The sequence below is a fragment of the Pseudofrankia asymbiotica genome, from assembly GCF_001983105.1.
Classification (GTDB): domain Bacteria; phylum Actinomycetota; class Actinomycetes; order Frankiales; family Frankiaceae; genus Pseudofrankia; species Pseudofrankia asymbiotica.
Map to the genome: position 1 here is coordinate 1 of NZ_MOMC01000005.1, position 57,671 is coordinate 57,671.

The 57,671-nt window shown below is 71.1% G+C and carries 47 protein-coding genes and 1 pseudogene (1 of these 48 running past the window's edge); 23 read left to right on the top strand and 25 right to left on the bottom strand.

Features of this window, described 5'->3' with window-relative positions:
- Nucleotides 1-259 precede the first annotated feature (259 nt).
- From BL253_RS01600 to BL253_RS01615, 4 genes are all read left to right on the top strand, one after another.
- Nucleotides 260-1,681, top strand: coding sequence for a carboxylesterase/lipase family protein (locus BL253_RS01600; RefSeq protein ID WP_076812885.1), 1,422 nt, complete (start codon nt 260-262; stop codon nt 1,679-1,681).
- A gap of 247 nt (nt 1,682-1,928) precedes the next feature.
- Nucleotides 1,929-3,413, top strand: coding sequence for a BTAD domain-containing putative transcriptional regulator (locus tag BL253_RS01605; RefSeq protein ID WP_076812887.1), 1,485 nt, complete (start codon nt 1,929-1,931; stop codon nt 3,411-3,413).
- A gap of 11 nt (nt 3,414-3,424) precedes the next feature.
- Nucleotides 3,425-6,679: a hybrid sensor histidine kinase/response regulator gene (locus tag BL253_RS01610; RefSeq protein WP_131831432.1), complete on the top strand. Its 3,255-nt coding sequence runs from the start codon at nt 3,425-3,427 to the stop codon at nt 6,677-6,679.
- Nucleotides 6,680-6,898: 219 nt separating this feature from the next.
- Nucleotides 6,899-8,548 (top strand): purine-cytosine permease family protein, encoded by a 1,650-nt coding sequence (locus BL253_RS01615; protein ID WP_076812892.1) that lies wholly within the window; start codon nt 6,899-6,901, stop codon nt 8,546-8,548.
- A gap of 28 nt (nt 8,549-8,576) precedes the next feature.
- Here the strand turns inward: BL253_RS01615 and BL253_RS01620 are convergent, their stop codons facing one another.
- From BL253_RS01620 to sigJ, 3 genes are read right to left on the bottom strand one after another with little or no spacing between them, the layout of a single operon-like run.
- Complete coding sequence (locus tag BL253_RS01620; RefSeq protein ID WP_076812895.1) at nt 8,577-9,266, bottom strand: PASTA domain-containing protein; 690 nt, start codon at nt 9,264-9,266, stop codon at nt 8,577-8,579.
- Nucleotides 9,259-9,873, bottom strand: a complete 615-nt coding sequence (locus BL253_RS01625) for a SigE family RNA polymerase sigma factor (RefSeq protein WP_241834422.1) — start codon at nt 9,871-9,873, stop codon at nt 9,259-9,261. The genes BL253_RS01620 and BL253_RS01625 overlap by 8 nt, the downstream gene beginning before the upstream one ends.
- 39 nt (nt 9,874-9,912) lie before the next feature.
- Entirely contained in the window at nt 9,913-10,824 is a 912-nt protein-coding gene (gene sigJ / locus BL253_RS01630; protein ID WP_076812897.1) for an RNA polymerase sigma factor SigJ, read from the bottom strand.
- A gap of 248 nt (nt 10,825-11,072) precedes the next feature.
- Between sigJ and BL253_RS01635 the strand changes: the two genes are divergently transcribed.
- On the top strand, nt 11,073-12,653 hold the full coding sequence (locus BL253_RS01635; RefSeq protein WP_241834423.1) for an MFS transporter: 1,581 nt from the start codon (nt 11,073-11,075) through the stop codon (nt 12,651-12,653).
- A gap of 201 nt (nt 12,654-12,854) precedes the next feature.
- On the opposite strand, the gene BL253_RS01640 is transcribed toward BL253_RS01635, so the two are convergent.
- On the bottom strand, nt 12,855-14,261 hold the full coding sequence (locus BL253_RS01640) for an aldehyde dehydrogenase family protein (RefSeq protein ID WP_076812900.1): 1,407 nt from the start codon (nt 14,259-14,261) through the stop codon (nt 12,855-12,857).
- Between the two features lie 250 nt (nt 14,262-14,511).
- On the opposite strand from BL253_RS01640, the gene BL253_RS01645 reads away from it, so the two are divergent.
- From BL253_RS01645 to BL253_RS01660, 4 genes are all read left to right on the top strand, one after another.
- Complete coding sequence (locus BL253_RS01645) at nt 14,512-15,810, top strand: acyl-CoA dehydrogenase family protein (protein WP_076812903.1); 1,299 nt, start codon at nt 14,512-14,514, stop codon at nt 15,808-15,810.
- Nucleotides 15,811-15,876: 66 nt separating this feature from the next.
- Nucleotides 15,877-16,968 (top strand): phosphotransferase family protein, encoded by a 1,092-nt coding sequence (locus BL253_RS01650; RefSeq protein WP_076812904.1) that lies wholly within the window; start codon nt 15,877-15,879, stop codon nt 16,966-16,968.
- 481 nt (nt 16,969-17,449) lie between these two features.
- Complete coding sequence (locus BL253_RS01655; protein WP_076812907.1) at nt 17,450-18,637, top strand: cytochrome P450; 1,188 nt, start codon at nt 17,450-17,452, stop codon at nt 18,635-18,637.
- Nucleotides 18,638-18,899: 262 nt separating this feature from the next.
- Nucleotides 18,900-20,411 (top strand): class I adenylate-forming enzyme family protein, encoded by a 1,512-nt coding sequence (locus BL253_RS01660; protein WP_076812908.1) that lies wholly within the window; start codon nt 18,900-18,902, stop codon nt 20,409-20,411.
- A 135-nt stretch (nt 20,412-20,546) separates the two neighbouring features.
- Here BL253_RS01660 and BL253_RS01665 read toward each other — a convergent pair whose 3' ends face one another.
- From BL253_RS01665 to BL253_RS01675, 3 genes are all read right to left on the bottom strand, one after another.
- Nucleotides 20,547-21,251: a GntR family transcriptional regulator gene (locus BL253_RS01665; protein WP_076812911.1), complete on the bottom strand. Its 705-nt coding sequence runs from the start codon at nt 21,249-21,251 to the stop codon at nt 20,547-20,549.
- Between the two features lie 58 nt (nt 21,252-21,309).
- Nucleotides 21,310-22,296 carry a phosphotransferase family protein gene (locus BL253_RS01670; RefSeq protein WP_198946128.1) on the bottom strand — a complete coding sequence of 329 codons (987 nt, stop codon included), beginning with the start codon at nt 22,294-22,296 and terminating at the stop codon, nt 21,310-21,312.
- Nucleotides 22,297-22,388: 92 nt separating this feature from the next.
- On the bottom strand, nt 22,389-23,705 hold the full coding sequence (locus BL253_RS01675; RefSeq protein ID WP_076812914.1) for an acyl-CoA dehydrogenase family protein: 1,317 nt from the start codon (nt 23,703-23,705) through the stop codon (nt 22,389-22,391).
- A gap of 66 nt (nt 23,706-23,771) precedes the next feature.
- Between BL253_RS01675 and BL253_RS01680 the strand changes: the two genes are divergently transcribed.
- From BL253_RS01680 to BL253_RS01690, 3 genes are read left to right on the top strand one after another with little or no spacing between them, the layout of a single operon-like run.
- Complete coding sequence (locus BL253_RS01680; protein ID WP_076812916.1) at nt 23,772-25,499, top strand: thiolase C-terminal domain-containing protein; 1,728 nt, start codon at nt 23,772-23,774, stop codon at nt 25,497-25,499.
- Nucleotides 25,500-25,997, top strand: a complete 498-nt coding sequence (locus BL253_RS01685; RefSeq protein ID WP_076812919.1) for a VOC family protein — start codon at nt 25,500-25,502, stop codon at nt 25,995-25,997.
- Nucleotides 25,994-26,923 (top strand): zinc-dependent alcohol dehydrogenase, encoded by a 930-nt coding sequence (locus tag BL253_RS01690; protein ID WP_076812921.1) that lies wholly within the window; start codon nt 25,994-25,996, stop codon nt 26,921-26,923. The genes BL253_RS01685 and BL253_RS01690 overlap by 4 nt, the downstream gene beginning before the upstream one ends.
- Nucleotides 26,924-27,017: 94 nt before the next feature.
- On the opposite strand, the gene BL253_RS01695 is transcribed toward BL253_RS01690, so the two are convergent.
- Together BL253_RS01695 and BL253_RS01700 are read right to left on the bottom strand one after the other, a co-directional pair.
- Nucleotides 27,018-27,776, bottom strand: coding sequence for a VapC50 family PIN domain-containing toxin (locus tag BL253_RS01695; RefSeq protein WP_338013681.1), 759 nt, complete (start codon nt 27,774-27,776; stop codon nt 27,018-27,020).
- 17 nt (nt 27,777-27,793) lie between these two features.
- Nucleotides 27,794-28,255, bottom strand: coding sequence for a helix-turn-helix domain-containing protein (locus BL253_RS01700; RefSeq protein ID WP_198946123.1), 462 nt, complete (start codon nt 28,253-28,255; stop codon nt 27,794-27,796).
- A 234-nt stretch (nt 28,256-28,489) separates the two neighbouring features.
- On the opposite strand from BL253_RS01700, the gene BL253_RS01705 reads away from it, so the two are divergent.
- The 4 genes from BL253_RS01705 to BL253_RS01720 all read left to right on the top strand — a co-directional run bounded on the left by BL253_RS01705 (nt 28,490) and on the right by BL253_RS01720 (nt 30,958).
- Nucleotides 28,490-29,578, top strand: a complete 1,089-nt coding sequence (locus tag BL253_RS01705) for a helix-turn-helix domain-containing protein (protein ID WP_076812926.1) — start codon at nt 28,490-28,492, stop codon at nt 29,576-29,578.
- A 10-nt stretch (nt 29,579-29,588) separates the two neighbouring features.
- Complete coding sequence (locus BL253_RS01710) at nt 29,589-30,131, top strand: PIN domain-containing protein (RefSeq protein ID WP_076812929.1); 543 nt, start codon at nt 29,589-29,591, stop codon at nt 30,129-30,131.
- A 186-nt stretch (nt 30,132-30,317) separates the two neighbouring features.
- A complete protein-coding gene (locus tag BL253_RS01715) occupies nt 30,318-30,536 on the top strand; it encodes a hypothetical protein (protein WP_081437904.1) in 219 nt (72 codons plus the stop codon).
- On the top strand, nt 30,533-30,958 hold the full coding sequence (locus BL253_RS01720) for a type II toxin-antitoxin system VapC family toxin (protein ID WP_158230320.1): 426 nt from the start codon (nt 30,533-30,535) through the stop codon (nt 30,956-30,958). Before BL253_RS01715 ends, BL253_RS01720 begins: the two co-directional genes overlap by 4 nt.
- Nucleotides 30,959-31,002: 44 nt before the next feature.
- Here BL253_RS01720 and BL253_RS01725 read toward each other — a convergent pair whose 3' ends face one another.
- The 5 genes from BL253_RS01725 to BL253_RS01745 all read right to left on the bottom strand — a co-directional run bounded on the left by BL253_RS01725 (nt 31,003) and on the right by BL253_RS01745 (nt 36,314).
- Nucleotides 31,003-31,311 (bottom strand): hypothetical protein, encoded by a 309-nt coding sequence (locus BL253_RS01725; RefSeq protein ID WP_076812931.1) that lies wholly within the window; start codon nt 31,309-31,311, stop codon nt 31,003-31,005.
- Between the two features lie 335 nt (nt 31,312-31,646).
- Nucleotides 31,647-32,837, bottom strand: a complete 1,191-nt coding sequence (locus tag BL253_RS01730) for a cytochrome P450 (protein WP_076812933.1) — start codon at nt 32,835-32,837, stop codon at nt 31,647-31,649.
- Nucleotides 32,838-32,934: 97 nt separating this feature from the next.
- The gene (locus tag BL253_RS01735; protein WP_076812936.1) at nt 32,935-34,401 is read right to left on the bottom strand and encodes an aldehyde dehydrogenase family protein; all 1,467 of its coding nucleotides are present in this window, start codon (nt 34,399-34,401) and stop codon (nt 32,935-32,937) included.
- Nucleotides 34,402-34,432: 31 nt separating this feature from the next.
- On the bottom strand, nt 34,433-35,383 hold the full coding sequence (locus tag BL253_RS01740) for a sucrase ferredoxin (RefSeq protein ID WP_076812938.1): 951 nt from the start codon (nt 35,381-35,383) through the stop codon (nt 34,433-34,435).
- Nucleotides 35,384-35,387: 4 nt separating this feature from the next.
- The gene (locus BL253_RS01745; protein ID WP_076812941.1) at nt 35,388-36,314 is read right to left on the bottom strand and encodes an enoyl-CoA hydratase; all 927 of its coding nucleotides are present in this window, start codon (nt 36,312-36,314) and stop codon (nt 35,388-35,390) included.
- A gap of 208 nt (nt 36,315-36,522) precedes the next feature.
- Here BL253_RS01745 and BL253_RS01750 point away from each other — a divergent pair, with 208 nt between their 5' ends.
- Together BL253_RS01750 and BL253_RS01755 are read left to right on the top strand one after the other, a co-directional pair.
- Nucleotides 36,523-38,070: an AMP-binding protein gene (locus tag BL253_RS01750; protein WP_076812944.1), complete on the top strand. Its 1,548-nt coding sequence runs from the start codon at nt 36,523-36,525 to the stop codon at nt 38,068-38,070.
- Nucleotides 38,057-40,513: a CaiB/BaiF CoA-transferase family protein gene (locus tag BL253_RS01755; protein WP_076812947.1), complete on the top strand. Its 2,457-nt coding sequence runs from the start codon at nt 38,057-38,059 to the stop codon at nt 40,511-40,513. Before BL253_RS01750 ends, BL253_RS01755 begins: the two co-directional genes overlap by 14 nt.
- A gap of 52 nt (nt 40,514-40,565) precedes the next feature.
- On the opposite strand, the gene BL253_RS01760 is transcribed toward BL253_RS01755, so the two are convergent.
- From BL253_RS01760 to BL253_RS01785, 6 genes are all read right to left on the bottom strand, one after another.
- Nucleotides 40,566-40,892, bottom strand: a complete 327-nt coding sequence (locus BL253_RS01760) for a helix-turn-helix domain-containing protein (RefSeq protein WP_076812949.1) — start codon at nt 40,890-40,892, stop codon at nt 40,566-40,568.
- Entirely contained in the window at nt 40,889-41,233 is a 345-nt protein-coding gene (locus tag BL253_RS01765; protein WP_076813121.1) for a type II toxin-antitoxin system RelE/ParE family toxin, read from the bottom strand. The genes BL253_RS01760 and BL253_RS01765 overlap by 4 nt, the downstream gene beginning before the upstream one ends.
- Before the next feature lie 177 nt (nt 41,234-41,410).
- Nucleotides 41,411-42,535: a CaiB/BaiF CoA transferase family protein gene (locus BL253_RS01770; protein ID WP_076812951.1), complete on the bottom strand. Its 1,125-nt coding sequence runs from the start codon at nt 42,533-42,535 to the stop codon at nt 41,411-41,413.
- A 218-nt stretch (nt 42,536-42,753) separates the two neighbouring features.
- On the bottom strand, nt 42,754-44,049 hold the full coding sequence (locus BL253_RS01775; protein ID WP_076812954.1) for an amidohydrolase family protein: 1,296 nt from the start codon (nt 44,047-44,049) through the stop codon (nt 42,754-42,756).
- A 290-nt stretch (nt 44,050-44,339) separates the two neighbouring features.
- Nucleotides 44,340-45,602, bottom strand: a complete 1,263-nt coding sequence (locus BL253_RS01780) for an acyl-CoA dehydrogenase family protein (RefSeq protein ID WP_076812957.1) — start codon at nt 45,600-45,602, stop codon at nt 44,340-44,342.
- Nucleotides 45,603-45,694: 92 nt separating this feature from the next.
- Nucleotides 45,695-46,819 carry an acyl-CoA dehydrogenase family protein gene (locus tag BL253_RS01785; RefSeq protein ID WP_076812960.1) on the bottom strand — a complete coding sequence of 375 codons (1,125 nt, stop codon included), beginning with the start codon at nt 46,817-46,819 and terminating at the stop codon, nt 45,695-45,697.
- 136 nt (nt 46,820-46,955) lie between these two features.
- On the opposite strand from BL253_RS01785, the gene BL253_RS01790 reads away from it, so the two are divergent.
- Nucleotides 46,956-47,783, top strand: coding sequence for an SDR family oxidoreductase (locus tag BL253_RS01790; protein ID WP_076812963.1), 828 nt, complete (start codon nt 46,956-46,958; stop codon nt 47,781-47,783).
- 173 nt (nt 47,784-47,956) lie between these two features.
- Here BL253_RS01790 and BL253_RS43365 read toward each other — a convergent pair whose 3' ends face one another.
- Nucleotides 47,957-48,628: a TetR/AcrR family transcriptional regulator gene (locus BL253_RS43365; protein ID WP_338013682.1), complete on the bottom strand. Its 672-nt coding sequence runs from the start codon at nt 48,626-48,628 to the stop codon at nt 47,957-47,959.
- Nucleotides 48,629-48,672: 44 nt separating this feature from the next.
- On the opposite strand from BL253_RS43365, the gene BL253_RS01800 reads away from it, so the two are divergent.
- Both BL253_RS01800 and BL253_RS01805 read left to right on the top strand, forming a co-directional pair.
- The gene (locus BL253_RS01800) at nt 48,673-49,467 is read left to right on the top strand and encodes a class II aldolase/adducin family protein (protein WP_076812969.1); all 795 of its coding nucleotides are present in this window, start codon (nt 48,673-48,675) and stop codon (nt 49,465-49,467) included.
- A 5-nt stretch (nt 49,468-49,472) separates the two neighbouring features.
- Nucleotides 49,473-51,011 carry a class I adenylate-forming enzyme family protein gene (locus BL253_RS01805; RefSeq protein WP_076812972.1) on the top strand — a complete coding sequence of 513 codons (1,539 nt, stop codon included), beginning with the start codon at nt 49,473-49,475 and terminating at the stop codon, nt 51,009-51,011.
- A gap of 11 nt (nt 51,012-51,022) precedes the next feature.
- Here the strand turns inward: BL253_RS01805 and BL253_RS01810 are convergent, their stop codons facing one another.
- Nucleotides 51,023-51,784, bottom strand: coding sequence for a sugar phosphate isomerase/epimerase family protein (locus BL253_RS01810; protein ID WP_076812975.1), 762 nt, complete (start codon nt 51,782-51,784; stop codon nt 51,023-51,025).
- A 52-nt stretch (nt 51,785-51,836) separates the two neighbouring features.
- Here BL253_RS01810 and BL253_RS01815 point away from each other — a divergent pair, with 52 nt between their 5' ends.
- Nucleotides 51,837-52,592 (top strand): SDR family NAD(P)-dependent oxidoreductase, encoded by a 756-nt coding sequence (locus BL253_RS01815; RefSeq protein WP_076812977.1) that lies wholly within the window; start codon nt 51,837-51,839, stop codon nt 52,590-52,592.
- A 73-nt stretch (nt 52,593-52,665) separates the two neighbouring features.
- On the opposite strand, the pseudogene BL253_RS01820 reads toward BL253_RS01815, so the two are convergent.
- The 3 genes and pseudogenes from BL253_RS01820 to BL253_RS01830 form a co-directional block, all read right to left on the bottom strand.
- Nucleotides 52,666-53,633 (bottom strand): annotated as a pseudogene (locus tag BL253_RS01820) (TIGR03621 family F420-dependent LLM class oxidoreductase).
- A 147-nt stretch (nt 53,634-53,780) separates the two neighbouring features.
- Nucleotides 53,781-54,599, bottom strand: a complete 819-nt coding sequence (locus tag BL253_RS01825) for an SDR family NAD(P)-dependent oxidoreductase (RefSeq protein WP_076812980.1) — start codon at nt 54,597-54,599, stop codon at nt 53,781-53,783.
- Between the two features lie 125 nt (nt 54,600-54,724).
- Nucleotides 54,725-55,945 carry a CaiB/BaiF CoA transferase family protein gene (locus BL253_RS01830; RefSeq protein ID WP_076812982.1) on the bottom strand — a complete coding sequence of 407 codons (1,221 nt, stop codon included), beginning with the start codon at nt 55,943-55,945 and terminating at the stop codon, nt 54,725-54,727.
- 697 nt (nt 55,946-56,642) lie between these two features.
- On the opposite strand from BL253_RS01830, the gene BL253_RS01835 reads away from it, so the two are divergent.
- Nucleotides 56,643-57,671: the 5' portion of an ABC transporter substrate-binding protein gene (locus BL253_RS01835; protein ID WP_241834435.1), read on the top strand. It continues 171 nt past the right edge of the window; only the first 1,029 of its 1,200 coding nucleotides appear in the window; its start codon is at nt 56,643-56,645; the stop codon falls past the right edge of the window.

Sequence of the window (57,671 nt, forward strand, 5' to 3'; positions counted from 1 at the left end):
CTGACCCCGCCGCGCCGACCCACCGGCACGGCCCACAGCCACGCCCCCGAACCGCCACCCACAGCAAGATCCCTAAACCAGGTGAATGTTTACGCCGGAAGCTGACCCGCGCACGTCGCCGAACTCCCGCGGCGCCGCCGACGGTTCCGGGAACACCTGACCAGTCGGGGCATATCGGCTTTTCGTGGAAATGCGGGCGCGGCGCGGCACAATCGGGCCAGGAGGCGGACGACCGTCCGCCCTGGACCGGGGGTGGCCTGTGCCGACCAAGGGGCCGACCGTCTTAACCGCGCACGGAACCGTCAGCGGTGCCGTCACCGACACCGGGATCCATGTCTTCAAGGGGATCCCCTACGCGGCCTCGATCGACGGTCCGGCCCGGTTCGCGGCGCCGGCGGAGCCGGAGCGCTGGGAGGGGACCCGGGAGGCGACCCGGTTCAGCCCCGGTGTGCCCCAGCCGGCGTTCATCGGTTCGCCGGAACCGTCGTGGCGGCCCGGCGACGGCGACGACTGCCTGACCGTCAACGTGTGGACGCCCGACCCGGGCGGCGCCGTTCTGCCGGTGCTGGTCTGGTTCTACGGTGGCGCGTTCATCATCGGCTCGGCGGCCCAGCCCGGCTACGACGGGGCGGCACTCGCCGGCGCCGGGGCCGTCGTGGTGACCCTCAACTACCGCGTCGGCCTCGAGGGCTTCGGCCGGCTGCCCGGCCGGCCCGGCAATCGCTGGCTCCTCGACCAGCTGGCGGCCCTGCGCTGGGTCCAGGACAACATCGCCCGGTTCGGCGGCGACCCCGGCAACGTCACGATCTTCGGCCAGTCGGCCGGCGCCACCTCGGTCGCCTGCCTGACCGCGGCGGACGCCGGGCGCGGCCTGTTCCGCCGGACGATCGCGCAGAGCTTCGCCGGCGTCGTCATGGCCGAGGACGAGGCCACGGCGGTCACGGAGCGTATCGCGGCGGCACTGGGCGTGCCGGCGACGGCCGAGGGATTCACCGGGGTCGCGCCCGAGGCCATCCACGCCGCGCAGGCCGTCCCCGGCGAGGTCACGCCCTTCGCGCCGATCGTCGACGGGGAGCTGGTGCTGGGCCAGCCGTGGGAACGGCTACGCGGCGAGGTCGACCTGCTGGTCGGCTTCACCCGCGACGAGTACCGGTTCTTCACCCTGATCGAGGGCCTGAAGGATGCCGACCCGGCCGCGACCGCCGAGCGCGCCGGCCTGCCCGCCTCCGCCCTGGCCGACTACCGCGCCGCCCACCCCGGCATCTCGGACCTCGACCTGCACACGCTGATCATGTCCGACGGCGTCTTCCGGATGCCGTCGCTGTGGTGCGCCCGCCGCCACCCCGGCCGCGCGTTCGGCTACGAGTTCACCTGGCCGTCGCCGGCGTTCGGCGGCCTGCTCGGGGCCTGCCACGCCGTCGACGTCGCGCTGACCTTCGGCAACCTCACCGGCGGGATGTCCGACATGCTGCTCGGCACGCCCACGCCCGAGGAGGCCGTGGTGCTCTCGAAGGAGATCCGCAGATCCTGGGTCGCCTTCGCCACCGACGGCGACCCGGGCTGGCCCGAGTTCGGCTCCGCCGGCCCAGCCGGCATCGCCCGCCGCTTCGACGTCCCGATCTCCCTGATCACCGACCCGGAGGCGGCATCCCGCCGCATCTGGGAACCAGTCCTGGGCTGACCCGCCCGGAGCTGGCGCACCACGACAGGAGCCCGTTGATCCCTGCGCGGAGTCCCGGAATCCCGGTCCGCACAGTTGCCACACAGCACCGCGCCGTCGACATGCAGGAGTACGACTCGCGCGGCCATGCGGATGGGTCCACCGGCGTGCGGTCCGGTCATGGACATCATCCTGACCCCTGGAATCTGCCACGCGAACGTAATCCAGGGCTTACGTGTCGTGAATGGCGCCTGGTGACGATCGAGGGATGGTGGGCCTCGAGTTTCGGCTGCTTGGCCGCGTCGAGATGTACCGGGACGGGCAACCGGTGGAGGTCGGTGGGCCCAAGCAGCGGGCCGTCCTCGCCTCGCTCCTGCTCCGAGCTCCCAGGGTGGTCTCGGTCGATCAGCTCATCGACGACCTGTGGGCGGAGCGACCGCCGGCCCGGGCGGCCGCCACGGTGCAGGTCTTCGTCTCGCAACTGCGCCGGGCGCTCGAACCAGAACGCTCCCGCGGTAGCGCGGCGACCGTCCTGGTCACGGCGTCTCCCGGCTACCGGCTCGACATCGAGCCCGGTGCCGTGGACGCGCATGCCTTCACCGAGCTGGTCACGCGCGGCCGGGAGGCGCTGCGCGCCCGGGACCCGGAGCGGGCGGCGTGGTCGCTGCTGCGCGCCGAGGCGATGCTGCGAGGCCCGGCGCTGGCCGATGTCCCGGCCACGCCGTTCGTCCAGGCCGCGGCGGCCCGGTTCACGGAACTGCACCTTGGCGCCGTCGAGGACCGGATCGACGCCGAGCTCTCCCTGGGCCGGCACGCCGCGCTGGTCGCTGAGCTGGAGCAGCGGGTGCGCCGGCACCCGCTGCGAGAGCGGCTCCGAGCACAGCTGATGCTCGGGCTGTACCGGTGCGGGCGGCAGGTGGAAGCGCTGGCCACCTATCGCGAGACCCGCCGGCTGCTCCATGACGAGCTGGGGCTGCGCCCGGGCGCCCGGCTGCGTGAGCTGGAGCAGGCGGTGCTGCGGCAGGATCCCGTCCTGGCCTGGCGTCCGCCGCCGCCGGCGCGGCCGGCGCGGCCGGCCATGCCAGCCACCGCGGCCGAGGTGACCGCGGCCGACATGGCCACGGCCGAGGTGGCGACGCCGAACCACGAGCCGTCGGATATCGAGCCGTCGGACCACGAGCCGTCGAACCACGAGCCGTCGGACATCGAGCCGTCGAACCATGAACCGCCGGACCGCGAGCCGCCGTCCGTGGATCAGCCAGGCAGGGTCCTGGTGGTCGATGACACGGCCATCAACCGCAAGCTCCTCGCGGCCGCGGTGGCCCAGCTCGGCCACGAGGTGGCGACGGCCGAGAACGGCCACCGGGCTCTCGAGATGCTGAGGGCCGCCGATGACCGTCCGCGGGACTGTCCGCGCGGGTTCGACATCGTCCTGCTGGATCTGCTCATGCCGGTGCTGGACGGGTACGCGACGCTGGCCGAGATCAAGGCGGATCCCGCGCTGGCGGCCATTCCGGTCATCATGGTGTCGGCTGTGCCGGAGCTGGAGAGTGTGGTGCGCTGCATCGAGCTGGGCGCGATCGACTACCTGCCGAAGCCGTACAGCTCGACGATGCTCCGGGCCCGGCTGCGCGCCTCGCTCCAGGCCAGGCGGTCGGTCGCCGAGCGGGAGACCGCGTTGCGGACCGAGATCGCCACTCTTCGCGCGGAGGTCTCCCGGGCTCGGATCGGCACCGGGCCCGAACACCCGTGAACCGCCGGCCGATGTCGCTGCGCGGTCTGGTCCGCAGCGGCGTCGGCATCGGCGTGGTCCTGCTGGCCGCGCTGTTGCTGGTCAGCCTGAGGGCCGAGAGCAGCACGCGGCGGGCGGCCGAGGCCGAGGCCAGGCGGTCGCAGTCGCTACGGCTGGCGTACGAGCTGCGGCAGACCTCCGACGACCTGACCCGGATGGCGCGGACGTACGTGGTCACGGGCCAGCCGCGCTACCGCGCCTGGTTCCAGGAGATCCTCGAGATCCGGGACGGCGCGGCGCCGAGACCGGAGAGCTACGACAACGTCTACTGGGACGTCGTGACCGACACCGGTCGGCGGCCGACGCCGTTCGGTCCCCCGGTCGCCTTCGCYACGCTGGCCGCGCGGGCCGGCTTCACCGGCCAGGAGCTGGGCCTGCTCGCCACGGCCAAGACGCGTTCGGACGCGCTGGCCACGGTGGAGAAGCAGGCGTTCGCCCTGGCCGCCCAGGGGAGCGCGGCGGGCCGTCAGCGGGCGACGGACATGCTCTTCGACGCGTCCTACCTGCGGGCCAAGGACGAGATCATGCAGCCGATCGGGCAGGTCCTGACGCTCGTCGACACCCGCACGGCCCGGGATACCGCGCGGGCCACGGATCAGGCTCGGGCCTGGTCCGTGGCCGCCATCACGGCGGCGCTGCTGCTCCTCGCGGGGATGGCGGTGTTCGCGGTCGTGACGCGCCGGGCGGTGCTCCTGCCGGTCGCGGAGCTCGACGCCGCGACGGCCCGGATCGCCGCCGGCGAGGCCGGCGTCCGGGCGCGGGTCGCGGGTGTCGGTGAGTTGCGTTCCCTGGCGAGGCGCTACAACGAGATGACCGAACGGGTCCAGGGGCGCTCCGCCGAGCTGCGGCTGCTGCACCAGGTCGCCGCCGCCGCGCACCGGGCCACCGACCTCTCCTCGGCCGCCACCGAGGTGGTCGACCTGGTCCGCGCGCACACCGGATGGCCGGTCGGCCGGACCTACCACCGATACGGTGGCCGGCTGGTGCCCCTGGCGACGTCCGCCGACCTCCACCCCGGTGTCGCCTCGACTGGGCCGTCAAGCCTGCCGGGTCGGGTACTCGCGACCGGGGAGGCCGTCTGGCTGCCCGAGCTCGCCTCCGAACCCGGGACAGCGCGGGGGCCCGGCGCGGGAGTCGCGGTCCCGGTGCGTACCGGCYGCGGCGAGAGCGCGGAGGTGGTCGCCGTGCTGGAGTTCCTCACCGCCGACCCCGCCGCCCCGGACTCCGCTCTGCTGGCTCTCCTGTCGGACGTGGCGGCCCAGCTCGGCCAGGTCGCCGATCGGGTACGCACCGCGGACGCGCTGCGGGACGCCGCGTCCACCGCCCAGAGCGCCAACGTCGCCAAGAGCGCCTTCCTGGCCACCATGAGCCACGAGATCCGTACCCCGATGAACGCGGTCATAGGCATGTCGGGGCTGCTCCTGGACGGCCGTCTCGACGCGGACCAGCGACACCTCACCGAGGTCGTCCACGACAGCGCGCACTCGCTGCTCCTACTGATCAACGACATCCTTGACTTCTCCAAGATCGAGGCCGGCCGTCTCAGCCTGGAACAGGTGCCGTTCCACGTCGCCGAATGTGTGGACGCCGCGATCGATCTCGTCTCGGCCGATGCCGGCGCCAAGGACATCGAACTGGCCTGCGACATCGAACCCGGCACGCCGGCGGCCATGGTCGGCGACCCGACGCGGATCCGGCAGATCCTGCTCAACCTGCTGAGCAACGCGGTGAAGTTCACCGAACGCGGAGAGGTGACGGTCACGGTCGGCGCGTCCCCTGGCGGCGCCGAAGGCACGCGCGAGTGGCGCTTCGTCGTGCGCGACACCGGCATCGGCATCCCACCCGAGCATCTGGAGTCGATCTTCGACTCGTTCACCCAGGTCGACGCGTCCACCTCGCGGCGCTACGGCGGGACCGGGCTGGGCCTGGCCATCTGCCGCCGGCTGTCCGCCCTCATGGGCGGGACGATCACGGCCGCTTCCCAGCCCGGCTCCGGCACCACCATGACCCTCACCGTGCCGGCGGCGGCGGCGACGTTGACGCGGCGGGATCCGGTGCCTGAGGACACCTCCGTCCTGGCCGGTGGGGAGGTGCTCATGGTGGGCGGCGACTCCCGGACCCGCGTCCTGGTGGGGAACTGGCTGGTCCGGTCCTGGCGGATGCGGATCACCAACACGGCCTCGACCGAGACCGCGCTGCGGTGGCTGCGCGCCGGACGCCGGTACGACGCGGTGATTCTTGATCACCACCCCCCTCGGGCGGACGGCCTTGCGTCGGCCAGGGCGCTGCGCGCCATCCCCGCCGGGGAGGACGTGCCGATCGTGCTTGTCACCTCCTTCGCCCGCCTCCCCGGGCCCGACGCCCCGCGCGGCATCGCGGTGGTGACCCGGCCGATCCGCCCAGCCCCGCTGTTCCGGGCGATGACCGCGGCGGTCGCCCGTCCGGCCGCCGCCGTCACGACGTCGGCGGGCCCGTCCACGGTCGGCGCCGCGGCTCCCGGGCCGGAGCGGGCGGAGGCCGGGGCCGGGGTCCCGCGGCTCCTGGTGGCCGACGATCACGCGGTGAACCAACGGCTGGTGCTTCTCCAGCTCACCGGGCTCGGCCATCGCGCCGATCTGGTGAGCAGCGGCGCCGAGGCGGTGACGGCGGTGCGGCGCGGACGCTACGACGTCGTGCTCATGGACGTCCAGATGCCCGGCATCGACGGCCTGGAGGCCACCCGCCGGATCCGGGCCCACTTCGGCGGCCGCGGGCCGTGGATCATCGCGCTCACCGCCAACGCGCAGCCGGGCGCGCGGGAGGCCTGCCTGGCGGCCGGCATGGACGACTACCTCACCAAGCCACTGATACCCGCCGACCTCATCGCCGCGCTGGCTCGGGCGCGGCCGCCGAGCGGCCAGCCCGTCCTGGATCCGGCCGCGCTGGAACGGCTGAGTGAGCTTCTCGGCGGGAACGCGGCGGCCCTGTCCGGCCTGATCGCCGACTTCCTGACGGACGCTCCGGCACTGGTGGGCACGCTGGCCGCGGCCAGTTCCGACCCCGACTCGGTGCACCGGGCCGCGCACACCCTGAAAGGCCTCGGCGCCAGCTTCGGGGCCACCGACCTGGCCCGGCTGTGCCGGCGAGCCGAGGCCCACACCGGCGCCGCGGGTGAGGTGAGCCCGCTGGCGCGGGAGATCGTCGCCGAACACGAACGCGTCGCCGGCGCCCTGCGCGCGCTCCGCTGAGGCCGTCGCGCCGCTGAGGCCCTCGGCTCGCTGACGCCGTCGGTTCGCGCGTACCGCTGAAACCGCCCCGCCTGGCGGTGGCCAGGGCACTTAACCGTTGCTTGGCGGTTGCTTAGCGGCCGGATGTTGGCTGTTCGGCAGGGGTCAGCGCCGCCCCCGTCGCCCGCCGCCCGTTGTTCCGGCGGCCTCGGACCCGCGCCCGCAGAAAGGCAGTCCGCGATGAGCACCGTCAGCCCCCCGCACGATCCCGCGACCCACCAGCCCGCCACTGGATCCGCGAAGGAGACCCTGGAGGACTACACACTCCGGTTCGCGCCGCGCAGTTACCGGCGCTGGGGCACGGGCATGGTCGCGATCTCGGCCCTTGGTGRCATCGCCTACCTCGCGGACTTCGCCATCGGGGCCAACATCGGCATCTCCTACGGAACGACGAACGCCTTGTGGGGCATCGCCGTCTTCGCCGTTGTGATCATCCTGACCGGATTCCCGTTGGCCTTTTATGCCGCCCGCTACAACCTGGATCTCGACCTGATCACCCGGGGTAGCGGCTTCGGCTACTACGGCTCGGTCGTCTCGAACGTGATCTTCGCATCCTTCACGTTCATCTTCTTCGCCCTGGAGGGCTCGATCATGGCCCAGGGCCTGAACCTGGGCCTCCACATCCCGCTGTGGATCGGCTACGCGACCTCCACGATCGTCATCTTCCCGCTCGTGGTCTATGGCATGAAGGTTCTCTCGACACTCCAGCTCTGGACGACACCGCTGTGGCTGGTGCTGATGGTGCTGCCGTTCGCCTACCTGCTGATCCRCCATCCCGACTCGATCAGCGCGTTCCTGGACTACGGCGGGCAGGACGGCAAGGGCGGGTTCGACCTCGGCTCGGTCTTCCTGGCGGCCGGCGTCTGCCTCTCGCTGATCGCCCAGATCGCCGAGCAGATCGACTACCTGCGCTTCATGCCGCCGCGCAMGCCGGAGAACTCGCGTCGCTGGTGGACCGCGATGGTGCTGGCCGGTCCGGGCTGGGTGTTCTTCGGCGCCATCAAGCAGATCATCGGCATGTTCCTGGCCGTCTACATCATCRCCAACGTCGCGGACGGCGCGGGCGTGGCCAACCAGCCGGTGCACCAGTTCCTGGAGATCTACCAGGACGTCCTGCCGCACTGGGCCGCGCTGGCCCTCGCCGTCGTGCTCGTCGTGATCAGCCAGGTAAAGATCAACGTTACCAACGCCTACTCCGGCTCGCTGGCCTGGACCAACTCGTTCACCCGGGTCACCAAGACCTATCCCGGGCGGCTGGTCTTCCTCGGCTTCAATCTGCTCGTGGCGCTGATTCTGATGGAGGCCGACATGTTCAGCTTCCTCAACACGATTCTCGCCTTCTACGCCAACTGCGGCATGGCCTGGGTGGTCGCGGTCGCCTCCGACATCGTGTTCAACAAGTACCTCCTCAAGATCTCGCCGCTGAAGCCGGAATTCCGCCGCGGCATGCTCTACGCCGTCAACCCGGTCGGCTTCGGATCGATGGTGCTGGCCGCGGGAATCTCGATCATCGACTTCTACGGTGGCCTCGGCTCCGGTCTCAAGCCCTACTCGCCGCTCGTGGCGATCGTGCTCGCCCTCGTCCTGCCGCCGATCCTGGCTGTCGCCACGAGGGGTAAGTACTACCTACGCCGCACGGACGACGGCATCGACCTGCCGATGTACGACGAATACGGCAATCCGTCAGGTGAGACCCTCACCTGCCACGTCTGCCGGCAGGAGTACGAGCGGCCGGACATGGTCAAGTGCGAGACGCACGACGCCTATATCTGCTCGCTCGACCTCTCGACCGACAAGGTCGGCGACCACGTGCTCCCGGCCCAGGTCTGACCCCCGGGCGCAGGCCTGACCGCCCGGCTCAGGCCGCGCATCTCAAAAGAATCTTGTAGTAGATGTTCAGGCTGGCGCCGGGCCCGGGGTCCTGACCGACGACTCTCGCCGTGACATCGGCTTCGGTGCACCCGTCGAGAACCACCCAGTCGAAGCCGGCCTCGTCGAGTGTCCGCTTCGCGTCCGGGACGGTCACCCCGGTGACGTTCGGCACCGTGACCACGGGCGGGGAGTACAGCGGGACCGGCGTCGTCTGCGCCGGTCCCGCTGGGGTGGTCCCGGTCGTTCGCGGCTCGTCGAGCGGTCCGGGCACCACTGACGTACGGAGCAGCGGCTGTTCAATGGTGCTGTTCGTCGGTCGGGGCGGTGTCGCGGGCGAGGTGGGGACGGGTGTCGTCGTGACGGCGCCCGGGGTCGATGGAGTCGCCGGGGCCGGTGTCGCGGTCGTGGTGTCGGAGGCCACCGGCGCGGCGACTGCCTCGCGGTCCGCGCTGGCGGGGCCGCCGCCGGTGCCGGCCGCGAGGACGACGGCGACTGTCGCGGCGGTGGTCGCGACGACGCCGGCGCCGATCGCGGACCCCCGGCGTCGACGCAGTGCGCCCGCTCGCCGCCTCACCCGCGGCAGCAGGGCGGGCGCCGGACCCGCCAGGTCCGCGAGTTCGGCAAGGGCCCGGTCGACCGCGGCGTCGCCAGCGTCGGAGCGTTCGCGCTCAGCCATGCGATCTTTCCTCCTTGTCTGGGGACGTGCGGTCACGAGCGGCCGGCGGGTCCTCGATGGCCGCGCGCAGCCGGGCGAGACCGCGGGAGGTCAGGCTCTTCACCGTGCCGACCCGGCAGTCCATCGCGGCCGCGGTCTCGGCCTCTGACAGCTGTACGTAGTGCCGCAGCACCACGGCCGAACGCTGCCGGGTGGGTAGCTCCGCCAGCGCTCGCGACAGCTGGTCAAGACGTTCGCTGCGGACGAAGGCGTCCGGGCCGGGCCGGTCGGGCAGCCGGGCGGTCGGCCGTTCGCGCATCAGCACCCGGCGCCACGAGCGCCGGTGAAGATTGACCATCACCCGGTAGGCGTAGGCGTCCGGCTCGCCCTTGGCGACGACCCGGCTCCACACCATCAACAGCCGCGCGAGCGTCTCCTGGACGAGGTCCTCCGCGGCCGCGTGCTGCCCGGTGAGGACGAACGCGGCGCGAAACAGCGCGTCGGAACGCGTCATGACGAACGTCTCGAAACCGTCCCGCGCTGGCGGTCCCACCACGAGCGTCTCCAGCGGGTCGTCGGACGGATGCCCAGAGCCGTCCGCGGAATCGCGGATGCCGGTCGACTTCACACCCGTATCAGTCTCGGCGGCGGCCGAAGGTTGCCGCCGCTACGAAGAAACCTCGGATACGCGGTCCGGGCCACATCCGCCGGGCGCCAGGGTGTTGAGCTTGTCGGGGTCGAGGATCAGGTCGATGGTGATGATCCGATCCTCGATGACGGTCATGCCGGCGACCGCGATGACGCCCGTCGCCGTCCGGGCGACTATGCCGGCGGTGCCGTTGACCAGGGCCAGCCGGCAGTGCCGCGCGAAGCGTGGGCCCTGGGCGGCGGCCTGGCGCGCGACGTCCACGGAGCCGGTGAGCAGGGCGGGCGCGAGCCGGGTGCGTGCGCCGGTGTCGACGCGGAAGACGACGTCGGGATGGAGCACCGCGACGAGGGCGTCAAAGCTGCCGGCGCGGGCGGCGGCCAGGAACGCCGTGACGACCTTGCGCTGGGTCGCGAGGTCGGTGTCCGGGACCGTCGGAGAGCCCTGCACCCGCCGCCGGGCCCGGCTGGCGAGCTGACGGGCGGCGGCGGGGGTGCGGTCCAGCATCGGGGCGATCTCCTCGAACGACATGGCGAACATGTCGTGCAGGACGAACGCCAGTCGTTCGGCGGGGGTGAGTGTCTCGAGCACGACGAGCAGGGCCAGGCCCACGGAGTCGGCGACCTCCGTCTGATGCGCGGGGTCGTCGACCTCGTCAAGGCCGAGGATCGGCTCGGGTAGCCGGGTGCCGACGTAGTCCTCCCGGCGGGCCTGGCGGGCGCGCAGCATGTCGACGCACACGCGGCCCACGACGGTTGTCAGCCAGCCGCCCAGGTTGCTGATGGTCTCGTCGTCCGAGCGGCTCAGCCGCAGCCATGCTTCCTGGACGGCGTCCTCCGCCTCGCTGAGTGAGCCGAGCATGCGGTAGGCGACCGCGTGCAGCTGTGGACGCTGTTGCTCGAACCGGTCGGCCAGCCATGTCGCATGATCCATCGGTCACATCCCTGGTCGGCTCGAATCCTTCCTAGCAATGACGGACGCGGCGGCGCCGATGTGACGGGCCGCCGTCCGGGCCGCGGCCAGGCCCGCCGCCGAATCTCGCCGCCCGGATCCCGCGGTGCGGCGGTGCGGCGGTGCGGCGGTCACATTCGGCCGCCGCGATCCGACAGACAGGTGACAGCCACCCGATGGCTGACGTCAGTCGGCGGCCAGGGACGGCCGCCACCAGGAGGGATCTTGACGTGGACTCCATCACCAGCGATCCAGGGGCGGACCGCCCAACTGTGACGCGCCGGCCGGCTGAGCGTGGCGCGGGCGCCCTGGCCACCGCACCGGCCACCGCTCCGGTCGCGGGAATCGGTGGCAGCGCCAGGCCCGAGGCCGCCGCCGCATCGTTTCTCGCGACCCGCCGCGGCAAGTTCACGCTGGCCCTGCTGTGCGCGGTCGCCTTTCTTGACTTCGTCGACGCGTCGATCGTCAACGTGGCGCTGCCCGACATCCGGACCGATCTCGGCTTCTCGACGCAGAGCCTCCAGTGGGTGCCAAGCGGCTACCTGCTGACCTACGGCGGCTTCATGTTGCTGGGCGGCCGCCTCGCCGACCTGCTTGGCCGCCGCCGCGTCCTGGTCACGGGGACCGCCCTGATCGGGATCTCCTCGTTCGTCGGTGGGCTGGCCGAGGACCCCGGGCTCCTGATCGGCGCGCGGCTCGCCCAGGGCGTCGGCGCCGCGATGATGCTGCCCGCCGCGCTGTCGATCCTCACGACAACCTTCCAGGAAGGCGCGGATCGGCACAGGGCGCTCGGTATGTGGGGCGGGGTCGGCGGGCTCGCGTCGGCCGTCGGGGTCTTCCTCGGCGGCCTGCTGACCGACGGGCCCGGTTGGCGCTGGGTGTTCTTCGTCAACCCAGTGGCCGCCGCGCTGGTGCTGCCGGGCATCTTCCGGCTGATCGACGGCGATCGGCGTGGCACCAGRCAGACGAAGTTCGACCTGGTCGGCAGCGTCCTGGTCACCGGCGGCATGCTGCTGCTCGTCTTCGCGCTGGTGAAGGCGCCCGATCAGGGCTGGGGCTCGGCGCGCACGATCGGCGAACTCGCCGGCGCGGCCGTGCTGCTACTCGCGTTCCTGGTCAACGAGCGCCACCACCAGACCCCGCTGCTGCCACTGTCGGTCTTCCGGATCAGGGGTCTCGCGGCCGCCGACATCGCCGGGCTGATCGCCTTCGCGGGCCTCATCGCGATGTTCTTCTTCCTCACGCTCTACATGCAGAACGTCCTCGGATATTCGCCGATCAGGACCGGCGCGGCCTACCTCCCGCTCTGCTTCGGCGTCGGGGTCGCGGCCGGCATTTCCTCGCAACTGCTCACCCGGGTGGGCACCCGACCGGTCATCGTCGCCGGCGCGTTGCTCGCGTCCGGCGGCCTGTACCACCTGTCCAGGATTCCCGTCGACGGCTCCTATCTGACCGACCTGTTCCCCGGCCTCATGATCGTGTCGTTCGGGCTGGGCGCGGTGTTCGTCGGCGTGACCACCGCGGCCAACGCGGGCGTGTCCGCCGACAAGGCCGGGCTGGCCGCCGCGCTGCTGAACGCCTCGCAGCAGGTCGGTGCCGCGCTGGGTCTCGCGATCTTCTCCGCGGTAGCCACCTCGCGCACCAACCACATGCTGGCGCGGCACGCACCAGTGCCGAACGCGCTCACCTCTGGATTCCACCGCGCGCTCCTGACCGGCAGCGCCTTCCTGCTCGTCACCGCCGTCATCGCGCTGCGCACCGCCAACGCGCATGGCGAGGCCCCGCGGGCCGCGGTGCCCGAACCGGTCTGACCCTGACCTCCGCCAGCGGTGGGCGCCGCGGTGTCACCACGCCGCGGGAAGGCCCACGCCGCTGGAAAGCCCACGCCGCGGGAAGGACCGCGTAGCGGGCACCCCTGTCGTGTCGGCCTCGGCAGGGGTGCCCGTCGGCCATCGCCGGCGACTGGTGGGACTGAGCCTGGCCGCCGCCGGCCAGGCCAGATCAGGCCGTCGTCAGCGCTTGGCGCGGTACTGGACCTGGATCTCGGTGAAGCCGGCGAGACCCCAGGGGCCGTTCTCGACGCCGAGGCCGCTCCACTTGAACCCGCCGAAGGGCTGGTGCGGGCCGAGGGCGACGTGCGTGTTGACCCAGGCGGTGCCGCAGTCGAGTTGTTCGGCGACGGCGGCGGCGCGGTCGGGGTCGGCCGACCAGACAGAGCCGGACAGGCCGTACATGGTGGCGTTGGCGCGGGCGACGACCTCGTCGACGTCGCGGTAGGCGATCACCGGCAGCGCCGGGCCGAACTGCTCCTCGTCGACGATGCGGGTGCCCTCGGCGGCGCCGGTGAGCACGGTCGGCTGGAAGAAGTAGCCGGGCCCGTCGATCGGGGCGCCGCCGGTGGCCGCCTTCGCGCCGCCCTCGAGCGCCTCGGCGACGATGCCGGACACCCGCTCGAACTGGGGGCGGTTCTGGATCGGGCCGAGTTCGGACGCCGGGTCCATCCCGTCGCCGACCTTGACCCGCGCGACCCGGGCGGCCAGTGCGTCGACGACGTCGTCGTGCAGCGACTCGGGGACGTAGAGGCGCTTGATGGCCGAGCAGACCTGGCCGTTGTTGTCGAAGGCGCCGCGGAAGAGCTTCTCCGTGATGACGGCCGGGTCGGCGTCGTCGAGCACGATCGCGGCGTCGTTGCCGCCGAGCTCCAGGGTGACGCGCTTGAGGTCGGGGGCGGCGGAGGCGGCGATGTGCTTACCGGTGGCCACGGACCCGGTGAAGCTGATCTTGCGGGGAACGGGATGGGAGGTCATCCACTTGCCGAGCTCGTCACCGCCGGAGACGACGTTCAGGACGCCCGGCGGGAGGACCTCGGCCAGGATCTCGCCCATCAGCAGCGTGCTGCGGGGCGTGAACGGCGAGGGCTTGAGAACCATCGTGTTGCCGGCGAGCAGCGCGGGACCGATCTTCCACGACGACAGCACGATCGGGAAGTTCCACGGGGTGATGGCGGCGACGACCCCGACGGGGCGGCGCACCACCTCGGCGTACGCCCGGGCGTCGTCCTGGATGACCTCGCGGTTGACCTCCAGGTCGGCGAAGTACTTCAGCCACATGCTCGCGGCCAGCGGCTCCATCTGCGCGGCCTTCAGCGGCTTGCCCTGCTCGGCGGTCAGGACCGGGCCGATCCGGTCCGCCGCCGCGGCGAGCCGAGCCGCGGCCTCCCGCAGCGCGGTGCGCCGGGCGCCCTCGTCCTTGCGCCAGTCGGTGAAGGCCTTGGCCGCGGCGGCGAACGCCTCGTCGAGCTGCTCCCGGGAGCAGTCCGGCGCGTCGGCGTGGACCGCGCCGGTCGCCGGGTTCACGACGCCGAAGGTCGACGGGGCGGCCCGGCGCTCCCCGTCGATGATCATAGAAACGTCGGACATGAGTTCCTCCGCATCTGGCACTGGAGCGCCGGCCCGTGCCACTGAAACTGTGCTGAAATCTGACTAACGTGCGCGCTGGTCGCGCGTCAACCGACGCGCGGCACCGGCGGTGTGTCGCGTCAAGCGTGCCCGTGGCCGCGCGGGCCGCGCTGGCCGCGCGGGCCGCCCGGGAAACAGGCAGCCGCGTCCGGTCGGGACGCGAGAACGCCACGAGGCCGCCGTCCGCGTCCGACACGGCGAGGGAGCGCGCATGGGCTGGGACTTCGAGACGGACGCCGACTTCCAGGCGGAGCTCGACTGGATCGACGAGTTCGTGCGTCAGGAGGTGCAGCCGGTCGACCTGGTGGTCGCGAACGCGCGGGACCTGAATGATCCGCTGCGACGGGAGCTGGTTCCGCCGCTGCAGGAGAAGGTCCGCGAACGTGGCCTGTGGGCCTGCCATCTCGGCCCGCACCTGGGCGGTCCGGGGTACGGGCAGGTCAAGCTGGCGCTGATGCACGAGATCCTGGGCCGGTCGCACGCCGCGCCGGTGGTGTTCGGCTGCCAGTCGCCCGACTCGGGCAACGCGGAGATCCTCGCCCGCTATGGCACCGACGATCTGCGGAAGCGCTACCTCGAGCCGCTCGTCGCCGGCGAGATCATGTCGTCGTTCTCGATGACCGAGCCGGGGGGCGGCAGCGACCCGACCCAGTTCGTCACCCGTGCCGAGCTCGACGGCGACGAATGGGTGATCAACGGGGAGAAGTGGTTCTCCAGCCATGCCCGGTACGCGTCGTTCCTCATCGTGCTCGCGGTCACCGACCCCGACGCGCCGAAGCACCGCCGCCAGTCGATGTTCGTCGTCCCGGCCGAGACCCCGGGAGTCACGATCCTGCGCAACGTCGGGGTCGCGGGCCACGAGGAGATGGAAGGGGCGCACGCGTACATCCGCTACGAGGACGTGCGGGTGCCCGTCGACCACCTGCTCGGCGAGCGCGGGCAGGGCTTCGCCGTCGCGCAGACCAGGCTCGGCGGCGGTCGCGTCCACCACGCCATGCGGACCGTCGGGCTGGTGCGCGAGGCGTTCGCGATGATGTGCGAACGGGCGCTGAGCCGGTTCACCAAGGGTGAGCCGCTCGCCCGCAAGCAGCTCGTGCAGGCGATGATCGCCGACTCGTGGATCGAGATCGAGCAGTTCCGGCTGCTCGTGCTGCGCACCGCCTGGCGGATCGATCGCTACAACGACTAYGACCGTGTGCGCGCCGACATTCACGCGGTGAAGGCGGCGATGCCCAAGGTCCTGCACGACGTCGCCGCGCGGGCGGTGCAGATACACGGCTCGCTGGGTATCTCGAACGAGATGCCATTCGGCGCCTGGGTGCTGGAGAGCTTCCAGATGGGGCTCGCCGACGGCCCGACGGAGGTCCACCGAACGGCGCTCGCTCGCACGTTGCTGGCGCGGTTCGAGCCGGCCGAGGGCCTCTTTCCGTCGGGGCACCTGCCGGCCCGCCGCGCCGCCGCGCGCGAGCGGTTCGCCGAGCAGATCGAGCGGGCCGTCCATGGTGGCTGAGTCCATGGTGGCGATGCGGACAGAGCCGGCTCGCGGCATGGCGCCGGCCAGCTGGGCGAGGATGGCATGACCGAGACGCCAGCGCCGGGCATCCCGCCCGAGGTGGCGCCCGTCCGCCCCGGGCAGGAGCTGGACTGGGACAGGATCCGGGACTATCTGGCCCCGCGGCTCGACGTCGACGGGCCGATGGCCGTGGCGCAGTTCCCGAACGGGTCGGCCAACCTCACCTACCTGGTGAGTTTCGGTGACCGGCGTTTCGTCCTGCGGCGCCCCCCGTTCGGCGTCATAGCGCCGGGGGCTCACGACATGCGCCGCGAGCACCGGGTGCTCTCCCGGCTGTGGCGGGTCTATGACCGAGCGCCGCGCGGATTCCTGTTCTGCGACGACGCGGACGTGGCCGGCAGCGACTTCCTGGTCTCGGAATACCGCCCCGGCATCGTGGTGTGGGGGGTGATCCCGCCCGAGCTGGGCGGACGCGCCGCCGCGCGCCAGCTGGGGCTCGCGACCGTCGACGCGCTCGCGGACCTGCACGCGGTCGACCCGGCGGCCTGCGACCTGGACCGGCTCGGGCGTTCCGATGGTTTTCTCGAGCGGCAGCTGTCCGGATGGCGTGACCGCTGGGGCCGGGTCGCCCAGTGGGCCGACCCGGCGCACGACGCGGCGATGGTGAGCGCCGCCGACCTGCTGTCCCGCCGCCTGCCCGCCAGCCAGGTGGCGGCGCTCGTGCACAACGACTTCAAGGTCAACAACTGTCAGTTCACGTCCGGTCGCCCCGACCGGGTCACCTCCGTCTTCGACTGGGACATGGCCACGCTCGCCGACCCGCTGGCCGACCTGGGCACGCTGTTGAGCTACTGGCCCGACCCGGCGGACACGGGCGACGACCATGCCATACACGACCCCGGTATGGAGACGCTGGGCCTGCCGACCCGTGCGGAGGTGGTCGACCGCTATGCCGTGCGCAGCGGCCTCGACCTGACCGCCATCGCCTGGTACGAGGCGTTCGCCTGCTGGCGGATCGCCGTCATCTGCCAGCAGCTCTATGCCCGCTACGCCCGCGGTGAGTCGACCGACGAACGGATGGCCTCCCGCGGGGAAAGGGTCGGAATGCTCTCCCGCCGCGCCCTGCGGATCCTGACCGAAAGCCGGCCCACCTGAAGACCATGTATTGACGGGGCGCAGCCACGGGTATGGCCTAAACGTGGGGATCCGGCCGAGAGGGCGTCGCACACGGGAAAACCAGCCATGAGGGAGGGCCTGAGATCCGTGCGCGTCCTGGTTCGATCCTGCCTCGCGATGACAGACCATGCGAGGACCCGGGCGCGACGACCGCCGCCTGTCCGGTCATTGACGGATGGGCGACAGTTCAGGGCTGTGCCCATGAGATCGGCCGGAAATTAGCCACGGCGTGCCCGGAGAGTGCGCGCGATATGCCGCCCGGTGAGGGAGCGGACGCGCAGGGCGACGCCCCCTTTTGGCCATTGTCGGAATGTAGTTCTATTGATGGGAATGGAAATCCGGTGTGACGCACTCCCCACCRGGCCTCACGGTCGCCGCCCAGTGCGATCTCCGCCGCCGGCTATGCTCCGATTTGGTCGAGCGAATGCCAATTGCAATCACGGGGACGAGGGCTTCGGTAGTGCGTGATCTTTACTGGGACCCGTTCGACAAGGCGATCGACGTGGACCCGTACCCGGTCTGGCGGCGGCTGCGTGACGAGGCGCCCGTTTACCGCAACGACCGCCTCGATTTCTACGCGCTGTCCCGGCACGAGGACATTGACGCCGCCCACCGTGACCCGGCGACTTTCAGCTCCGTCTACGGCACGGTGCTGGAGATCATGAGCTCGGAGCCGATGGACACCGGCTTCATGATCTTCAAGGACCCGCCGGCGCACACCGCGATCCGCCTGCTGGTCTCCCGGGCGTTCACCCCGCGGCGCATCGCCGAGCTGGAGCCCTACATCCGGTCGGTGTGCGCCGAGCTGCTCGACCCGCACCTCGGCTCCGCCGGCTTCGACTACGTCCAGGACKTCTCCGCCCAGCTGCCGTCGAGGGTCATGTCCGAGCTGCTCGGCGTCGACCCGGCGGACCGCGAGGAGATCCGCCGGACGATCGACCAGGCGTTCCACATCGACGAGAACAAGGGCATCGTCAACGACATCTCGTTCGGCGCCCAGATCAAGTTGTACGACTACTTCGGCGACGCGATCGAGTCCCGGCGGACGAAGCCGCGCGACGACATGATGACCGCGCTCGTCGAGGCGGAGATGCGCACCGAGGACGGCGGCACCCGCCGGCTGACCATCGAGGAGGCGACCGACTTCGCCTGCCTGCTCGTCAGCACCGGGACGGAGACCGTCGCCCGACTGGTCGGCTGGGCGGGCCTCATCCTCGCCGAGAACCCGGACGCGCGCGCCGACCTCGTCGAGGACCCGGGACTGATCCCGAACGGCGTCGAGGAGCTGCTGCGCTACGCCGCGCCGTCGGCGGTGCAGGGCCGTACCGCCATCCGGGACGTCGAGCTGCACGGCGTGACGATCCCGGCGAAGTCCAGGGTGCTGCTGCTGACCGCGTCCGCCGGCCGCGACGAGCGCAGGTTCCCCGACCCGGACCGGTTCGACATCCGCCGCAAGGTCGACGGCCACGTCTCCCTCGGCCACGGGATCCACTTCTGCCTCGGCGCGGCGCTCGCCCGGCTGGAGACGCGGGCCGCCCTGGAGGAGACGCTGCGCCGCTTCCCGAAATGGGAGATCGACCGGGACGGCCTCGAGATGCTGCACACCAGCACCGTCCGCGGCCACAAGCGCCTGCCCATCACCCTGTAGCGCCGTCACCCGCCCGACAACGACGAAAGGCGCCTGTCCGGATGCGCGGACARGCGCCTTTCGCGCGACCAGGCTCCACCTGCTGTCGCCGGCGTGGCGCCGGCAGCCCGGGAAGAACCCCGCGAACGATCCGAAAAGATCAGGGAATACGGCCGCCACCGGTACGCGACCGTCGTCCGCCATCGTGGTGAACCCGAACGGGCGTATTCCCGCGCGCCTTCATTCCGTGGATTGTCAGGGTACCTCGTTCTAGTATCGGTTCATGACCGCGATGACCGCGCCGGTGGGTCACCTGACCTGGCCGGAGCGTATGGACGAGCTGGCCGCCGCGCATCCGGAACTCATTGCGCTGACGACCACGGCATTAGGTGGCGAGACGCTGACGTGGGGTGAGGTCGCGCGGCGAAGTAATCTGGTCGCCGCCCGGTTGAACGGTTTTGGGATACGGCCCGGGGATGTCGTCTGCGTCGAGCTGCCCAATCGCGCCGCGCATGTCGTCTGCACTCTTGGCGCGTGGCGACTGGGCGCGACCGTGCTGCCGCTGCGCCCGGACCTGCCACTGCCCGAGCGCCGGCGGTTGCTCGAGCTGGCCAGTCCGGCCGTGGTCGTGGTGGATGGCCGGCCCGGCGCCGACCGGGAGGTGGCCGCCGACGAGCTGGCGCGCGCCGACGGCGCCGACCGGCCCGCGGCGTTTCCGCCGGTCGTGGCGAGTCCGGCGTGGCTCATAGCGTCGGGAGGGTCGACCGGGGCGCCGAAACTGATCGCCTCCTCGGCGTCGACGGTCGTGCCCTCCGGAGCGCGAGCGGTCGGCGCCGCGCTTTTCGCGGACACCGCCGGGACTCATCATCCCGTCAACCTGGTCTGCTCGCCGCTTTACCACACCCAGGGCTTCGCGATGCTGCACCACACCCTCGTGGACGGTTACCGGAACGTTCTCGTGTCCCGGTTCGACGCGGAGCGCGTGCTCGACCTCATCGAGCAGGAAAGGGTCGCCATGGCGGCGTTCGTGCCGACCATGCTGATCCGGTTGTCGCGCAGCCCGGGTGTCCGCGAGAGAGACCTTTCCAGCCTCAGCCGGGTAATCCAGGGTGCTGGTGCCTGCCCGGAGTGGGTGGTTCGAGAATGGATCGACCTCGTCGGCCCGGAGCGCTTCATCATGGGCTATGGGTCCTCGGAGGGAGTCTGCAGCGCGCAGATCCGCGGGGATGAATGGCTGCGGCATCCGGGCAGCGTCGGGCGCCCGACGGGAACCGAGGTCCTGGTCGTCGACGAGAACGGAGCGGAACTGCCGGCGGGGGAGGTGGGCGAGCTCTACTTCCGCCCGGTCCAGGGAAGGCGGGATGTCCGCTATGTCGGCCAGGTCGCGCCGCGCACCCGGCCCGGCGGCTACATCTCCATCGGCGACCTCGGCCGGCTGGACGAGGACGGTTATCTCTACATCGCCGACCGCCGCACCGACATGGTCGTGACCGGCGGGGCCAACGTCTACGTCTCCGAGGTCGAGGCCGTGCTGCTGCGGCACCCGGACGTCGAGGACGCCGTGGTGATCGGCCTGCGCGACGCCGAGTGGGGCCGGCGGGTGCACGCGATCATCCAGCCGAGGCCGGAGGCGAGCCGGGACGKGCTCGCGGACACGCTCCGCTCCCACTGCAAACGGCATCTCGCCGGCTACAAGGTCCCCAGGACGTTCGAGCTCGTCGACGACCTCGGCCGCGCCGACTCCGGCAAGATCAACCGAAGCGCCCTCGCCGGGCTCAGGGAGATCCCCGAGTAATGAGTTCATGATCACCGTGAGCGTGTCGTCGCGGTCGTGATCTGGCGGAATCCGCGACGACGACGACACGGTCGCGGTGATCTGACGGACGTTGACGGGGCGGTGCCCGGCGGATCCAGGCGGATCCAGGCGGATCTAGGCGGCGCCGGGCCAGTAGCCGCGGGTGCGTAGGTGTTCGGCGGTGACGGCGGCGCAGGAACGGACGTGTTCCTCGCTGATCCGCGCCGTCGCCGGCACGTCGCCCGCCTCGATCGCGTCGAGCATCCGCCCGCGGTAGGTCGCCTCGTTGCTTACCCACCCGGGCGCGTCGAAGTAGAAGCTGCCCTGCAGCGCGCCGCCGAGGAACCGCAGGATCGTGTCGAGGCGCGGCGATCTCCCGGCGTTCGCGATCACGTGGAAGAACCGGCGGTTGAGGGCCTGTATCTGGGCCACATCGCCGGTCGCGGCGATCTGCTGGTGCAGCCGGCGGAGCTCCGCGAGCTCCGCCGGCGTCAGCCTCTTGACCGCCCGTTTCGCCGTCATTCCCGACACCAGCGCGACCACCTCGTAGTGGTCTTCGATGTCCTCGGCGGTCACCTCGGCCACGAACGCGCCGCGGCGGGGTATGGCGTCGACGAAGCCCTTCTGCGCCAGCTCGATGAGGGCCTCGCGGACCGGGGCGCGGCTGATCCCCAGCGTGTCCGCGATCTCGTCCTGGTCGACCTTGCTGCGGGGCGGGAGCGCGCCGGAGACGATCGCGTCCCGGATGAAGTCGGCCGCCTCGTCCTTGAGGTTGCCGTAGGCCCGCCGACCCGAGGCGAACCTGCGGATCGCGCTCGGGTCGACGTCGTGTGTGCTCACGAATGGCTCACGCGGTCGGTCGACGCCGTCGACGTGACGAGCACCGTTCCCACCTCCGTCACGACACCGCGGGGTAGCCGCTCGACTCGGCGATCTCCGCCGCCTCCCGCATGTACTTGACCACGTACCCGCCGAAGTCCTCGAGCTTCGGGTCGCCGTTCGCGCGCTGGTATCCCTGCTCGAGCACGATCGCGAGTTTCCATTTTGCCAGTACGAGGTAGTAGTCGAAGTCGTCGACCTGCCGGCCCGACCGTTCGGCGTAGAACGCGAGGAGCGCGGACCGGGACGGCATGCCGACGAGGTACTCGTTGTCCGAAGGCCCGGTGGGGTCCTCCGGCCAGCTGTGCAGCGCCCAGGCGACATCCAGCTTCGGGTCGCCGACCGTGCCCATCTCCCAGTCGAGGATGGCCGCGAGCCGCCCGGGCGCGCCGTGGCGGAACATCACGTTCGGGAACTGGTAGTCCCCGTGCATGATGCCCGGCACGAAGTCGAGCGGCCGGTGGTGGGCGAGCCAGGCGGTCGCCTCGTCCAGTCCGGGGACCTCGCGGGCCCGGATCCGCTGGTAGAAGCGGGTCCAGCGCTCGACCTGCCGGTCGTGGTAGCCGTCGGGCCGCCCGAGGTCACCGAGGCCGCGGGCTCTCCAGTCGACGGCGCCCATCAGCACGATGCCGTCGATGAGCTCGTAGGCCAGCTCGCCGCGGGCGGCGAGGTCGGTGTCGAACGGCGGCGCCCACCAGCCGGGCGTGTTCATCACCGACCAGCCGTCGACCACGTCCATGAGGTAGAACGGACGGCCGATCACGCTCGGGTCGTCGCAGGCCGCGATGGCGTCGGCGACCGGCACGTCGGTCCCGGTGAGCGCCTCGATGAGCCGCCACTCCCGCAGGATCCCGGCGTCACGCTCGGCCGGCGCCGCCGCGGGCGGCCTGCGCAGAGCCGCGCTGAAGTCACCCCGGCGGACCTCGAAGATCTCGTTCTGCCGCCCGCCCGACAGCAGCCGGGCCTGGACCGCCACGCCCTGCCCCGGCAGGTCGCGTGCGTCCATCCAGCGCCCCAGCGCCTCGACGTCGATGGTCGGCGCGTCGCTCGGCACAGCGGCTCGCGCCAGGTCGGCGGAGCCGCTCTGGGAGGTGGTGCTCACTGGTTCGCGTCCTCGACCTCGGCCCCGGCCTCCAGGAACTCCGCGTACTTCTTGCGGGCGTGCTCCTGACGGACCGGCAGCCAGGCTGTCGGCCACAGCCCCTCGGCCGGCTTGCCCTCCTTCAGCACCGCGCGGGCGACCGTCAGCCGGTGCACCTCGGTGGGGCCGTCGGCGAGGCCGAGGATCATCGAGCCGGAGAACCACTCGTTCAGCGGCAGGTCRCTCGTCGTCCCGAGGGCGCCATGCACCTGCAGGGCCCGCTGGGTGATGTTGTGCATCACCTGCGGGGTGAGGACCTTCACCGCGGCGATGTCGTGCCGCACGGCCTGGTAGTCCTTCATCTTGTCGATCCGCCAGGCCACGTAGAGGACGAACAGGCGGAACTGCGTCAGCTCGGCGTACGAGTCGGCGATGTAGTTCTGCACCGACTGCTTCTTGGCGAGCAGGCTGCCGCGGGTCTCCCGGCTCAGCGCCCGCTCGACCATCATGTCCAGCGCCCGCCGGGCCTGGCTCACGGTACGCATGGCGTGGTGGATGCGCCCGCCGCCGAGCCGGGTCTGGCTGATGGCGAAGGCCTGCCCCTCGCCGCCGAGGATGTTCTCGGCCGGCACGCGGACGTCGGTGAAGCGGACCAGGCCGTGCGTGCCCTCACCGACCGGCTCGTGGCCGAACAGCGCCATGTTGCGCTCGATCACGATGCCAGGCGTGTCGGCCGGCACGATGAACATCGACGCCCCGCGGTGGATGTCGACGTCGGGGCTCGTCACGGTCATGACGATGTAGAACGCGGCCCACTTGGCGTGCGAGGCCATGAACTTCAGACCGTTGATCACCCACTCGTCGCCCTCGCGGACGGCGGTGGTGGTGAAGACCCTCGGGTCGGAGCCGCCCTGGGGCTCGGTCATGGCGAAGCAGGAGACGATGTCGCCGTCGAGCAGCGGCTGCAGGTAGCGGCGCTTCTGCTCGTCGGTGCCGTAGTGGGCGAGGATCTCCGCGTTGCCGGTGTCGGGCGCCGCGGTGCCGAAGATGACCGGGCCCCAGGCCGCGCGCCCGATGAGCTCGTTCAGGAGGGCGAGCTTGACCTGGCCGTAGCCCGGGCCGCCGAGCTCGGGGCCGAGGTGGCAGGCCCAGAGCCCGTGGTCACGCACCTGCTGCTTGAGGGGCCCGACGATGCGGGCCAGCGTCGGGTCGATCGGCCGCTCGAACACCTTGTGCCGCCACAGCGCGTCGAGGGGCTCGACCTCCTCGCGCACGAACTGCTCGGCCCAGTCCAGCTTCTCCTGGAACTCGGGCTCGGTCTCGAACTCCCACACTGCGTACCTCCCGAGGATGGCCTAACCACTTTCTCAAGTAGCAAGTAGCAAATATATTATCTGGCTATGACGTCCGACGCGAGCCCTCCGCCGGTCCGGACCCCCCTGCCGGCCCGCCCCCTCCCGGCCCTCRACGACCTCAACGCCAGCTACTGGACCGCCGGCCGGGACGGCGTCCTGYGGATCCAGCGGTGCGAGGACTGCGCCTCCCTGCTGCACCCGCCCCAGCCGGTGTGCTGCTACTGCCACTCCGACCGACTCGGCGTCGCCGAGGTCAGCGGGCTCGGCACCCTCGTCGGCGTCACCACGAACCACCAGCCCTGGGAGCCGGCGTTCCCGCCGCCGTTCGTCATCGGCTCGGTCGCCCTGGACGAGGACCCGCGCGTCCGGCTGATCGCGAACCTGGTCGACGTGGCGCTGGACGAGGCGGCTGTCGGGCAGCGCTTCCGCGTCCGGTTCGAGCCCGTCGAGGACGTGTGGCTGCCGGTGTTCGCGCCGGTCCGGGACGACGCCGGCGCCCCTGTGACCGGCGGACTGCCCGACGACCCGATCGCCCCCGGCGAGCACGCCCGGCACGTCCGGCCGATGGCGCGGGCCGACAAGTTCGAGGACCGGGTCGCGATCACCGGCATCGGCATGTCGCCGGTCGGCCGGCGGCTCATGCTGCCGCCGATCACACTCGCCGTGGCGGCGGCGAAGTCGGCGGTCGCCGACGCGGGCCTCGATCTGTCGGACATCGACGGGCTGTCGACGTTCCCGGGTGGCGAGCTGATCGGCGGCTTCACCGAGGGCGGCGTGACGGCGGTCGCGGACGCGCTCGGGATCCGCCCGACCTGGTACAACGGCGGCTCGGAGACGTTCGGCCCCGGCGGCGCCGTCGTCGCCGCGATGCTCGCCGTCGCCAGTGGCCTGGCCCGTCACGTCCTGTGCTTCCGGACGGTGTGGCAGGCCACCTACGCCGCCCAGCAGCGGGCGGCCAACCCGGGAGGCGGCAGCCCGTACGGTATCGGCCGCACCGGCCGGGTGGCCGGCCCGCAGGGGTACGTCGCCCCGTACGGAGTCGGCTCGGTCGCCCTCAACCTCGCGATGATCGCCTCGAACTACTTCCACCGCTACGGCGCGACGCGTGAGGCGCTGGGCTGGATCGCGATCAACCAGCGGGCCAACGCGGCGCTCAATCCCGATGCCGTGTACCGCGAGCCCATGACCATGGACGACTACCTGGGCGCCCGGATGATCACGACGCCGTTCGGGCTGTACGACTGCGACGTGCCGATGGACGCGAGCCTCGCCGTCGTCGTCTCCGCGGTGGAGACGGCCCACGACCGCCCCAAACCGCCGGTCCTGGTCGAGGCGGTCGGCACCCAGATCACCGAGCGCTTCCTGTGGCATCAGAGCACGATGAGCCACGAGCCGCAGACCCTCGGGCCGTCCGCGCACCTGTGGTCGCGCACGTCGCTGCGGCCGGCCGACGTCCAGGTGGCCGAGCTGTACGACGGGTTCTCCTTCAACTGCCTGTCCTGGCTGGAGGCCCTCGGGTTCTGTGGCATCGGCGAGGCCGCCGACTTCGTCGCCGGTGGCCACAACATCGCCCTCAAGGACGGGGTCGTGGCGCTGAACACCCACGGGGGCCAGCTCTCGGCCGGTCGCACGCACGGCATGGGAATGATCCACGAGGCGGTGGTCCAGCTGCGCGGCGAGGGCGGGGCCCGCCAGGTCGACGGTTGCTCGGTCGCCGCGGTCAGCACCGGCGGCCTCGCTCCGGCCGGCGCGATCCTTCTTCGGAGGTCCTGAATGGACGTGCCCTGCCCGTTACCCATGCGGGCGACGGATCTTTACCACACCTGCATCGTTGTCGACGATCTTGTCGCGTCGATGGCGCAGCTCACCCGGCTGGCGGGCTACCGCTGGATGCCGGCGGTCGAGCACCCGACGGCGGTGTGGACGCCGGCGGGGGAGACGACCGTGCTGCTGCGGATGGTGTACTCGCTGGACGAGCCGATGTTGGAGCTCATCGAACAGGTCCCCGGCACGACCTGGATGCCGTCGAACGGCGGCGCGATCCACCACATCGGCTACTTCGTCGACGATCTCGTCGCCTCCTCCCGGGCGCTGGCCGACGCCGGGCTTCCCCTGGAGACCTGCGGATCCGGGCCGACCCACCCGAGCGGGTTCGCCTACCACACGACCAGCGCCGGCCTGCGCATCGAGGTCGTCAACCGGTCGGTGCTGCGGGACATGCGGACGCTGCTGTCGGCAGCGTCGACCGCGAACGAGGAGGCGAGCGCGTGAAGGCCGTCCGTAACGCCCCGCCTGGCGTCGAGGTCGTGGAGGTCGACGAGCCGGCGGGGGACGGCGAGCTGGTCAGGGTGGCCGCCGTCAGCATCTGCGCGTCCGACTTCCTGTACCTGCGCTACGGGAGCCGGCAGATCGCCGGCCACGAGATCTCCGGCACCCTGGCCGACGGCACCGCCGTCGCCGTCGAGGCGATCACCGGCTGCGGGAACTGCCCGCACTGCGACGCGGGCGACTACCAGTTCTGCGCGACGCTGCTGACCAGCGCGCCCGGCATGACCGCGCCCGGCGGGATGAGCGAGTACTTCCGCGCGCCGCGCCGCGCGCTCCTGCCCCTGCCAGCCGGCCTGGCTGTGTGGGACGCCTGCCTGGTCGAGCCCGGCTCGGTCGCCTGGCACGCCTGCCGGCTGGGCGGCGTCGGGCCCGGATCCCGGGTCGCCGTCGTGGGCGCCGGGGGCATCGGCATTCTGGCCGCCGCGGCGGCCCAGGCCCTGGGCGCCGCCGAGGTGTCCGTCGAGGCCCGCCACCCCCACCAGCACGAGGCCCGCGAACGGATCGGCGCGACAGCGCCGAGCGGCCTGTACGACGTCGTGGTCGAGACCGGCGGGAACGAGGGCGCGCTGCACCGGGCCATCGAGCTGGCCCGCCACCGGGGGAGCGTCGTCTACGCCGGGATTCTGGAGGACGTGCGGCTGCCCCATGCGCAGCTCGCGCTGAAAGAGGTCGCGCTGCGCCCGTCGCTCGGCTACAGCGCCCACGACGGCCGTCGGGAGTTCGCCGAGGTGGCCGACATGCTCGCGTCCCGACCCGACCTGCCCGACCTGCTGATCTCGCACCGCTACCCGATCGACGACGCCCCCGCCGCCTTCGACACCGCCCGGGACCGCTCCAGGGGCGTCTTCCGCGTCGTCGTCGAACCTTGACCCATTTCATCAATCGGCGCCGGCGGTTTGCGTGGAGCGGATACGTCGGGATCAGTCGGATCGCGGCGACCGCGTAGACCCGGATGGACGAACATCACGAACGGATCGCGCGGGTCGCGTTGGCTGCCAGCGGGGCCCGTATGGGCTGGCTCTCGCGGGTGGCTACTCCGTCCAGGCCACGGCGTCGGCAGCCGCCTGAGCGGGACGTCGACTGTTCACCAGCTGGCGGCGACGTGACAGGTTCCCTCAGCTTGTCACGATCGTCATCGCCGCCCTGGAAGAAGCCGGGTACGCGGCGTCGATCGCGATTAGCGGAGGTGGCGCCGTACCTCGGCGTGAAGCGGGGGAGGCCGGTGCGTGCCAGCAAGGGAAGTAGTCCGGCGACGGTCGTGGGCTCGCGGCGGTAGGACGCCGCCTGGCGCTCCAACACCTCGATGGTGAGTTCGGGGTAGAGATCGAGCTGGTCGAGGAGGAACTCGTCCGGGTGTATGGCTGTCAGGTCGTACGGCTTGAGGGAAGGCGCCGGGAAGTCGCGAAGATTGAAGGTGACGATGGCCTCCGCGTTCGCACGCACCGCGGCGGCCAGAACGTGGCGGTCCTTTGCGTCGTTGGTCATGCCGTCGACGAGGTGCTCGTAGCCGGTGACGGTGGCGTCAGGAAAGTAGCGGCGCATGTTACCCAGGCGTTTGTCGATGCGGTCGGCTGGCAGGCCCGCCGCAAGGACATTGCGCCGAAGTTCTATCAGGATGTCGTCTGACCAGAGCGGTCGGTAGACGTCTGCCTCGGTGAGGCGGAGCAGCGTGTCGCACAGATAGGCCGGGTAGAGCACACAGGCATCAAGCAGCGCGGGCAGGGTCGCGGCGCCTCATATCAGCGGGTGGACTTGGGAGTCGCGGTCAGGTTGTAGAGATCATCCTTCTCTGCGTCCGCGGCCATCTGGTCGAGGGCCTCGCGACGGTCGCGGCGAGAGCGGTCGCGGTAGTCGAGGACATCGTGGAGCAGGACGCGGCGGTGGCGACCGCGCATGGTGTAAGCGATCTCGCCGTCAGTCAGGAGGCGCACGAGGGTGGGTCTCGAGATGTTGAGCAGGTCGGCGGCTTCCTGGGTGGTGAGCAGCGTGTTGTGCGGCGCGATGGTGATCGCGAGACCCTGTGACAGGGCGGTCACCGCGTCTCGTAGGACCTCGTAGATCTCTTGGGGAACCAGCAGCTCGGAGCCGTCGGGGCCGACCAACCTTGCGTGCGCCGACTCCGGGACCCGGGCCAGTCCGCGTGCGAACCGGGCGAGGTCGGCGCCGTCCGCGGGTGGCAGGACAGTTCTCTCTCGAATCACGGCGACCATGATCTCATGGCTACGCATATTCGAAAAAAACGCAAGTCGATGGTCGTGCTGGAGCCGGGCCCGGGCCAGGCGTCGAAAACGACTGCGGGCTGCGGCCGGCGCCTGCCGCGCCGACGGCCGGCGGCGGGACGCGGCGTCGATGGCGTCGGTGGCAGAAGCTTGCGGCCCGGAGGGCTCGGTGGGGGGTCGTTGGGAAATTGCCAATCGATCATATACTGTGGTCAGGTGACCGGGATCGGGGAGCGGGTGTTGGAGCAGGTCGGGCGGGGGCGGCCGGGGGCTCTGCATCGGGACATTGCGGAGCGGGTGGGGATGACGCCCGACGCGTTCTCGCGCGCGCTGAACGGTAAACGGGCGTTCTCGTCGATCGAGCTCGCGCGGCTGGCCGACGAGCTCGACGCCGACATCCACTGGCTGATCACGGGGGAGCCCGACCCGCACCGGCTGGTGGTCGCGGCGCGGCACCGGTTCGACCACGAGACGGGCCGGCGGGACGTCCCCGACCGTGAGGCCGACGACCAGGTGCTGCGCGACGTCGCGCTGACATACAGCCAGGGCGGACTCCCAGGGAAACCGGTCTGCCGGCTCCCGGCGACCGCCGACCGGATCCGGGCCGCGCTGGGCGAGGACTTCGTGCGGCCGTTCGCGGATCGGCTGGAGGCCCGGTTCGGCGTCGACGTCGTGCGGGTCGCCGAGCTGTCCACCGCGTACTCGTTCACGCTCGGTGGGCATCGAGTGATCGTCCTGCCGGCGACGGGCAACTGGTTCTGGGAGAACTGGTCGATAGCCCACGAACTGGGCCACCTCGCGCTCGCTCACCACGATCAGGGACTGCCCGAAGTCGAGCGGGACCGGCACGAGGCGGCGGCGAACGCGTTCGCCGCCGACCTGCTCCTTCCGCGCGCGCTACTCGCCCCGGTCGACTGGGACTCGCTGGACGCGGCCGGCCTGGCCGAGATCCTGTGGCAGTGGGGAGTGTCCATCGACGCGCTCGCCCGCCGGCTGAATGCCCTGAACGGTCAGCTGCCGCCGATCGTCCGGGAATGGGCCGGTCAGCCGACCCAACGCCTGCTACGACGTCACTGGGCCGTCGACGCGAGCTTCGACGAGATCACCCTGCGCATGGACGCCGCCGCCCGCCGCCGTTTCCCGCTTCCGCTTCAGGAGGCGCACCTCGCCGGTATCGAGTCCGGCACCCTCGGCAAGGGCACGCTCGCCTGGATGCTCGGCATCGACCCCGACGCGCTGGAGGTCGACGTACCCGCCGTGCCCGAAGTGGACGTCGACGATCTCTCCGCGGCGCTGGGCCTCTGAACTCCGAGGAGTGACCGTCCTTCTCTTCCCGGACAACACAGTTTTGATCAACTTCGCCCTGCTCGGCCGAATGGACCTGCTGGAGCGGCTGGCGAACGGCAACGGCCGGTGGTGCGCGACTGTCGCCACCGAATGCGACGCGTCCGCGCGGCGCCCCGAGCTCACCGCCCTGAGCGCCGCCAGGAGCATCTTCGGCCGGCCGTGGTTTCCCAACGCGGCGGAGCTCCGGGAGACCCTAAGCCTCCGGGAGGAGCTGGCCAGCCCTGGTGACCGCCCGCACCGGCACCTGGGCGAGGCCGAGACACTCGCGATCATGATCCGGCGCCGGATCGACGGCTACTTCGTCACCGACGACAACGACGCCGTCCGGCTCGCCACCCGGCATGGCGTCCGCGTCGTCCGTACCTGGCACCTCCTGCACGTCGCCGCCCGAGYGGGCCTCGTCGAGCCGGATTCGCTGTGGGGCTGCGTCCAGACGCTGCGCGCGCACCACCGCGGCGGCCCGCCCGGCGTCACCGACCGGCCGACCTTCGACAAATGGCTGGCCCGCTGACCTCGCGGCCTTATCGCAACGGTCAGATAGTGTCTAAGCCATCAGGGTCTAACCCGACACTGTGATCCGTCGATCCGGATGACTGGCCGGTGCCGCGGGTCCAGTCGGTCGCACGGCCTCGAAACGCCGCTCGGCTCACAGGCGAAGACCCGGACTCGCTATCGCCTTCGCAGTAGGATTGGAGCCGTGCCGGTGACCAAGGTGTCGCTCACGCTCGATTCGGACCTGGTCCGGGAGGCCCGCGAACGGGTCGGCCCGCGAGAGCTCTCGGCCTATGTCAATGCCGCGCTACGCCAGCGGCTGCAACACGACCGGCTGACCGAGTTCCTCACCACCGCCGACGCCGAGGCCGGCCCTGTCCCTGAGGAGGACATCGAGGAGGCGCGCCGGTGGTTCCGGCCGTGAGCAGGCGACGGGCGGCGGGTAGCGACCTCGGTGTGCCGTTCGTGCTGGACACCGGCGCGGTCATCGCCCTGTCGCGTCTCGACAAGGCGGCACGAACCCTGCTCGCCGCGGCGCTTCGCGAACAGTCTCAGGTCTGGGTTCCCGCTCCCGTCATCGCCGAGCTGGTCCGCGGCGACGGGCCGCGGGACGCGGCGGTCAACCGCGTACTGAAGTCCGTCAGCGACGTGCACCCGCTCGATGAGTCGCTCGCCCGCGAGGCCGGCCGGCTGCTCGCGGGCGGAGGCACCGTTGTGGATGCCATGGTGGTGGCGACCGCGCGACACGTCGCAGGCAGCGGCCCAGTGGTGATTATGACGAGCGATCCGCGCGACATCACGGCCCTCGCCGGTGCCGACGCCCGGGTGCGGATCGCCTCTGTCTGATGGGATACGCGGCCGGCCTTCCGTATCCCAGACCTTCYGGGCAGTCAGTCGCTGGAGGGGAGGGGGCGGGCCTCCTTGAGGGCGAGCGGTTCGGCGCCGAGGGCGAGCGAGCCTGTGCCCGCCTTCGTCACCAGGACCTCCAGGCCGGTGTCGCCCAGGGTGTAGCGCTTCCCCTGCTGGGTTCCGCCGGCCGCGTCGGCGAGGACGGTCAGTCCCGGCTGGGGCTGCGCCTTGACGTCGACCATCGGGTGGCCGCCGCAGGTCAGGTCCACATCCCCGGGAAGCGGGCGCACGACCACGAGTTCGGTGCCATCTACCTGGCTACGTAGCCGGGCGCCGCTCTTGATCTGCAACGTTGTATCTCCTCGTCGATGACGGGACCGGGCGCCGCGGAAAGCGGCGGCCGGAATGCGGGAGTGCCGGAATGCGGAAGTGCTGGCTGTCGGTGGAGACGCGTCCGCCCGCGGCCGAATGCCGGCCGCGGGCGGGCTGCCGCTTTTCGTGATCTGGAAGGATTCCTGACGCCGGACGCCGAGGATTCCACCAGATCATGAGCGGTTCGCGCGTCCGGGGCCGGGGCGCGCGAGGTGGCATGGACGTCTGGTTCGGTGCGCCGGACCAGGGCGAAGTGACAACGTGTCCGAGCCCTGGCCTGGCACCGCCAGCACGTTTCAGACCCTCAGACTCTTCAGAGCACGATGGGCAGCTTGTGGTAGCCGCGAATCGTGGCTGTGTGGATGAGCTCGGCACCGGACAGGTCGAGATCCCACTTCGGGAAGCGGTCCAGGATCTCCTCCAGTGCGATCCGGCCCTCGATGCGGGCCAGCGCGGCGCCGAAGCAGTAGTGGACGCCCTTGCCGAAGGTCATGTGGGCGTCCATCTTCCGGCGGATGTCGAAGGTGTCCGGGTCCGGGAACGCGGCTGGGTCACGGTTCGCCGCGCCGGTCAGCAGGGTGATGATCTTCCCTGCCTCCACGGTCCGCCCGTGCAGCTCGACCGGCCTGGTCGTCACCCGCACCTGGATGGGCGACGGCACCTCGTAGCGCAGGGTCTCCTCGATCGTGTTCTTGATGAGGGACCTGTCCGCCACCACCAGCTCGCGCTGGTCCGGGTTGTCGGCGAGCGTCTTGCCGAACCAGCCGATCAGCCGGGCCGTCGTCTCCACACCGGCGGCGTAGAGCATGCCGACGTAGTTGAGGATCTCCGCGTCGGTGAGACCGCGCTCCTCGCCGGTGAGGACATCCTTGAACCGGGCCTGGATCAGCGTGGTGAGGAAGTCGTCGCCCGGGTGCTCCTTCTTGTACGCCAGGAACGGGGCGTACGGCTCCCCGATGCTGGGCAGCCGCTGCTCGTCCTGCGGCTTCTCCTCCGTGAGCCGGGCCGACTCCTCCACATGGTCGCGCAGGTTCAGCAGGTACTCGTCGGGAATGCCGACCAGGGCGCCGATGACCCGCATCGGCAGCTGGCTGGCGAAGTTCTCCATCAGGTCGAACCCGCCGCTGCCGACCAGCGGGTCGAGGTACTCCGCGCACAGCTCCCGGATCCGTTCCTCCAGCACGAGCACCCGCTTCGGGGTKACCGCGCGGCTCAGTATCAGCCGGTGCATGTCGTGCTCGGGCGGGTCCTCCGCGATGAACAGGCCCGGCGGGGTCGGAATCCCCGCCTTGACCATCTCCATCAGGATGCCCTTGGACGACGTGTACGTCTGCCAGTCGACCGAGAGGGCCTCGACGTCCACGTAACGTGAGACCGCGTAGAAGTCGTAGCGTTCGTTGTAGTACAGCGGCGCCTCTTCGCGCATCCGCTTCCAGACCGGATACGGATTCTCGTCGATGGCGAAGTCGTACGGATCGTAGTAGATATCCGTGGCGGCGGTCACGCGGAGTTCCTCTCAACAAGTACGCGTGCGGATAACACTGCTGGGGCGTGCTGTGCCCTGACGTTCTGTGCCCTGACGTTCTGTACCCCGGCGACGATCACGCCGGCTCGCACAGCGCCTTGACCTGCAGGTACTCCTCGAAGCCGATCTGGCCCATCTCGCGGCCGATTCCGCTCTGCTTGTAGCCGCCGAAGGGGACRTCCGACCCGTAGTAGATGCCGCCGTCGACGATCATCGTGCCGGCGCGGACCTTGCGGGCGACCCGCTTGGACTTCTCGTGGTCGCCGGAGAACACGGCGCCGGAGAGGCCGAAGATGGTGTTGTTCGCGATCCGGACCGCGTCGTCCTCGTCCTCGAACGCCTGGATGACGAGGACCGGGCCGAAGACCTCGTTCTGGACGATCTCCGCGTCCTCCGGCAGGTCGGCGAACAGCGTCGGCTCGAAGTAGTAGCCCGTCTCCAGCTGCGGCGGGCGCCGGCCGCCGACGACCGGCGTGGCGCCGGACGCGATCGCCCGGTCGACCATGGCCTCGACGCGGTCGCGGTGGCGCGCGCTGTTCAGCGGGCCCATCACGTTGTTCGCGTCGAGCGGGTCGCCGTACGGCATCGCCGAGAGCATCATGGAGGCCATCTGCACGCCCTGCTCGAAGATGGACCGCGGCAGCAGCAGCCGGGACAGCGTGGCGCAGCCCTGGCCGCCGTGCAGGCAGACCATGAAGGTCGACATGCCGATCCCGGTGCGCAGGTCGGCGTCCTCGAAGACGATGTTCGGGGACTTCCCGCCGAGCTCCAGGAAGCACTTCTTCACGGTCTGGGCACCGAGCTCCATGATCCGGCGGCCGACGGCGGTCGAGCCGGTGAAGCTGATCAGGTCGACCCGCGGGTCGGTGATGAGCTCCTCGCCGCGGTCGTTGGCCGAGCTGGTGATGACGTTGAAGACGCCGGCCGGGATGTCGGTGTACTCGGCGACGAGCTTGCCCAGGGCGCTCACGCACCACGGCGTCGTCGGCGGGCCCTTCAGGATCACCGTGTTCCCCGCGGCCAGCGCCGGCGCCACCTTCGCCAGGGCCACCTGGAGCGGCTGGTTCCACGGAACGATCGCGCCGACGACGCCGTAGGGCTCCCGCTCGGTCCAGCGGTGGGCACCGAACCCCTCGATGTTCCCGAGCCCGAGGTCCTGGGAGAACTCGTACTTCTCCAGCAGGTCGGTCACCCAGCCGACGTTCTCCACCGGCATGTCGAAGGTCGAGCCGACCATCTTGGTGGGCAGGCCGACCTCGGCCGTCATCATCGCCTTGAACGGCTCCGCGTGCTTGGCCAGCGCCTCGTGCAGCTGGCGCAGGCAGCGGACCCGCAACGCGACGTCCGTGCTCCAGCTGGTCTCGTCGAAGGCCCTGCGGGCCGCGGCGATGGCCGCGTCGATGTCGCCCGTGGAGGCGTCGKCCGCCACGCCGATCGACTGCTCGGTCGCCGGGTTGATGTTCTCGTAGGTGGCGCCGCCCTCCGCGTCGACGAGCTGACCGTCGATCAGCAGTTTGGCGACGTTCAGTCCCGCGAAAGTCATGTAGTTCCTCCGTCAGGTAACAGGGCAGGTGCTAGCCGCGGCTGATCGCCGAGACCGCCCATTCGGTCTGGCTCTTCGTGGCGGATGCGGGCGGGCTCTGGCAGTCGGGGGACGGGAGGGAACGCCCAGGTCGGACGTCCGCGGACCAGGTGACGGTCTCGCCGTCATACACGCAGGACAACTCGGCGCGCGAGTCGTTGAGAGAGCCGGTGCGGGGGGAGTCGAGCAGGCTCCAGCCGACCTGGCGCAGGACCTCGAGCTCGAGTGCCTGCGCCTGAGGGCCTTTCAGGCCGCAGCAGCCGCGGTAGTTGCCGGCGACGTCGGCGAACTCGCCCTTGCGGCGCAGGACCGTCTCGACGAGGTCCTCGTCGCCGTAGGCCCAGGCCGTGCCCTCGGGCAGGACGAGGAAGGTCGACGCGAAGCGGTGGCCGCCCAGGTGGCTGGTCCGCCAGTAGTTGACGCCGTCGGGCGCGCCGGCGGCGGCGAGCCGGGTCGCGAGGCCGGCGCCGAGGCGTCCGCAGCAGGCGTCGCGCCGGCCGTGGCCGCAGACCAGGACGTCGATCCCGTCGGTCTCCAGGTGCGAGGGCGCCGGGTCGGCGGCGAGCGCGAGCAGGTCGGCGACGGCGTCGGGCAGCGACGCGCCGACGGGACGCTCGAAGCGCCGGTAGCCGGCGAAGTAGCTCTCGCCCCGGGGGCGGGCGTGCAGGATGACGCGCCGCTCCTGCGCGGGGGTGTCCGGGTTGGCGGGGACGATGGCCTGCAGCCGATAGCCCAGCGGGCCGAGCAGAGGCGCGATCGACGCCGCCTCGGGAGTCTCGCCGATGTCGTGTGGCCACGGCAGCGGGAGCTCGATCAGCAGGAAGCCCGGGTACGTGCCGCTGGTCCCGACGGGGGAGAGGGACGCCACCCGCGAGAAGTCACTGCACCTGATCTTCGCGTCCGGGTCCARCTCGGGTGGGATGGTCCACGTCGTGTTCGTCATCGCGCTAGCCGACCGGGCCGGGGGCGGCGACGGCGTCGCGCAGCGCCGGGAGCACCGGCGGGCTGGTCCGCCAGTCGGGGACGCCGTCCTCGCCTGGGGTGGCGACGGGGAACCCGCCCTGGTGGACCCAGGCCCAGTGCGCGTGGTTGAGCTCGTGGAGGGTGAAGCAGGCGTTCAGCGCGTTGTAGAAGCCCTGGTTGTCGACGGTCTGGTTGACCGACTCCTTGATCAGGAGCGCCGCCATGGTGGGCAGGCTGGCGATACGCCGCGCGAAGGCCACGGCGCTGTCGGCCAGGTCGTCGGCCGGGAAGACCTTGGAGACCATCCCGAGCCGGTGTGCCTCGTCGGCGTCGATGGAGTCGCCCGTCAGCAGGAGCTCCTTGGCCTTGCGCGGGCCGAACTCCCAGGGATGGGCGAAGTACTCCATGYCGCACATGCCGAGGCGGGTCCCGACCATGTCGGCGAAGGTCGTCCCCTCGGCCGCGACGATGAGGTCGCAGGCCCACATCAGCATGAGGCCGGCGGCGTAGACCTGCCCGTGCACGGCGGCGATGGTGATCTTGCGGAGGTTGCGCCACCGGCGGGTGCTCTCGAAGAAGTGGTGCCACTCCTGCAGCATCAGCTTCTCGGCGCCGTGGCGGGTGGCGCCGTTGACCCGGGCCGAGGGGTGCTGGTTCGGCCCGGGCGCGTGGTCCGCGCGGCCCTCCTTCGAGCCCATGTCGTGGCCGGTGGAGAACATCGGGCCGTGGCCGCCGAGGATCACGACCCGGACGGTGTCGTCCGCCTCGGCCCGCAGGAACGCCTCGCCGAGCTCCACCAACAGCCCCCGGCTCTGGGCATTGCGCGTCTCCGGCCGGTTGAGCATGATCCGCACGATGGTTCCCTCGTCGAGGGACTCGTACGTGAGGTACCGGTACTTCGAGTCGATCATCAGCGCCTTTCCACCCTGGACATGGACCCCCGCCMCTGCGTCTCGGCGTGGGGCCGCCGACCTGCGTCCGGGCTGGCGCCCGGCTGGCCCGCGCCTGGTTGGCCCGCGCCTGTCTGGCGGTGCCTGTCTGGCCTGGACTGTTGCCGCCCATATTTACACTAAGTTGAAGAACCGGTACTTTCAACCCGGTCAAAGGAGGGACTGGCTGATGAAGGTTGCCCTGACGGTCGCCGACTTCCTGGATCGGGCCGAGACGGTCTATCCGGAGAGCCTCGCGGTGGTCGACGAACCGGGCCGGCCGGGGTCGCTCGGGCGGCTCACGTACCGGGACGTCGCGGCGCGAGCCCGTGGCATGGCGCTGGCACTGGACCGGTTGCGGATCCCCGCCGGCGCGCGTGTCGGGATCGTGTCGCCGAACAGCGCGCGCTTCCTGATCAGCTTCTTCGGGGTGAGCGGGTTCGGCCGGACGCTGGTGCCGATCAACTACCGGCTGACGGCGGACGAGATCTCCTACATCGTCGAGCACTCGGGGACGACGCTCCTGCTCGTCGACCCGGAGCTCGACGACGTGCTGTCCAAGGTGACCGCGAAGGAGCGGATCGTCATGGACGGGGTGGCCGACTCCGAGCTGTTCGCCCCGGCGCCGCCCGGCGTGGTCCCCGCGCCCTGGGAGCCCGACGAGGACGCGATCTGCACGATCAACTACACGTCGGGCACGACGGCGCGTCCCAAGGGCGTCCAGCTCACCCATCGGAGCTGCTGGCTGAACGCCGCGTCCTTCGGGTGGCACACGACGGTGACCGACCGGGACGTCATCCTGCACACGCTGCCGATGTTCCACGTCAACGGCTGGGGCATGCCCTACGCGGTGACGGGCATGGGCGGCGCGCACATCGTGATCCGCAAGATCGACGGCGAGGACATCCTCTCCAGGGTCGAGCAGGAGGGCGTGACGCTGCTGTGCGGCGCGCCCGCCGTCGTCGCCTCGATCCTCGACGCCGCGGCGGCGCGGGTCGCCGCCGGCCTGCCGGTCCCGGGCCGCGACAAGGTCCGCATGGTCGTCGCCGGCGCGCCGCCGCCCAGCGCGGTCATCGCCCGGGTCGAGGAGCTCCTCGGCTGGGAGTTCATCCAGATCTACGGCCTCACGGAGGCCTCCCCGCTGCTGACGATCAACCGGGCCCGCCCGGGCTGGGAGTACCTGCCCACCGACGAGCGGGCGAAGCTGCTGGCGCAGGCCGGCGCCCCGGCGCTGGGCGTGCGGATGCGGATCGACGCCTCCGGGGAGGTGCTCGCCCGGTCCAACCACGTCTTCGACGGCTACTGGCGCCAGCCGGAGCAGACCGCCGCCGCGATCGAGGACGGCTGGTTCCACACCGGCGACGGCGGCCGCTTCGACGGCCGGCTGCTGACGATCACGGACCGCAAGAAGGACGTGATCATCACCGGCGGCGAGAACGTGTCGTCGATCGAGGTCGAGGACTGCCTGTACGAGCACCCGGCGGTGACCGAGGCCGCCGTGATCGGGGTGCCGGACGAGAAGTGGGGCGAGACGGTGAAGGCCCTGGTCGTGCTGCGGCCGGAGGCCGAGGTCACGCCCGCCGAGCTGATCGCGTTCTGCCGGGACCGGATGGCGCACTACAAGTGCCCCACCTCCATCGAGCTGCGCGACGCGCTCGAGCGCACGGCGACGGGGAAGCTGCAGAAGTTCAAGCTCAGGGCTCCCTACTGGGAGGGCCGCGACCGTGCGGTCAACTAGCGCCGGCAAGTCCGGCGCTGGCGCCGGCGAGGCCGGCATCGGGCTGGCCGGGGTCCGGGTGGTGGACTTCGGCCACCAGATCGCGGGGCCGCTGGCCTCGCTGCTGCTGGCCGAGGCGGGCGCCGACGTCGTGCACGTCGACTCTCCGCTGGCCGCCCGGTCGCTCGGGCCGGCGGACGCCTTCCTCAACCGGAGCAAGCGGCGCATCACGCTGGATCTGCGCGGCGCGGCCGACCGGGACACCGCGCGCGACCTGGTGGCGCGTGCCGACGTCCTGGTCGAGAACTTCCGGCCTGGCGTCATGGACCGCCTCGGCCTCGGGCCCGCCGCCGCGCGGGACCTGAACGAGCGGCTCGTCTACTGCTCGCTGCCGGGCTTCGCGGCCGACGACGAGAAGGCGGGCGTGGCGGCCTGGGAGGGTGTCCTGCACGCCGCCGTCGCGGGGTACCGGCCGCTCAAGGAGCACTGGGATCCCTCCGGCCGGAAGAGGGCGAAGGTCGAGGACCCGGCGGCGCCGCTCTTCACACCGATCACCACCGCGTCCAACTTCGGCGGACTGATGGGCGCGGTGTCCGTCGTCATGGCACTGATCGCCCGCGAGCGCACCGGACGCGGTCAGCGGATCGAGGTCCCGCTCGCGGAGGCGTACGCCGAGGCCTACAGCACGATGCTCGGGATGYGGGTCTACGAGAACCCGCTCATGGGTGACAACCACATGCTGCGCGATCTCACCTACGCGTGCGCCGATGGCGGGATCGTCGATCTGTCGCCCTACTCGAAGTTCGTCATCCCGCTGCTGGTGGCGGCCGGGGTGGCGGGGGACTGGGAGAGCCAGGGCCTGATCGACGTCGCGGCCCGGACCTTCTCGATGGAGAAGCGGGACCGGATCATGGCGATGTTCGCCGACCTGATCCGCTCCCACCCGGCGGCGTGGTGGGACGAGGTCGCGACGAGGGCGGAGATGCCGGTCTCGATGGTCCGCTCCCCGGCGGAGTGGGTCGCCACCGAGCACGCCACCCAGTCCGGGTCCGTGGTGACGCTCGACGACCCGCTGGCCGGCCCGGTCGTCCTGCCTGGGCGGGGTTTCGACCTGCCCGCGGCGCCGGCGCCGCGGCCGCGGCACCTGCCTGACCAGGACCGCGAGGCGATCCTCGCCGAGCTGCGGGCCCGGTCCGCGGCCCCCGTTCCGGCCGTGCCCGCCGTCGCGGGGGCGACGGCGACCTCGTTGGACCTGCCGCTGGAGGGCTATAAGGCGATCGACGTCAGCCAGGCCGTGGCGGGCCCGACCGCGGCGAGGCTGCTGGCCGACTTCGGCGCCGACGTGATCAAGGTCGGCAACCCGGTCCCGGCCGTTACCGACGGCATCGTCGGCCAGCTCCACCGCGGCAAGCGCACCATCCTGCTCGACTCGAAGAGCGCGGCCGGCGGCAAGCTCGCGGGGGACCTGATCCAGGCGGCCGACCTGCTCGTCACCAACTTCACCCCGAAGTCGCAGGCCCGGTACGRCATCGACTACGAGCGGGCCAGCGCGCTCAATCCCCAGATTGTCTACTGCTCCATCACCGCCTACGGCCTCACCGGCCCGTGGGCGCACCGCCGGGGCTACGAGAACCAGTGCAACGCGGCGACGGGCATGAGCTGGCGGTACGGGTCGCGGTTCGGCTGGACGCTCTACCAGCCGACGCCGATCAACGACGCCGACACCGGCATCCTGGGCGCCTACGCCACGGCCGTCGCCCTCTACGCGCGACTGCGCGGCGGCGGCGGGCAGAAGGTCGGCGCCTCCCTGGTCCAGGGCTCCACGCTCCACCAGGCCGTCTATCTGACCGCGGAGGCGCAGGCACCGCGGGACGGCGGGCGCGCCGAGGTGCTCGGTGCCGGTCCCGACGCCGCGGCCGGCGGCCGGCCCGACGCGGCGCGCAACGAATACGGCGACAACGCCCTCTACCGCTTCTACTCGGCCTCGGACCGGTGGTTCTTCCTCGTCGCGCACGAGGCGGATCTCCCGACATTCCTGGCCACGGTGGAGATCGAGCTCGGCGACGCGGCGGGCGACTGGCGCGATCCGGGGGGCGCCTTGGCCGGGCTGCTCTCCGCGCGGTTCGCCGCCGAGCCGGCCGAGCACTGGGTCGCGCTGCTGGCCAAGGCCGGCATCGCGGCCCAGCCGGCCGTCTCGATCGACGAGGCGGTCGACTACCTGCACCGGCGCGGCGTCGTCTACTTCGAGCGGGGCGTCGGCGGCCAGGACGTCGCCAGGCCGGGCGTCGGCCGGTGGCTCTCGGAGACGCCGCCGCGGGTCGGGGCGAGCCCCGGCGCGGTCGGCTCCCAGGCCGTGGAGATCCTCACCGAGCTCGGCCTCTCCGAGCCGGAGATGCGGGAGTTGGCCAGCGAGAAGGTCCTCTGCCTCCCGGACGGCCTGCCCACGCTGCAGCGGCTGACCTGACGGGTGAGCCTCTTCCGTCGTCCCTTCAGGAATTGACGTACGGCCGTGCTGTTCAGCCGATGACGAGCCGTTCACCGCCGAAGTCGGCGATGATCTCCAGGCGTCCGCCGAGGGCGTTGACGTAGGCGGCGAGAGTACGCAGCTCGCTGGCCTCGACGGTGGCCCGCTCGATCGCGGATACGCGCTCCTGACGGACGTGCATGCGGTCCGCGACGTCCGCCTGGGTCAGGCCCAGCCGGCGGCGCATCTCGGCAAGCCGATGGGCGCGGTTCGCGGCGACCAGTCGTCTGGCGCCGGATTCGACCTCGTGACGGTCGGTGTCGTCGGGGAAGAACTCCGTGAGGAAGCCGCTCTTGTCGTAGTCGTGAACCGCGCTCACAGGTCACGCTCCTTGAGGTAGCTGGCGTAGCGGGCTTCGGCCAGCGGTATCGCCCGCCGGTACCAGGCGGACCATTCGCCCGCCTTGTCACCTGCCACGAGAAGGACCGCTCGACGTTCCGGATCGAAGATGAACAGAACACGGACCTCGCTCGCCCCGGCCGAGCCAGGGCGAAGTTCCTTCAGGTTGTGTATCCGCGAGCCCTTGATTCGATCGACAAGTGGCCGCCCGAGGCCGGGCCCCTCCTCCAGGAGGGCGGCCAGCGCCTGGCCCACGAGGATCGCGGTCGTTCGGTCTRCCTGCCGCAGCGTATGCAGCCATTCCCTGACCTCGTCGACCATCACCAGTTGGTAGCTCACGGGCGGACCCTTCGGATCAAGGAAGGTTCAGTACGCCAGTATACTAAAATCTTCTCGAGGGCGTCGGCTCGTGTGCCGGTCACCCCGCGGTACATGTCGTCGAGGCCGAGCCAGAGTCCGCCCGGCCGAGCGGGGCGTTGGTGGGCCAGGGCGGATCGGTCAGGCGTGGCGGCCGACGGCGCCGGACTCCTCGAGTTCGTCGATCAGGGCGGCAGCGAGGCCGGCCTCCTCCAACACGGCCCGCGTGTGTGCGCCGGCCGGGGGCGGCGGGTAACTCTCGGCCGGCGGCCGCTGGCCGTCCGCGTCCCGGAACCGGATGGGGGAGCGCGGGACCAGCAGGTCGCCGACGGTCTGCAGCACGCCGCGAGCGGTCGCGTGCGGGTCCGCCGCCAGGTCAGGGCCACGGTTCACCCGCACGACGCTGGCGCCGCGCGGCCCGAGGTCGGCCACCCATTCCCGCGCGGAGCGGGTTCGGAAGACCGCGGCGAGCCGTTCCGTCACGGCGTCCGGGTCGTCCCAGCGGTGCAGCGTGCCCGCCAGGTCCGGCAGGTCGAGGCCCTCGCACAGCGCTGCCCAGGTGCGCGGCTCGGCGGCCGTCACGGCGACCCAGGTGTCGTCGGCGCACTCGTAGAGCCGACGGTCCGGACCGATTGGTACGCCACGACCGCCCTTGTCGAACGTTCCGTCGGCCGACGACTGCAGCCAGGTGGCCGACTCCGACAGGCTGATGTCCAGCTGGCACCCCGAGCCGGTCTGATCCCGCTGCCGCAGGGCGGCGAGGATTCCGACGACGGCCATGAGCGCGCCGACGGGGATGGGGAGGATCAGCTGGGGATGCCACGGCAGCTCGGGGCTCAGCGCGGTCAACAGGCCCGAGTGCGCCGCGAACGAAAGATCGTGTCCGGACCAGTTCGCGTACGGCCCGTCCTGGCCATATCCGGATATCGAGCACCAGACGAGCCCGGGCAGCTCCTTCGCGGCGTGGGAGTAGCCGAATCCCCGCTCGTCCATGGCGCCGGGCCGCTCGTTCTCGACCAGCACGTCGGCATGCGCGGCCAACAGCCGCAGAACCTCGAGGCCGCGCGCGTGACGGAGGTCGACGGCTACTGAGCGCTTGCCGCGGTTCAGCCCGATCGGGCCGTCGAACATCCGGCCCTTCGGGGACTCCACCCGAATCACGTCGGCGCCCAGGTCGGCCAGCAGCACGGTGCCGAAGGCGCCGGGGGGCAGCCGGGTGAGGTCGAGCACCGTGACACCGGCCAGGGGTAGCTTCGGATCGGGCATCGTTTCTCCTGAAGTGCCGAGAATATGGCGGATCCTGGTTGATTCCGGCCAGCCGCACGGGTGTTCGCGAGCGTCCCGGGCGGCTGCCGTGAAGATACAAACAGCCCTCGTCCGGCCCGGGTAACGACCGTGCCTCCACCGCCACGGACTGTGGCGGTGGAGGCACGAGGTATGCGCTGGATGCCTAGCCGATGCTGTGTGCTTAACCGGTGCTGTGCCTAACCGATGAAGCGGACCAGGTTGTCGCGCATGATCTTGCGGATGGTCGTGTCGTCGAGGTCCTTGAGGAGCGTGACGTACTGCATCGGGTCCGGAACGCCCTCGGAGTGCGGGAAGTCGGATCCGAAGACGAGGCAGTCGGCTCCGACGGTCTCGATACCCCGCTTGATGTCCTCCTCGGGGAACGGGGCGATGACGCACCGCTCCTTGAAGACGGAGGAGGGCCGGCCGGGCAGGGTGCCCCACTTGGGCTTGCGGCCCAGGAGCATGGCGTGGTCCAGCTTGCGCAGCAGGTAGGGCAGCCAGACGGTGCCGAACTCGGCGATGAGCACCTTGATGTTCGGGAAACGCCCGAACATGCCGTGGTAGAACATGGCCGTCAGGGTGTCCATCATCGGCCGGTCGCCCCAGTAGGCGACCCACTGGAACCCGTTGAACTCCACGTAGCGGGCGTTCGGCTTCTCGCCCCACTCGCCGCCGTGGCGGGCGTAGGTCCCGCCGAGGTGGACCGCCACCCGGGTGTTGGACTCGTTGACCAGGTTCCAGAACGGGTCGAAATAGGGGTCGAACGGCGACCGGCCGTTCCACGCCGGGCCGGGCTGAAGGTCGACGAACTTCGCGCCGCGCTCGAGCGACCGCTTGAGCTCGGCGACGGCGAGGTCGACGTCCAGCAGGGGGATCGGCACGGGGACCAGGATGCGGCCCTCGTGCGCGTAGCCCCAGTCCTCCCAGAGCCAGTCGTTGTACGCCCGGTTCACGGCGTAGCCGGCCTCGATGTCGCCGCGCCCGAAGGCGCTCTCCCAGCCGGTGCCGACCGTGTGCAGGACGGCGACCTCGACGTTCTGGAGGTCCATCAGCGACAGTCGGGGGTCCTTCTTCTCGAAGGCCGGCCGCATCGCGTTGTAGCGCTCGACGAGCTGCTCACGGCTGAGCTGGTCGAGGTCCTTCATCGGGTTGAGCTTGTTGAGCATCGCGCCCGGGATCGGGATGTTGCCCTGCATCCCGGAGACCTGGGAGAGGTCGACGCCGCCGAAGCCGCCCTCCGGGGCGGAGTGGACCCCGAGCGTCCGCCGCTCGTGGTCGACCTCCTCGTCCTCGTCGTGCTCCTCCTCGGTGAGCATCCGCGGCTCGCCGGGCAGCCAGGCCCGCTCGGCCATGTCGGCGGACAGATAGCGCGTCACGGCGTCGTCAGGCGCGTAGAGGTGATGGTCGGCATCGAAAATGCCGTAGGGGAGGCTCTGCTCGACATCCGCCACGTAGATACCGCGTGATCCGAGCTGGGGCGTGTCGGCCAACGGGCCCTCCTGGAGTTCATGGACACTGCGTATTTGAACTGAGTTTAACTATGCCGGCGCCTCGCGCGCCACCCCATCCCGGGTGTCGTGGCCCGCACTTTGCGTGGCAATGCCGCCGCATCCTCGGGCGACTTTGGGCACGGCGGAGCCGGCCGAGGTGGCGCAGACGCTCTCGCACCACTTTTCGTCGGCCGGCAGGTTCGTCCCCGAAATTCTTACGTGGTCATTCCGCCGGGGCCGAGACGGAATGACCACGAGACCCACCCGGGCCGCAACCGCTGGTTACCTCGTCAGGACTTGAACCACTCGCGGGCGCTGTTGACGACTTCCCGGAACGGCTTGCCCCGGTCGAAGCTCGGCTCCCGGGGCATGCCGAGGACCTGTTCGCTGATCGCGTTGCGCTGCATCTCGTTGGAGCCGCCGGCGATCGACCACACCCGGCTGTTCAGGTAGTCCAGGGCGGCGTGCCGTCCTTCCTCGTCGCCGTCCTTCCAGACCAGCCCGAGCCCCTGCCCGATCTCCAGCACCAGGCGGGCCCGCTCCGGGTTGTACACGCCCGCCGCGAGCTTCCAGTAGGAGGCGACGCCGGCGGCGGGCTTCTCACCCGACCGCAGCAGGCCGGTGATCCGCTGGCCGAGCTGCCCCCGGGCCCAGTCGGCGGTGTGGATCCGGGCGACCGCCTGCCGGGCGACCGGGTCCTGGGCGCGGCCGGCGGCGCGGGTCAGGTTCAGCAGGAACGGGTCGACGTCCGCGGCCTGGGTCGTCGGCAGGTTCACCGGGTCGTCGCGGCCGGCGCCCCGCTCGACGAGCAGCAGCGTCTGCGCCACGGTCCAGCCCTGGTTGACCTCGCCGATCACGGCGTCGTCGCCGACCTCGACCTCGTCGAGGAACTCCTCGCAGAACTCGGCGTCGCCGGTGATCTCGCGGATGGGGCGGATGGTCACGCCCTTGGCCCGCAGGGGTACCGCGAACCAGGTGAGGCCGCGGTGCTTGGGGGCGTCCCAGTCGGTCCGGGCCAGGCACATCCCGTAGTCGGCCTGGTGGGCGCCGCTGGTCCAGATCTTCGAACCGGTGATCAGCCACCTGCCGCCGTCGCGCACCGCGCGCGTGGTGATGCCGGCCATGTCCGAGCCGGCGCTCGGCTCGGAGAACAGCTGGACGAACAGCTCGTCGCCGGCGAGCATCCGCGGGACGTGCCGGGCCAGGAACTCCGGTGCGCCGTGCCGGACGATGGTCTGCCCGCACGGGCCGTACGTCGTGCCRCCCGCGTGGCCGAGGTCGGGCATCCGGTACCTCGCCGCCTCCTCGGCGAAGGCGCGGGCGTGCCGGTCGCTCAGGCCCTGGCCGCCGTACTCGCTGGGCCAGTTGATGCCCGCGTAGCCGGCCTCGTAGAGCTTCTTCTGCAGGGCCCGCTCCGCGGAGAAGCCCTCGTCGTCCTGCTGGGTGCCGCCGCGCCCGTGCGCGCCCTGGCCCGGGTCGCGCGGCTCGAGGTTCGCGGCGAGCCACTGCCTGGCCCGCTCGCGGTACTCCTCGATCTCCGGTGTGTCAGTCATGGGATCTTCCTCGCTTCCCGCCAGCCTCACAGGGCCAAAGGGGGCGTGTAAATGATCTTACCCGCGCGCCCGGCGGCCATTGTCGGTGTCGTTCAGAGACCGGCCAGCTGGCAGATCCGCTCGCGGTGCCATGTCGGCGAGCCGTACAGCGACGCGTCGGTCGTCAGCCGGCGGAGATAGAGGTGGAAGTCGTGCTCCCACGTGTAGGCGATGCCGCCGAACAGCTGCCAGCACCTGTGCGCCAGCTCGACCGCCGCGTCACCCACGAACGCCTTGGTCATGCTCGCGGCGTGCGCCGCGCCGCGGCCTTCCCGCTGGGCCTCGCGCGCCGCGCCGGCGGTCACCGCGTGACTCATCTCCAGCGCCAGGCTGGTGTCGGCGAGCTGGTGCTTGACCGCCTGGAACGAGCCGATGGGCCGCCCGAAGGCGACCCGGTCCTTGCAGTACCGCACGGTGAGGTCGAACAGGTGCTGCATGGCGCCCACCGTCTCCGCGGTGGCGAGCACGCTGGCGAGCAGCAGCTGCGCGTCGACGGCGGCCGCCGCCCCGCCGAGGGCGCCCACCAGCGCGGAGCCGTCGACCTCGACGCCGTCGAAGTGGACCTCGCAGAGCCGGCGGCTGAGGTCGAGGCCGGTCAGCACCTCCACGGTCACCCCCGGCGCGGACGTCGGCAGGAGGAACTGTGCCGGCCCGTCGGGTCCGCCAGCCGTGACGAGCAGCCACTGCGCCGACTGCGCCTCGACCACGAGTCCCTTGCGGCCGGTGAGGCGGTACCCGCCGCCCGCGGGCTCGTAGCCGACCCCGGTGGGGCCGGACCAGTCGCCGGTCTCGTCCGCCACGGCCCAGGCCACGGCCGCCTCGCCGGCGATCAGCGCCGGGACGACCTTCGTCCGCTGCTCCTCCGAGCCCTCGCGGGCGAGCGTGGCCACCGCCAGGTTGGTGTCGATGAAGGCGCCGGGCTGCAGGTACCGACCGCGCAGCTCCGCGAGGATGACGGCGTCGAGGACGCCGTCGCCGGACACGCTCCCGCCCCCGAGGGACTCCGGGGCCAGGAAGGCGAACCAGCCCAGCTCGGCGGCCTCCAGCCAGTAGGACGGACCGACCTGGCCTCCCGCGTCGATCAGCTCACGGAGCTTGTCCAGCGGCAGGTTCGCCTCGATGAACCGCTCAGTGGTCTCCCGCAGGAGCCGCTGATCGGGGCTGAGATCAGGATCCATGCCTGTTCCCTTCGGACGGTCTTGCGCCGCGATGCGCCAGCCTGGCACCCAAAGTTTGAACTCAGTATAATTTACCGCGTTGAGCAGTTCTAGCGCGGACCTGAGCTCACTGGCGACCCCAGGAGGTTGGAGAGTGATGGGCGACACACAACCCTTCCGCTACGACGGGAAACATGCCCTGGTAGTCGGCGGCGCGACCGGCATGGGTGCCRCGGCCGCTCGCGCGGTCGCGGCCCTCGGCGCCGAGGTCACGGTGATGGACCGCGTCCCCGTCGACTACGACGTCGCGAAATCGATCAAGGTCGACCTGCTGGACCGGCAGAGCATCGACGACGCCCTCGGCGAGGTGGCCGGCCCGGTGCACGCGGTCTTCACCGCGGCGGGGATCGGCGGCGGCCCCGGGGTGATGAAGGTCAACATCATCTCGCACCGGCACCTCATCGAGCGCCTGATCGCCGACGGTCGGCTGGGCGCCGGCTCGTCGATCTGCTTCATCTCGTCGGTGGCCGGGCTCGGTTGGCAGAACCACCTGCCACGGCTCGTCGACTTCCTGGCGACGGCCTCCTACGAGGAGGCCGAGGCGTGGGTGAACGCCCACGAGGGCACCGACACCTACATGTTCAGCAAGCAGGCCGTGAACGCGTACGTGGCCCGGCAGGCCTATCCGTTCGCCAGCAAGGGCATCCGGATCAACGCGATCTGCCCCGGCCCGACCGACACCCCGCTCGCCCGGGCGAACGGCTGGGGCGGCTTCGACCAGCAGTACCGCGAGGCGACGGGCACGGAGCAGCTGCAGCCCGAGCAGATGGCCAACGTGATGGCCTTCCTGGGCAGCGACGCCGCGTTCGGCATCAGTGGCGAGAGCCTCCTCGTCGACTACGGCCACGTGAAGGCCTCGATGGGCGGCTCGTGGGAGCCGGGCAAGCCGGTCATCGACTTCCTGATGTCCGACAACTCGGTCTGACGCGGTCTGACCACGAGAGGCCCTCGGTCCCGCGGACGCCCTGACGTCAGCGGGACCGAGGGCCTCATGGTCTTCCGGCCATGGGTTCGAGCCCCTGCGCCCACCGCCGCGCCCGCTACAGATCGACGAAGGCGGCCGGATCCTCGGCGGCCTTCGTCATGTGCGGGGGTACGTCAGGCGGGGCGCAGCGCCGCGAGCACCAGCCGGACGTGCTCGCGCACGTCGTCCTCGTCCAGCGGCTTGTGCCCGACCATCAGCCGGAAGTAGAGCGGCGCGTACACCAGGTCGAGCACCACGTCGGGATCGGCGGGCCGAATCTCCCCGGCCTCCACGGCCGCCCGCACGATCGCGATGCCGTCCCGCCGCCGCGCGTTGATGTAGCCGTCGCGGAACGCCTCGGCGAGCTGCGGGTCGGACCGGCCGGCGGCGATCAGCGCCGCCATCGCGGTCCCGGTCGCGCCCCGGAACGCCGCGGTCATCATCAGCAGCCGGTCCTCGACCTGCTCCAGATGGAAGTGCTCGGGGTAGGGCAGCAGGTCCGCGGACTCGCGCAGGAACGCCGACATGATCACCGCGGCGCGGTTCGGCCACCACTTGTAGATGGTCACCTTGCTGACACCCGCTCGCGCGGCGATCGCCTCAATCGTCGTGGCCTCGAGCCCGCGTTCGACGAGCAGCGCGTACGCCGCGTCGAGGATCGCCGACTCGGCTCGTGCCGGYATGACTGGCGCTCCCTTCTGTTGACGCTGAGYCGCCCGGTTGACGCCGAGCCGACCGGTTGACGCCGCGGTGACCGGTTGGCGCCGCGCTGCCCGGTTGACACGGCACCTGCCCGGTTGACACAGTGAACTGAACGTTCAGTTCAGCCTAGCCGGACGGTGGAGCGGGCATGGCAACTGTCACCGAATACTCGTCCTTCGAACTGCCCGTCACGCGGATCGCCGAGGACGGGCCGATGTCGGCCGAGGAGCGGCAGGTCCGGCGCGATCTGGCCGCCGCGTACCGTCTGTGCGCGCTCTTCGGCTGGGACGACCTGATCTACACCCACATCTCGGCGCGGGTACCCGGCCCAGGCGGCCACTTCCTGGTCAACCCGCTCGGCCTTGGCTTCGACGAGATCACCGCGTCCAGCCTGGTGAAGATCGACCTGGACGGCACGGTCGTCGGCGAGAGCCCGTTCCGGCCGAACGCGGCGGGCTTCGTCATCCACGGCGCGATCCACGCCGCCCGCGAGGACGCGCACGCCGTGGTGCACCTGCACACCGAGGCAGGCATGGCGCTCTCGACGCTGGCCGACGGGCTGCTTCCGCTGACCCAGCACGCGATGCGCTTCCACGAGCGGCTCGGCTACCACGACTACGAGGGCATCGCGCTCGCCTCGGGCGAGCGGGAGCGACTGGTCAGCGACCTCGGCGACCACGCCGGCCTGATCCTGCGCAACCACGGGACGCTCACGGTCGGCCGCAGTGTCGGGCACGCCATGACGGAGACCTTCTACCTGGACAAGGCCGCGCGGGCGCAGCTGCTGGCGCTGTCCAGCGGGCGGCCGCTCACCATCCCGCCGCCGGAGGTGGTCGCGCTGACCGTCCGCCAGTGGCTGGGCGACCTCGCCGGCTCGCACGACCGCGAGTGGCCCGCGCTGCTGCGGAAGATCGAGCGGCTCGACCCGTCCTACGCGGACTGACGCCGGTGCCCTCCACGACGTTTCACGAGCAGTGGTCCGCGGCTGTGGCCGGCCACGGCGACCGACTCTTCCTCCTCTTCCGCGACGACCACGCGATCAACGCGTACTCGTACGAGGAGTTCGACCAGGTCGTCGCGGAGACCGCCGGGACGCTGCGGGCCGCCGGTGTGGGGCGCGGCTCGTGCGTGCACCTCGCGCTCGCCAACTGCCCGGCCTTCGTCGCCACCTGGCTCGCCGCCGCCCGGCTGGGCGCCTGGATCGTGCCCGCCGACCCGGCGTCGACGGCGCGCGACATCGCCTCCCAGGTCCGCCGGATCCGGCCGGCCGTCGCCCTGTGCGCCGCCGCCCGAGCGGACGCCTACCACGCGGGCGCCGCCGGCGCGGTTCCCGTGGTGGTCGAGCTCGCCGAGACGGCCGCCGACGTGGCACCGGGCGGCCCGCTCTCCCACGGCGAGCCCGTCACCGCCGCCGTGGCCGGCGTCGGCCCGTCCGACCGGCTCGCGGTGATGTTCACGTCGGGCACCACGTCCGAGCCGAAGGGCGTCGTGCTGACGCAGGAGAACTACCACACGGTCGGCGCGGTCATGGCCGCGGCCGTGGGCCTGCGCCCCGAGGACCGCTGGCTCGTCACGCTGCCGCTCTTCCACGCGAACGCGCAGTACTACTGCTTCGCCCCGGCGATCGCGACCGGCGCCGCCGTCGCGCTCACCCACGCGTTCTCCGCGTCCCGCTGGGCGCGGCAGGCCGACGAGCTCGGCGCGACGCACGCGAGCCTGTTCGCGGCGCCGATCCGGATGATCCTCGCCCGCTGCGGGAGCGAGCTCCCGCCGCTGCGGCTGCGGCACGTGTGGTTCGCGCAGAGCCTCGGGGAGCAGCACTACGAGCGGTTCGCCGCGATCATCGGATGCCGGCCCCGCCAGCTCTACGGGATGACCGAGACCATCGCGGCGGTCACCGGTGACACCAGCGTCCCGCTGCGGCACGACGTGATCGGCGAGCCGCTCGGCGACCGCGAGATCGCGGTGGTCGACCCGGTGAACGGCGGTCCCGCCGCCACGGGGACGCCCGGCATGCTGCGGGTACGCGGGGTGCGCGGCGCGGACCTCTTCGCGGGCTACCTCGACGACCCGGAGACGAACGGCCGGTCGTTCACCGACCTCCCGGACGGGACGAGCTGGTTCACGACCGGCGACCTGGTGGCGGCCGACGCCGACGGGCGGCTGCGCTTCGTCGGCCGGCTCGATGACGTGATCAAGGTTTCCGGCGAGAACGTCAGCCTCACCGAGGTGGAGTCGGTCCTGGCGCAGGCGCCGGGCGTCCTGGAGGCCGCGGTGGTGGCCAGGGCGGACCCGACCCGCGACGTCGTCCCCGTCGCGTACGTCGTGCCGCGGGACGCGGGCGCCCCGCCCGACCTGGCCGCGTTGGCGGACTGGGCGACCGGCAACCTCCCGCCGGCCGCCCGCCCCCGCGAGTGGCACCTGATCGCCGAGCTGCCGCGCACCAGTGTCGGCAAGGTCCGCCGGTTCCGGATCGGCTCGGCGTGAGTGGCCCGCCGTCAGCGCCAGTACGGCGCCGTCGCCGCCGCGGCCGCCTTAGGCAGCTCCAGCGGACGGCGGCGCAGCTCCTCGTTCAGCACCTCCACGCTGACGAGTCCGTCGTAGCCGCGGTCGCGCAGCGTTCCGGCGAACCGGGCGAGGTCGAGCACGCCCTGCCCCGGAAGCGCCCGCCGGTTCGCGGTCTCGTTCACCGCGTCGTCGGAGGCCGGCGGCAGCGCGTCGGCCATCTGCACGTACGCGACGCGGTCGAGCGGGATTTGCTCGAGCTGCTCCCAGGGGGCGCCACCGCGGAAGAAGTGCCAGCTGTCGATCAGTACCCCGGCCCGCTCCGGGCCTGCGGCCTCGACCACCTCGAGCGCGTCGTCGATCGAGGCCACCCCGCCGAGCGGGCTCGGCTCCACCGCCAGCCGCGCCCCCGCCTCGGCGAAGACGTCCGCGCTCCGCTTGAGGAGGTCCAGCGACTGCCCGTCGAGCGGCGCGAGGAAAGTGGCCACGACCCACTCGGCCCGTACGGCCGCCGCCGACCTGGCGAGCCGGGCCGCGTGCCGGAGCACGGTGTCGTCCCGCCCGGTGAACAGCAGCGCCATCAGCTCGTGGCAGCGCAGCCCGGGCGTGTCGAACGCGGCCGCGGCCGTCTCGTCCGCCCGGCCGACCGCGAGCCCGAGCGCCGAGAAGCCGGCCGCCCGGGTCGCGCCGRCCATCGCGGCCATGTCAACGTCCCACATCGTGTCGGGGCTCAGCGCGAGCTCGACCGTCGCCATATGACCTCCTCGAAATTCACCTCTGCTATACGGTTGTACTATACTTCCCCCTATGAGTGATGAAAAGACGGGTCGGCTGGCTGGAAAGGTCGCCGTGGTCACCGGCGCCGGTTCGGGAATAGGGTACGCAACAGCCCTCCTCTTCGCGCGGGAAGGTGCTCGCGTGGTATGCGCGGACATCAGCGGGAAAGAAGAGGAAATCGTTGCCGAGATCGGTGACGGAGCGGTAGCTGTTCATGTCGACGTATCACGGAACGACGACGTCGCGCGAATGATCGAAACCGCCGAGCGCGAATTCGGCGGCCTCGACGTGCTGTTCAACAACGCCGGCTTCGGCGGCCCGCGCCGCCCGCTGGCCGAGTTCGACGAGGAGATCTTCGACGACATCGTCGCGGTCAACCTCAAGGGCGTCTTCCTCGGCATGCGGCACGGCATCGCGGCCATGCTGCGCACCGGCGGCGGCTCGGTGGTCAACACGGCGTCCGTCACCGGCCTGGTCGGGATGAAGAACCAGGCGGTCTACGCGGCGGCCAAGGGCGGGGTCGTGCAGCTCACCAGGTCGGCCGCGCTCGACTACGCCACCCAGGGGGTGCGGGTGAACGCGATCTGCCCCGGCATGGTCTGGACGGGCCTCGCCGGCGGGGAGCCCGGCTCGGCCCCGCCGGCCGACCTGATCCCGCCGCAGCCGATGAAGCGGTGGGGCCTGCCGGAGGAGCTGGCGGCCGCCGCGCTCTTCCTGGCCAGCGACGAGTCGTCGTTCGTGACCGGCGCGCTGCTCCCCGTGGACGGCGGCTACACGGCCCGCTGAGCGCTTTTGGGGACAATGGCCGCCGGGCATGCGAAGAAGATCATTTTCGCATGCCCTTTGGCCCTCCAGGGGCCTACTTCCCGGCCAGCCGGGCGACGATCGGCGCGAACGCCTCCGCGTCGGACTGCTGGACGCTCACGTAGTTGACCCCGAAGGCCTCCCGCCGCAGCTCCAACAGGTCGACGATCTCGTCCGCGGTGCCGGCCAGGACGTTGGGATGGTTCCGCAGCTCGGAGGGCGCCATGCCCATCGCCTTGGCGACCGGCGCGAGCGCGCCCTCCGGGTCGTCGGTCACCCGGGTGAAGAACGGTGAGCCCTCGACGTCGAGCGTGGCGAACCGCTCACCGGCCGCGTCCCGCACGTAGCCGATCCGGCGTTCCGCCTCCTGAGGCGGGGTCAGCCCGTCGTCGTTCACGGGTGTGAACGGCACGTTCGCGATGCTCGCGATGTCGGCGTGGCGGCCGGCGAGCGTCAGCACCCGCTTCTTCCCGCCGCCGATCATGATCGGCGGGTGCGGCCGTTGCGCGGGCAGGGGCAGCCCGGCGTAGCCGCTCACGTCTACGAACTCGCCGTGCTGGTCCAGCTCCTCGCCCGAGCAGTGCGCCTTGAACAGCGCGATCACCTCTTCGAGCTTGGTGATCCGCCGCGGCCCGGCGCGAACTCCAGTCCCATCGCCCGGTACTCGGGCGCGCTCCAGCCGGCGCCGATGCCGAACTCCAGCCGCCCGTCCGACAGCAGGTCGAGGGTGGCCGCCTCCTTGGCCAGCACGGCGGGCACGTGGTAATCGACGCAGAAGACCCGGCAGCCGATCCGTAGCGTTTCGGTCACGGCCGCGGCGACGGCCATCGCGGTGATCGGAGCGAGATGCTGCGGCGGTTGGCGGCTCTCGCTGCTCGCCGGCCCGTGACCCAGATAGTGGTCTGCCAGGAAGAGCGTGGAGAACCTCAGATCCTCGATCCGGCGGGCGAGCGTTCGCCATTCACCGCCGGAACGCGCCTTGGTCGCCTGCACCGCGAATCGGAAGGGCCTCGAACTCGCCATGATCGTGAACTCTAGAGCAGGGGACTGCTGCCGGTCCACGATTGTTGACCCAGTCCGACTTCCGTGATCGTCTGGATCTGGCGGGCTCGGCTGGCGGGCTGGGGTTGTGTGGCCGGGCTGTCCTGAGCGGCGCCAGAATGACGGCCCTCACGCCGAGACGGAATAGCCACCGTTCACCGGGTAGGTCTGGCCGGTGATCCAGGAGGCGAGCGGGCTCGCGAGGAACGTGACGAGGCCGGCCACGTCGTCTGGCCGTCCCAGGCGGGGGACCATGTACCGCTTGAGCTGGCGGCGCAGGCGGTCGGCCAGCTCGGCTGACTCGCGGGCCATCTCCTCGAGGCCGAGGGTGTCCACGGTGGAGAGCGCCACGCTGTTGACCGTGATCCCCTTGCCGCCGACCTCGCGTGCCAGCGCGCGCATGAACCCCGCCGCGCCGGCCTTGGCGGCCGAGTAGGGCGCCATGTTCGCCTCGCCCACGCGCCCGGCGTCCGAGACGATCGTGATGACCCGGCCCTCACCCGCGGCGAGCATGTTGGGCAGCGCCACGCGGGTGCAGTTCAGTACCCCGTACAGGTTCACGGCGAAGTAACGGTCCCAGTCGGCCGGCTCGGTGGTCGCGAACGCCCCGACGCTGACCGAGACCCCCTTCGAGCCGCCGGCCGGGTTCTTCACGTCCCAGCCGCCGGGCCCGGCGTTCCCGGCGTTGTTCACCAGGATGTCCACGGTGTCGGCGCCGATCGCCGCGGTCACCGCCGCGTAGTCGGAGACGTCGAAGGGGCGGGCCAGCGCTACGCCGCCGGCGGCCTCGATCTCCTTGACGACCTCGTCGGCCCGGTCGGGCACGAAGTCGTTGACGAGCACCCTGGCGCCCGCCGCCGCCAGGGACAGGCAGGTCGCTCGCCCCACGCCCTGGCCGCCACCGGTGACGAGAGCCGTGCGCTCGCCGAGGTCGATCGTGAAGGTCACGTGTATGCCTCTCTCATCATGATCGCCGCGACCGTGTCGCCGCGGTCGCGATCTGCCCGGATTCGCGACGGTGGCAACACGGTGACGGCGATCTACTGGCGGCGAACGTTACCGCCGCGGCTCCGTCAGGTGGCCGCGCCGGCGATCTTGAGCTCGAGGATCTCGTCCTCGGAGTGGCCGAGCTCGCGCAGCAGGTCGTCGGTGTGCTCCGCGAACAGCGGCCCGCGGCTGGTCTCGGGCGGCTGGGCGTCGAACTGGACCGGGTTGGCGATCAGGCGGCGTTCCTTGCCCTCGCTGTCCACGACCGGCCGGATGTAGCCGTTGGCCTCCATCTGGGGGTCGTCCAGGATGTCGAGCGGGCCCTGCACCGGCGCCCACGGGCCTTCCATGGTCTGCAGGTGACTGCTCCAGTAGGCGAACGGCTTCTGGGCGATGGCCTCGGTGATGTACTGGCCGGCCGCGGTCGCGTTGGCCATGAGCTTCTGGGCCGTGTTGAAGCGCTCGTCGTCGATGAGCTCGTCCAGGCCGAGGTGGCGGCAGACGTCGGCGAAGTAGCGGAACGSCTGAATCATGGTGAAGTTGATCCAACGCCCGTCCGAGGTTCGGAAATGGCCGACCGTGGGGTTCAGCGGGGCGTTCGCCATCATCTCGTTGATGGATATCGGCGTCTTCTCGGCCCGCGTCAGCGACGCGTTGCTGAGATCGAGCGCGAACGCCCAGGCCCCGACGCTCATCAGGGACACGTCGATCACGGACGGCTCCCCGGTCGCCGCCCGGCCATAGAGCGCGGCGGCGATGCCGCCCGCGATCGTCATCCCGCCCATGGAGTCGCCGTAGGCGCCGCCCGGCATGGTGAGGACCCGAGGGCTGTCCGGCGGCGTCACACCCCAGGCGCTGCCCATGCGGCACCAGAACGAGGAGCCGTCGTACCCGCCCTTCTCCGCCCACGGACCGCGCTGACCGTGCGCGCTTCCGCGTACATAGATGATGTCCGGGTTGGCCTTGCGGATGTCCTCGAGCTCGATGCCGAGGCGCTTGCGCGCGTCCGGGAGGAAGTTGGTGAGGAAGATATCCGCGTCCTTGACCAGCTCGAGGAGGACCGCGTGCCCGGCGGGGTTTTCCAGATCAAGGCCGATGCTGCGCTTGCCGCGGTTCGGATGATCCATGATCGGGTGGAACGTGCCGTCCTTCGGGTGGTTCACCATCCCGCGCTGCGCGTCACCCCGCTCGGCGTGCTCGACCTTGATCACGTCGGCGCCCCACTCGGCGAGGACTCCGCCTGCCGCCGGGGTGAATGTGAACTGGGCGACCTCGATCATCTTGACGCCTGCCATCGGCTTCTGCACTGATCCCCGGTCCTTCCTGCGAGCGGCGTGGAAGCCGGTCGGACGCTGCTTGGGTCGGCGAACGGCTCGTCCCCGGATACCGTAGTTAGGCTGAGTACAAGAACGCAAGGGATGGGTCTCGCGGGGGATGGGTTCGTGGCCGGCCGACGTCCACGTGTGGTCGTCCAGCGGCCCGCGGTGACCGCACGGCGCCTGTGGGTGTCGCCGGGCGCGGGCGACCCGTCCCGCGTACGGATGTGCGGGTGGCGGGGTCATGCTCGCGGCGCGGTCGTTGGGTGGCGACGCGAGCACTTTCGGTGAGAGCTTGCGTCGACGTTTGGCGGTGTCCCGCGTCGGCGGCCAGGTGCCCTGGGGGGGCCGGAGTTTGGCGGCGAGGTCTTGTGTGACCTGCCGCCACCTGCTAAACATTACCCCTCAGATCTTGTACTCAGTACAAACCCGGCTCGGAGGTCGGGGGACCGCGCCCGGGAGGAGTTGGCGTGGGGCCGGCGCGACCGCGGGCCATCGCAGGCGCCGCCGTCCATCGGCCATGAAGACGATCTAGGGCCATCCGGGCTCCGGGCGAGCCCGACTCGTGTGGAGCCGCCGAAACCCCGCGGGTCATGGCATCGAGCTCGAACGACCGTCGAAGCAGTCTCCAGCGCCATCTCGGTGCAGTCGTACTCGGAAGGGAAGTCCCGGCGTGAAGAACAACAAGATGATTTCGGTGACGGTTGCCGCGGGTCTGTTAGCGGCCTTGGTCGCGGCCTGTGGCGGCGGCGACGACTCCAAGGACGCGGACACGGCGAGCGGTGGGCTCGCCGGGTCGCCCATCACCATCGAAGTGATCACGACTCTCACGAGCGTCACCCCCGGCACCGAGGCGTACCAGGCCGCGCAGGCCGCCGCGGCGGCGGTGAACGCGTCGGGGGGCATCAACGGCCACCCGCTCAAGGTGAAGGTGTGTGACGCCAAGGGAACCGAGAGCCCGACCGCGGCGACGACGTGCGCCCGCAACCTGGTCGCGGACAAGGACGTGATCGCGGAGGTCGGCGACTACCAGGCGTTCCCGGAGCAGACCAACACGATCCTGAACGCGGCGCACGTGCCGAACATCGCCTCGCAGCCGACCGCCCAGTCGACTCTCTCCTCGCCGAACTCCTTCCCGCTCGCGGGCTCGGACGGCGCGGGCCTGGGGACCGTCCTGGCCGACAACGGCGCGAAGAACATCCAGGTCGCCTACACGAACGTCGCCGCGGCGGCCTCCGCGGTGGGATTCAACACGATCACGCTGCAGCAGGGCCGCGGCATCAAGCTCATGGGCGGCATCCCGGTCGAGGTGACCGCCACCGACCTGACTCCGGTCGTGACCGCCGGGGCCAAGGGCGACGGCGTGGCGATGGCCATGATGCCGACCCACGTCGCCTCGTGGCTGAACGTGGCCAAGAGCGGCAACTTCACCCAGAAGCTGTCCGCCAGCGCGGGGTCGCTCACCGAGGACACCCTGAAGTCGCTCGGTGACAAGGCCAACGGCCTGCTCGTCGCGGCGGGCCTCCCGCTGGTGACCAGCGACATGCCGGGCATCAAGAGGTTCAAGGACGAGATGGCCAAGTACCAGCCGAAGGCCGACATCGACCAGGTCAGCCTGAACGCCTGGATGGGTACCTGGGCCTTCGCGCAGGTGGCGCGCACCATCAAGGGCGACGTCACCCGGGCCTCGACGCTCGACGCCTTCAGCAAGCTCACG

Coding starts and splice junctions, on each gene's coding strand:
- BL253_RS01685 (WP_076812919.1), top strand. CDS start 25,500: ATGGACGTGCCCTGCCCGTTACCCATGCGGGCGACGGATCTTTACCAC.
- BL253_RS01800 (WP_076812969.1), top strand. CDS start 48,673: ATGGCAACTGTCACCGAATACTCGTCCTTCGAACTGCCCGTCACGCGG.
- BL253_RS01650 (WP_076812904.1), top strand. CDS start 15,877: ATGACCGAGACGCCAGCGCCGGGCATCCCGCCCGAGGTGGCGCCCGTC.
- BL253_RS01640 (WP_076812900.1), bottom strand. CDS start 14,261: ATGTCCGACGTTTCTATGATCATCGACGGGGAGCGCCGGGCCGCCCCG.
- BL253_RS01785 (WP_076812960.1), bottom strand. CDS start 46,819: ATGGATCCTGATCTCAGCCCCGATCAGCGGCTCCTGCGGGAGACCACT.
- BL253_RS01770 (WP_076812951.1), bottom strand. CDS start 42,535: ATGCCCGATCCGAAGCTACCCCTGGCCGGTGTCACGGTGCTCGACCTC.
- BL253_RS01815 (WP_076812977.1), top strand. CDS start 51,837: ATGAGTGATGAAAAGACGGGTCGGCTGGCTGGAAAGGTCGCCGTGGTC.
- BL253_RS01605 (WP_076812887.1), top strand. CDS start 1,929: ATGGTGGGCCTCGAGTTTCGGCTGCTTGGCCGCGTCGAGATGTACCGG.
- BL253_RS01750 (WP_076812944.1), top strand. CDS start 36,523: ATGAAGGTTGCCCTGACGGTCGCCGACTTCCTGGATCGGGCCGAGACG.
- BL253_RS01620 (WP_076812895.1), bottom strand. CDS start 9,266: ATGGCTGAGCGCGAACGCTCCGACGCTGGCGACGCCGCGGTCGACCGG.
- sigJ (WP_076812897.1), bottom strand. CDS start 10,824: ATGGATCATGCGACATGGCTGGCCGACCGGTTCGAGCAACAGCGTCCA.
- BL253_RS01670 (WP_198946128.1), bottom strand. CDS start 22,296: ATGGACGCACGCGACCTGCCGGGGCAGGGCGTGGCGGTCCAGGCCCGG.